The 57,671-nt window shown below is 66.6% G+C and carries 45 protein-coding genes and 3 tRNA genes (2 of these 48 running past the window's edge); 36 read left to right on the top strand and 12 right to left on the bottom strand.

Annotation, left to right across the window (positions count from 1 at the left end):
* Nucleotides 1-330, top strand: the 3' portion of a protein-coding gene (locus AC1D1A_RS01245; RefSeq protein WP_043433894.1) for a MarR family winged helix-turn-helix transcriptional regulator. The gene continues 153 nt to the left of window position 1, outside the view; the window shows 330 of its 483 coding nt (coding positions 154-483); its start codon lies off the left edge, out of view; its stop codon occupies nucleotides 328-330.
* Nucleotides 331-419: 89 nt separating this feature from the next.
* Here the strand turns inward: AC1D1A_RS01245 and AC1D1A_RS01250 are convergent, their stop codons facing one another.
* Both AC1D1A_RS01250 and AC1D1A_RS01255 read right to left on the bottom strand, forming a co-directional pair.
* The gene (locus AC1D1A_RS01250; protein WP_476946950.1) at nucleotides 420-809 is read right to left on the bottom strand and encodes a hypothetical protein; all 390 of its coding nucleotides are present in this window, start codon (nucleotides 807-809) and stop codon (nucleotides 420-422) included.
* A 366-nt stretch (nucleotides 810-1,175) separates the two neighbouring features.
* On the bottom strand, nucleotides 1,176-1,805 hold the full coding sequence (locus AC1D1A_RS01255; RefSeq protein WP_476946951.1) for a DUF2510 domain-containing protein: 630 nt from the start codon (nucleotides 1,803-1,805) through the stop codon (nucleotides 1,176-1,178).
* A 287-nt stretch (nucleotides 1,806-2,092) separates the two neighbouring features.
* Between AC1D1A_RS01255 and AC1D1A_RS01260 the strand changes: the two genes are divergently transcribed.
* Nucleotides 2,093-2,281 carry a hypothetical protein gene (locus AC1D1A_RS01260; protein ID WP_476873152.1) on the top strand — a complete coding sequence of 63 codons (189 nt, stop codon included), beginning with the start codon at nucleotides 2,093-2,095 and terminating at the stop codon, nucleotides 2,279-2,281.
* 1,156 nt (nucleotides 2,282-3,437) lie between these two features.
* On the opposite strand, the gene AC1D1A_RS01265 is transcribed toward AC1D1A_RS01260, so the two are convergent.
* The 5 genes from AC1D1A_RS01265 to AC1D1A_RS01285 form a co-directional block, all read right to left on the bottom strand.
* Nucleotides 3,438-3,896, bottom strand: coding sequence for a hypothetical protein (locus AC1D1A_RS01265; RefSeq protein WP_476946952.1), 459 nt, complete (start codon nucleotides 3,894-3,896; stop codon nucleotides 3,438-3,440).
* A gap of 188 nt (nucleotides 3,897-4,084) precedes the next feature.
* The gene (locus AC1D1A_RS01270; protein ID WP_476857806.1) at nucleotides 4,085-4,630 is read right to left on the bottom strand and encodes a hypothetical protein; all 546 of its coding nucleotides are present in this window, start codon (nucleotides 4,628-4,630) and stop codon (nucleotides 4,085-4,087) included.
* Nucleotides 4,631-4,831: 201 nt separating this feature from the next.
* Nucleotides 4,832-4,904 (bottom strand) — tRNA-Lys (locus AC1D1A_RS01275).
* A 116-nt stretch (nucleotides 4,905-5,020) separates the two neighbouring features.
* Nucleotides 5,021-6,148, bottom strand: a complete 1,128-nt coding sequence (locus AC1D1A_RS01280) for a PQQ-dependent sugar dehydrogenase (protein ID WP_476947064.1) — start codon at nucleotides 6,146-6,148, stop codon at nucleotides 5,021-5,023.
* A 46-nt stretch (nucleotides 6,149-6,194) separates the two neighbouring features.
* Nucleotides 6,195-7,259 (bottom strand): sunset domain-containing protein, encoded by a 1,065-nt coding sequence (locus tag AC1D1A_RS01285; protein ID WP_476946953.1) that lies wholly within the window; start codon nucleotides 7,257-7,259, stop codon nucleotides 6,195-6,197.
* Between the two features lie 185 nt (nucleotides 7,260-7,444).
* On the opposite strand from AC1D1A_RS01285, the gene AC1D1A_RS01290 reads away from it, so the two are divergent.
* From AC1D1A_RS01290 to AC1D1A_RS01360, 15 genes are all read left to right on the top strand, one after another.
* Nucleotides 7,445-8,383 (top strand): LysR family transcriptional regulator, encoded by a 939-nt coding sequence (locus AC1D1A_RS01290; protein WP_476848903.1) that lies wholly within the window; start codon nucleotides 7,445-7,447, stop codon nucleotides 8,381-8,383.
* Nucleotides 8,384-8,512: 129 nt separating this feature from the next.
* Nucleotides 8,513-10,234 (top strand): dihydroxy-acid dehydratase, encoded by a 1,722-nt coding sequence (ilvD, locus tag AC1D1A_RS01295; protein ID WP_476848904.1) that lies wholly within the window; start codon nucleotides 8,513-8,515, stop codon nucleotides 10,232-10,234.
* Between the two features lie 475 nt (nucleotides 10,235-10,709).
* Nucleotides 10,710-12,608 carry an acetolactate synthase large subunit gene (locus AC1D1A_RS01300; protein WP_476946954.1) on the top strand — a complete coding sequence of 633 codons (1,899 nt, stop codon included), beginning with the start codon at nucleotides 10,710-10,712 and terminating at the stop codon, nucleotides 12,606-12,608.
* A gap of 2 nt (nucleotides 12,609-12,610) precedes the next feature.
* Nucleotides 12,611-13,123 carry an acetolactate synthase small subunit gene (gene ilvN / locus AC1D1A_RS01305; RefSeq protein ID WP_018773531.1) on the top strand — a complete coding sequence of 171 codons (513 nt, stop codon included), beginning with the start codon at nucleotides 12,611-12,613 and terminating at the stop codon, nucleotides 13,121-13,123.
* A gap of 78 nt (nucleotides 13,124-13,201) precedes the next feature.
* Entirely contained in the window at nucleotides 13,202-14,227 is a 1,026-nt protein-coding gene (gene ilvC, locus AC1D1A_RS01310) for a ketol-acid reductoisomerase (RefSeq protein ID WP_026266449.1), read from the top strand.
* 127 nt (nucleotides 14,228-14,354) lie between these two features.
* Complete coding sequence (gene serA, locus AC1D1A_RS01315; protein WP_028277927.1) at nucleotides 14,355-15,950, top strand: phosphoglycerate dehydrogenase; 1,596 nt, start codon at nucleotides 14,355-14,357, stop codon at nucleotides 15,948-15,950.
* A gap of 205 nt (nucleotides 15,951-16,155) precedes the next feature.
* Nucleotides 16,156-18,942, top strand: a complete 2,787-nt coding sequence (locus tag AC1D1A_RS01320; protein WP_476946955.1) for an ABC transporter permease — start codon at nucleotides 16,156-16,158, stop codon at nucleotides 18,940-18,942.
* Nucleotides 18,939-19,706, top strand: a complete 768-nt coding sequence (locus AC1D1A_RS01325; RefSeq protein WP_018773527.1) for an ABC transporter ATP-binding protein — start codon at nucleotides 18,939-18,941, stop codon at nucleotides 19,704-19,706. Before AC1D1A_RS01320 ends, AC1D1A_RS01325 begins: the two co-directional genes overlap by 4 nt.
* Before the next feature lie 9 nt (nucleotides 19,707-19,715).
* Nucleotides 19,716-21,275 carry a methionine--tRNA ligase gene (metG, locus tag AC1D1A_RS01330; protein ID WP_476946956.1) on the top strand — a complete coding sequence of 520 codons (1,560 nt, stop codon included), beginning with the start codon at nucleotides 19,716-19,718 and terminating at the stop codon, nucleotides 21,273-21,275.
* A gap of 133 nt (nucleotides 21,276-21,408) precedes the next feature.
* The gene (locus AC1D1A_RS01335; RefSeq protein ID WP_476931273.1) at nucleotides 21,409-22,461 is read left to right on the top strand and encodes a 3-isopropylmalate dehydrogenase; all 1,053 of its coding nucleotides are present in this window, start codon (nucleotides 21,409-21,411) and stop codon (nucleotides 22,459-22,461) included.
* A gap of 151 nt (nucleotides 22,462-22,612) precedes the next feature.
* Nucleotides 22,613-23,725 (top strand): branched-chain amino acid aminotransferase, encoded by a 1,113-nt coding sequence (locus AC1D1A_RS01340; protein ID WP_476858782.1) that lies wholly within the window; start codon nucleotides 22,613-22,615, stop codon nucleotides 23,723-23,725.
* Nucleotides 23,726-23,840: 115 nt separating this feature from the next.
* A complete protein-coding gene (locus tag AC1D1A_RS01345) occupies nucleotides 23,841-24,638 on the top strand; it encodes an MBL fold metallo-hydrolase (RefSeq protein WP_476946957.1) in 798 nt (265 codons plus the stop codon).
* A gap of 5 nt (nucleotides 24,639-24,643) precedes the next feature.
* Nucleotides 24,644-25,420: a fumarylacetoacetate hydrolase family protein gene (locus AC1D1A_RS01350; RefSeq protein ID WP_476857798.1), complete on the top strand. Its 777-nt coding sequence runs from the start codon at nucleotides 24,644-24,646 to the stop codon at nucleotides 25,418-25,420.
* A gap of 117 nt (nucleotides 25,421-25,537) precedes the next feature.
* A complete protein-coding gene (gene gltX, locus AC1D1A_RS01355) occupies nucleotides 25,538-27,055 on the top strand; it encodes a glutamate--tRNA ligase (RefSeq protein ID WP_476946958.1) in 1,518 nt (505 codons plus the stop codon).
* Nucleotide 27,056: 1 nt separating this feature from the next.
* The gene (locus tag AC1D1A_RS01360) at nucleotides 27,057-27,782 is read left to right on the top strand and encodes an HAD family hydrolase (protein WP_476858779.1); all 726 of its coding nucleotides are present in this window, start codon (nucleotides 27,057-27,059) and stop codon (nucleotides 27,780-27,782) included.
* Between the two features lie 25 nt (nucleotides 27,783-27,807).
* Here the strand turns inward: AC1D1A_RS01360 and AC1D1A_RS01365 are convergent, their stop codons facing one another.
* On the bottom strand, nucleotides 27,808-29,193 hold the full coding sequence (locus AC1D1A_RS01365; RefSeq protein WP_476946959.1) for a hypothetical protein: 1,386 nt from the start codon (nucleotides 29,191-29,193) through the stop codon (nucleotides 27,808-27,810).
* 345 nt (nucleotides 29,194-29,538) lie between these two features.
* Between AC1D1A_RS01365 and AC1D1A_RS01370 the strand changes: the two genes are divergently transcribed.
* The 4 genes from AC1D1A_RS01370 to AC1D1A_RS01385 all read left to right on the top strand — a co-directional run bounded on the left by AC1D1A_RS01370 (nucleotide 29,539) and on the right by AC1D1A_RS01385 (nucleotide 33,404).
* Nucleotides 29,539-29,610 (top strand) — tRNA-Gln (locus AC1D1A_RS01370).
* Between the two features lie 129 nt (nucleotides 29,611-29,739).
* Nucleotides 29,740-29,812: transfer RNA gene (locus AC1D1A_RS01375), tRNA-Glu, on the top strand.
* A gap of 170 nt (nucleotides 29,813-29,982) precedes the next feature.
* Nucleotides 29,983-31,755, top strand: a complete 1,773-nt coding sequence (locus AC1D1A_RS01380) for a dynamin family protein (protein ID WP_476947065.1) — start codon at nucleotides 29,983-29,985, stop codon at nucleotides 31,753-31,755.
* Nucleotides 31,752-33,404, top strand: a complete 1,653-nt coding sequence (locus tag AC1D1A_RS01385; protein ID WP_476946960.1) for a GTPase — start codon at nucleotides 31,752-31,754, stop codon at nucleotides 33,402-33,404. The genes AC1D1A_RS01380 and AC1D1A_RS01385 overlap by 4 nt, the downstream gene beginning before the upstream one ends.
* Before the next feature lie 34 nt (nucleotides 33,405-33,438).
* Here the strand turns inward: AC1D1A_RS01385 and AC1D1A_RS01390 are convergent, their stop codons facing one another.
* Both AC1D1A_RS01390 and AC1D1A_RS01395 read right to left on the bottom strand, forming a co-directional pair.
* The gene (locus tag AC1D1A_RS01390) at nucleotides 33,439-33,975 is read right to left on the bottom strand and encodes a DUF1697 domain-containing protein (protein WP_230008516.1); all 537 of its coding nucleotides are present in this window, start codon (nucleotides 33,973-33,975) and stop codon (nucleotides 33,439-33,441) included.
* A gap of 13 nt (nucleotides 33,976-33,988) precedes the next feature.
* Nucleotides 33,989-34,708, bottom strand: coding sequence for an IclR family transcriptional regulator (locus tag AC1D1A_RS01395; RefSeq protein ID WP_026266447.1), 720 nt, complete (start codon nucleotides 34,706-34,708; stop codon nucleotides 33,989-33,991).
* 130 nt (nucleotides 34,709-34,838) lie between these two features.
* Here AC1D1A_RS01395 and leuC point away from each other — a divergent pair, with 130 nt between their 5' ends.
* The gene (gene leuC / locus AC1D1A_RS01400; RefSeq protein WP_223916419.1) at nucleotides 34,839-36,293 is read left to right on the top strand and encodes a 3-isopropylmalate dehydratase large subunit; all 1,455 of its coding nucleotides are present in this window, start codon (nucleotides 34,839-34,841) and stop codon (nucleotides 36,291-36,293) included.
* Nucleotides 36,294-36,367: 74 nt separating this feature from the next.
* A complete protein-coding gene (leuD, locus tag AC1D1A_RS01405) occupies nucleotides 36,368-36,970 on the top strand; it encodes a 3-isopropylmalate dehydratase small subunit (protein WP_018773513.1) in 603 nt (200 codons plus the stop codon).
* A gap of 103 nt (nucleotides 36,971-37,073) precedes the next feature.
* Here the strand turns inward: leuD and AC1D1A_RS01410 are convergent, their stop codons facing one another.
* Nucleotides 37,074-39,593 carry a discoidin domain-containing protein gene (locus AC1D1A_RS01410; protein WP_476946961.1) on the bottom strand — a complete coding sequence of 840 codons (2,520 nt, stop codon included), beginning with the start codon at nucleotides 39,591-39,593 and terminating at the stop codon, nucleotides 37,074-37,076.
* 595 nt (nucleotides 39,594-40,188) lie between these two features.
* Here AC1D1A_RS01410 and murA point away from each other — a divergent pair.
* From murA to AC1D1A_RS01430, 4 genes are read left to right on the top strand one after another with little or no spacing between them, the layout of a single operon-like run.
* Nucleotides 40,189-41,514: a UDP-N-acetylglucosamine 1-carboxyvinyltransferase gene (gene murA, locus AC1D1A_RS01415; protein WP_223916423.1), complete on the top strand. Its 1,326-nt coding sequence runs from the start codon at nucleotides 40,189-40,191 to the stop codon at nucleotides 41,512-41,514.
* A 10-nt stretch (nucleotides 41,515-41,524) separates the two neighbouring features.
* On the top strand, nucleotides 41,525-42,331 hold the full coding sequence (locus AC1D1A_RS01420) for a lysophospholipid acyltransferase family protein (RefSeq protein ID WP_476946962.1): 807 nt from the start codon (nucleotides 41,525-41,527) through the stop codon (nucleotides 42,329-42,331).
* The gene (locus AC1D1A_RS01425) at nucleotides 42,328-43,380 is read left to right on the top strand and encodes an NAD(P)H-dependent glycerol-3-phosphate dehydrogenase (protein ID WP_476946963.1); all 1,053 of its coding nucleotides are present in this window, start codon (nucleotides 42,328-42,330) and stop codon (nucleotides 43,378-43,380) included. The genes AC1D1A_RS01420 and AC1D1A_RS01425 overlap by 4 nt, the downstream gene beginning before the upstream one ends.
* Before the next feature lie 14 nt (nucleotides 43,381-43,394).
* Entirely contained in the window at nucleotides 43,395-44,525 is a 1,131-nt protein-coding gene (locus AC1D1A_RS01430; protein WP_476946964.1) for a D-alanine--D-alanine ligase family protein, read from the top strand.
* Between the two features lie 48 nt (nucleotides 44,526-44,573).
* Here the strand turns inward: AC1D1A_RS01430 and AC1D1A_RS01435 are convergent, their stop codons facing one another.
* Nucleotides 44,574-45,074 (bottom strand): DUF3515 family protein, encoded by a 501-nt coding sequence (locus tag AC1D1A_RS01435; protein WP_476874370.1) that lies wholly within the window; start codon nucleotides 45,072-45,074, stop codon nucleotides 44,574-44,576.
* A gap of 636 nt (nucleotides 45,075-45,710) precedes the next feature.
* Between AC1D1A_RS01435 and AC1D1A_RS01440 the strand changes: the two genes are divergently transcribed.
* The 9 genes from AC1D1A_RS01440 to AC1D1A_RS01480 form a co-directional block, all read left to right on the top strand.
* Nucleotides 45,711-45,989, top strand: coding sequence for a hypothetical protein (locus tag AC1D1A_RS01440; protein WP_476946965.1), 279 nt, complete (start codon nucleotides 45,711-45,713; stop codon nucleotides 45,987-45,989).
* A gap of 2 nt (nucleotides 45,990-45,991) precedes the next feature.
* Nucleotides 45,992-47,245 (top strand): glycosyltransferase family 4 protein, encoded by a 1,254-nt coding sequence (locus AC1D1A_RS01445; protein WP_476946966.1) that lies wholly within the window; start codon nucleotides 45,992-45,994, stop codon nucleotides 47,243-47,245.
* Nucleotides 47,242-48,990 carry a glycosyltransferase family 4 protein gene (locus AC1D1A_RS01450; RefSeq protein ID WP_476946967.1) on the top strand — a complete coding sequence of 583 codons (1,749 nt, stop codon included), beginning with the start codon at nucleotides 47,242-47,244 and terminating at the stop codon, nucleotides 48,988-48,990. The genes AC1D1A_RS01445 and AC1D1A_RS01450 overlap by 4 nt, the downstream gene beginning before the upstream one ends.
* The gene (locus AC1D1A_RS01455) at nucleotides 48,990-49,877 is read left to right on the top strand and encodes an ABC transporter permease (protein ID WP_223916437.1); all 888 of its coding nucleotides are present in this window, start codon (nucleotides 48,990-48,992) and stop codon (nucleotides 49,875-49,877) included. Before AC1D1A_RS01450 ends, AC1D1A_RS01455 begins: the two co-directional genes overlap by 1 nt.
* Nucleotides 49,864-50,751 carry an ABC transporter ATP-binding protein gene (locus tag AC1D1A_RS01460; RefSeq protein WP_476946968.1) on the top strand — a complete coding sequence of 296 codons (888 nt, stop codon included), beginning with the start codon at nucleotides 49,864-49,866 and terminating at the stop codon, nucleotides 50,749-50,751. The genes AC1D1A_RS01455 and AC1D1A_RS01460 overlap by 14 nt, the downstream gene beginning before the upstream one ends.
* A gap of 53 nt (nucleotides 50,752-50,804) precedes the next feature.
* Nucleotides 50,805-52,658, top strand: coding sequence for a glycosyltransferase family protein (locus tag AC1D1A_RS01465; RefSeq protein WP_476946969.1), 1,854 nt, complete (start codon nucleotides 50,805-50,807; stop codon nucleotides 52,656-52,658).
* On the top strand, nucleotides 52,639-53,919 hold the full coding sequence (gene wecC / locus AC1D1A_RS01470) for a UDP-N-acetyl-D-mannosamine dehydrogenase (protein ID WP_476946970.1): 1,281 nt from the start codon (nucleotides 52,639-52,641) through the stop codon (nucleotides 53,917-53,919). Before AC1D1A_RS01465 ends, wecC begins: the two co-directional genes overlap by 20 nt.
* 26 nt (nucleotides 53,920-53,945) lie before the next feature.
* Complete coding sequence (locus AC1D1A_RS01475; RefSeq protein WP_476946971.1) at nucleotides 53,946-57,167, top strand: bifunctional glycosyltransferase/CDP-glycerol:glycerophosphate glycerophosphotransferase; 3,222 nt, start codon at nucleotides 53,946-53,948, stop codon at nucleotides 57,165-57,167.
* A gap of 207 nt (nucleotides 57,168-57,374) precedes the next feature.
* Nucleotides 57,375-57,671: the beginning of a CDP-glycerol glycerophosphotransferase family protein gene (locus AC1D1A_RS01480; protein ID WP_476946972.1), read on the top strand. 3,564 nt of this gene lie beyond the right edge of the window; the window shows 297 of its 3,861 coding nt (coding positions 1-297); the start codon lies at nucleotides 57,375-57,377; its stop codon lies off the right edge, out of view.

A 57,671-nucleotide genomic window follows, 5' to 3' on the forward strand; every position in this document is an offset into this window, starting at 1 on the left:
TTGGCCCAGCTCGTCCGGGTCCAGGCCCAGACGATGGGCAAGACACTGAGCCGGCTGGAAGCGCACGGCCACATTTCGCGGCACCGCAGCACCTCCGACCGGCGCAGCCATGTGGTGTCGCTGACTGACCAGGGGCGCGAGGCGGTTGCCGCGGCCGCCGACATGGAACGTTCCGTGCTCGCCGCCACGCCCATTGACCCCGACGTGCTGCGGCAGGAGCTCCAGGCCGTGGTCAGGGTGCTGGCAACCAAGTCTTCCTCGCCGGAGGCCAATGCCATCGTCACGGCTGCCGAGCCGGGCGCCATTGCCGGGGCCACCCCGCTGAATTAGCCACGCTGCTGTGGGGGAACGGGATTGGGACGGCAGGGTTTCCCGCCGTCCCAATCAGTTCCGTTCTCGAGGCCTTCAGTGGTGACCCGTCACCAGGTGTTCCTGTGGTGGTTGTGGTGCTTATTGTCGTGCCGGTTTCCGTGATGGTCCCAGAACCCGTCCTTGTCATGCCGGCAGCCGTCCCGGCCCGTCCACGAGCCGCGGTGGTCGTTGTCGTCACGCCAATTGCCATGATCGTCGCGCCAACCCCATCCGTCGTCGTTGTCATGCCACCGGTTCTCCCCGTCCCACCAGCCATTGCGCGTGTCGTGCCGGTTGTTGTCCCGCATGTGGTGCCGGTTCACAAATGAGGACTGACTCCAGGAGCTGGCGGAGGCGGTCGAAGTGGTAGCGGCGGCGCTGGCAGGCACGGCGCTGGCGCCCAGGCCCAGTGCGGCGGTCACCGCGGTTGTTCCAATGATGCGAATAGCCTTGTTCATGAAACTTGGTCCTTACGGAGATCGATTTCCCTGGCCCCGGGGGCGGGCCGTGCAGGCATGCTGCCGGGGGCCCATGATTTCCGTGTCTGCTGACGCGATCCTCAGCGTGGGCACCGGGAGATCTGAATATTATCTTTGGTAGTCGCGTCGGGCCCTCTGGCCGGCGTTGTTGTCGGTCCGGGTCTTCAGGACCGGTCGCTCCAGAACTGTTGCCCGGAGCACCTTTCCAGTCAACGCCCCAGCATTGACTCTCAAAAGGGACTAAAGACCCTGTTTCTGCCGCAATCGGACGGATCGTTTCAGGAGCCAGGATGTTGGCGGTCGGAGCAGCCCCGGCACGTTGGCCGCTGCCTGGATTGACGCTGCCTACACCGTTACGGCCTGGTTCGCCAGGGTGGCTACGATGGCTGACATCTTGAGGCCGGTGAGCACCGCCGTGAGCAAGACGACGCTGATCGTGACCCACACCGGGGCGAGCCCCCGCCGCGGGGCGACCTCGTGGACGATCACGGAGCGGCCAATCACGTAGACCTCCCTGCTGAGGAACACCCACGCCCAGTGGAACGGCCGGACAACGCCGTCCTTGCGCAGCCGGTCCCAGTCCAGGTACGCCAGGAGGGCGGACACACCGTAGGCCACGAAACTGATTGCTATGAAGAGGAAGTAAGGCGCCGTGAAAATCGACGCCGGATCAATTGTCTGGATCTGCCGCGGGCCCACGGTGCGCAGCCGGAGCACAGGGTTCCAGAACATCAGCAGGATGAGCGGCACGAGCGGCAGGGCCACAATTGTCCAGATGTACGCGTTGTAGACCGGTGTCCGGTCGCTGATGCGCCTGCGCGGCGCCACCGGGTGGCGGGGCGGCGTCGCCTGGAACTGGGGTGCGTTGAACTGGCCGGTCCAGGCCGAACCGTTCCACCACTGAAGCCGGCCCGAGCCCGCCGGGTCCGGATACCAGCCAGGGCCAGGGGCGGAGGCGTTGGGCGGGACGGTCATGGCTGTTCATCCTTTGCGGGGCGTGGCGCGCGTTGGCTTCTTCTGTTCCGTGACAGAGCGTACAGGGGGATGGGCAACTCCATGATTCCCCCATTGGTCGCAGTGGTGCACTGGATGGAGTCTAACCGCGGCCCGTGCCGGCGGGAAGGCCGGCCGACGGCGCAGACCCGTCCGCTGAAACCCTTGGGCCAGCCTGCCGCCCGGACGCAAAAGGGAGTCCGGAAGTATCGACGCGCCAGCCGATCGGGAGGACGATTAATAGGCAATCACCACGAAGGAGGTCAGTGATGTGCTATTCGTACAACAGGGATTCCTGGCGGGAAACCAGGAAGGATGCCGCAAAGGAATCTGAGGATCGCCCGGAGACCCGGGCGCAGGCGCCGGAATTCAAGTTCTGGGCCTTCCCCCGCCGCAGCAAGGAGTTCACGGTCGAAGAACCGGAGAAGGTGCGCGACCGTTCCCGCGAGAAGGTCTGATAAATCGATGTGCATGAGGCGGCCGCTGAACCACACAGATCACTGTGACGGTTCGGCGGCCGTTTCATGGCCGGGCGGGCCGGCGGAGGCCAATGGCCGCGGAAAGGCCTATGAGCAGGCCGCTGAGCGCCAGCAGGAATCCGCCGGTGAGACTGCCTTGCCCGTCCGGTCCGGGACCAACTCTGCCGGCCGCCGCTGCGGAAGGATTCGCCGCTGCGGATTCCGGGCCCTGGCCAGCGTCCGGCGACTGAGGGGCGGACGTTCCCGCCGTGGCCGGGACCGGAACGGAACCCGTGGCCGGTGGGGTGGGCGCTCCCTGGCTGACGGAGGGGGCGGGGCCCGGCGTCGGCGGAGCCGCGTCCTGTCCGGGGACCAGGCTTTGAGACGGCGACTGTGACGGTGGTTGGGGCGGCGCGGGGTCCGACGGCGGCGCTGTGCTGCCCGGGGGAGTCACACTGGGCGCCGGGGAAGCGGACGGTGGGCCCGGCGTCGGCGAGGCGGGGCAGATCTTTACGGGAAGAAGGCCGGCCGGCTTGCAGGGCGCGGCCGCCGCTGGCAGCGCAAGGACCAACGGCGAGACCGCGAGCAGCAGGGCCACGGCGGATGCGTACGAGGCCTTCCGGGTGGAGTTCATCCTCACCATCGTAGGGTTCCACCGCCGGCAGCCAGGGAATCCCGTCTTTTGCGCGTCTCCTTTGCCCGGGCAAGGTCTTCGCTCAGCAAGCCATCGTCACTGTGGACCAAGAATCGGTAGGGTGAGCCATCAGCACTGGGCAGCGACAGCGAACCCCGCTTCAGCCAAAGGCCCCAAGCATCCGGAGATCTGACTCATGCCGACCACTGAGGGCCACAAGCGAATGGAACCCCGGATGGCTCGCGGCTCCTGGAAGTTCAGCGCCTGGTCAGCCGCCGGGCTGGCCTTGATCGGTGCTCTGCTCGCCTTCAACAAGCTCTGGCCGGAAAGAGGCTTCGACGCCGTCTCTTTCTGGATCTACACGGCCATGTTTGCGATTGGCGCGATCCAACTCCTGCATCTGCTCCGGGTCCGGAGAAGCGATGCACCATTCTGGGACGCGGAAGAGGCCCGCCGAGCCGACTGGGACCAACGGGGCCGGCAGCTGCAGGACCGGCTCCGGCCGCACAGCAGACCTGGCACTCAACGCGGCAAGGATCTCCAGCTGCGGCCCTGGAAGGCCAGCACAATGGTCCAGGCGATCGGCACCAGCGGGGAGGCGGACTCACCCAGGAATGCGAGGACCGCAAAAACGATCCAGAGCCCGCCGGTGATGACGGAGAGGACGACAAGCGCCTTGCGGGTCATCACGAAGGCGGGCATGTCGACACCTTCGGCTCGCAGGGCGCGGGTTTCAGCGGCTGCTCCCCGGATCAGGGGGACGAAGACCGCGGCCAAGGCGGCAGCGAACACCACGGACCGCCACGGCTCGGGTATGCCCGCTGCGCTCAGGACGCCCTGCAGGACACCGCTCAAAAGGAAGAGCCACAGCAACCCCCAGACGACCAGCCGGCGGCGCTTCGGCGGCATTCCCTCCAGTGAGTCGGACGGCCACGATTGCCACTCGTACGTTCTACCGCCATCACCGCTTCCCGAGGTCATGGCGACAGACTACGCGCACCCGTCCCGGCCGTAGTCGATGTCCTGGAACAGCCACGCCTCGCAACGCGAAAGGGATCGAGAGCAGCATTTACGGTCGGCATCAGTAGTCCCTCCACCGCGCGAGTCCCTCCACCACATGTTGGGCTGGGTCCGATGCGCTGAGTTGAGTCCATACAGGCTCGTTAGCCTCACTGGCCCGTGACTTTGATTCCGGCGACCGCCCCGGTCCAGGCGCCGGTCGGGTCCGGGCGGGTCAACTGGGCACTGACGTAGCCCTTCTGCAGTTGGACGACCTGCGATTGGGTTCGCGAGCAATCGACCTCGAACACCGTGTGCTCTGTTCCGGCCAGCGAGTTCTGGGAGAGGAAGATCTGGGCATGGGGGATGCCCACGCACGCCGCGGTGACTGTGTGCGGACCGGCGGTCGTCACCGTTGCGGCTTTGGTGAAGCCAACCCCTGGCCCGTCCGCCGGACCGGCGTCAGAGAGGAGGACGGACCCTGGCGCCTCGGCCAGACGCTTGTGCAGCTCGGCGTAGTTGCTCGCTTCCACGCCCAGCACCCCCGGATCTTTGGTCGGGGCGGCGGGCGCCGGCCGGTGGCTTTGCCCGGCCGCCGTCGGCCGGGGATCGCCCTCGTCCTCGTAGGCGCAGGAGGCCAAACTACCGGCGAGCAGCAGGCCAACAACGTATGCCGCAGCGCAGCGGACTGTTTTCGTTCCCCCAGGACCAGACATGGGCCGAGTCTACGGTCAGTGCCCTAAATGGCAAGTCATCCCGGGCCGGCCGGTCGGGAGGACTTAGCCAACCTCATTACGAGTCTGGTCTGCGGCACCAGCCCGGATCCGGCTTGTCGCGGCGTCGTCGCCGGCCTTTCGCCAACAAAAAAAACCCCGCCTCGCAGGCCGCTAAGCCTGTAAGACGGGGTTTCTCGCTTGTGCACCCCCCGGGACTCGAACCCGGAACCCATTGATTAAGAGTCAATTGCTCTGCCAGTTGAGCTAGAGGTGCATCTGTTGTTTTCGTTCACCGGGGCTTTTTATTTCCCGCGTTGTTCTCCGCAACGACATGAAACTCTACACGAGATTGGCTGTCGTGTGAAATCGAGGGGCGCGGGATGGTCCGGGTCAGCCGGGGAGGTTCAAAATCAGCGCGAAATCAGGGTTTTGCCCGTTGCTGAGGAGCCACAGGCGCCCGTCAGGAGCGAGTGAAACGTTGCGCACCCGGCCGTACTTTCCTGTGAAATAGCTCACAGGATCTCCGGCGAATTCGCCGTTGAGGGGAACGACCCAGAGCCTTTGGCCGCGCAGGGCGCCCAGGTAGGCGGTGCTGCCGACAATTTCGAGTCCGCTGGGGGAAGACTCCGCCGTCGACGGCCACACCACCTTGGCGTCCAGGAAGCCGGGGCGGTGCGGGGCGCCCGTCACCTCGGGCCAGCCGTAGTTGCCGCCCGGCACGATCAGGTTGAGCTCGTCGTTGACGTCCGGGCCGAATTCGCTGGCCCAGAGCCGGCCCGCGCTGTCCCAGGCCAGTCCCTGGACGTTCCTGTGGCCAAAGCTGTAGACCGGGTTATCGCCAAACGGGTTTCCTGGTGCCGGCCTGCCATCCGGAGTGAGGCGGAGGATCTTCCCGCCCAGCGCCGCGCGGTCCTGCGGCTGCTCCCGGCGCTGGGAGTCGCCCGTCCCCACATACAGGAAACCGTCGGGCCCAAAGCGGATCCGGCCGCCGTTGTGCGTGCCGGCCTTGGAAATGCCGGTGAAAACCGGTTCCAAGGCGCCGAGCTCCAGCCTGCCGCCACGTTCCTCCAGCCGCATGCGGGCGATTCTGTTGTCCGCCGCCGCGGTGAAGTAGGCGTAGAGGTAACGGTCCGACGCGAAGTTGGGGGAAAGGGCAAGGCCCAGGAGGCCGCCTTCGCCGCCGGGCACGACGCCGGGCACTTTGCCGACCGTACCGAGCTGTCCGTTTTTGATGGTCCTGAGCAGTGCTGTGTCGCGCTCGGAGATGACCGCGGTGCCGTCGGGTAGATGGACCGTGGACCACGGCAGTTGCAGCCCATTAACCCGGCCCGCAACCGTGGGCTCACCCGGTGACCCGGCCGTACCCGCTGCGCCGGTGGCAGTGCGGTCTCCCGGCTGAACCACGGGCGAGGTTGAGCCGCCGGTGCAGGCGCTCAAGAAAAACAGGACAACGGCAAGCGCCACGGCCCGGGCCGCTGCCCTGCCAGCGAAGCGCCTGCCGGTAAAACGCGGGAGTATCAAGGGACGCGTTGAGGGGGGATGGGTCGGCCGCCCGGACCGCCGGCTACTGCCGTGTCCGGCGGGGCGGTCGAAACCCGGCTGCTTCGGCGTGGGCCGGGGAGGCAAACCACACCTCAGCCCGGGTTTCTTCATACGCCGGGCTGGTCTCGTCGTGGTAGATCATTGACGAGGCATTGCCCTTGACTGTGAAACCCTCAGGGCCGCTTCCGTCGGCCGCCGGAGCCGCTGATCCCTCGCCGTAGGGCTGTTCGGTGGCCAAGTGGCCGGTGGGCTCGGCCGTTTGGCTGGCGGAGGCCTCGGCCCCTGCCGGCGAGGCTGCCATCTGCGTCGTTTCCGTGTCAGCGGGACCTGCGGGCTGTGTCCCGGCGTCGGGCACTCCGGGCATCGCCGTGCCGATGGCGGTACCAGCGCCAGTGCTGGTTGAAGTGGCCGTGCCGGTAACGGTGTCCTCGTCGTCGGCCGGTTCCGCGGCTGCCGATTCCGCCCCGGGCAGAGTCGGCGCGTGGGGCTCAGTGTATTCGGGGTGGTGGACGGGCAGGCCCGCCGCGCCAGTCTCCGCAGCAGCGCCAAGCTCGGCGGCCGTCACGGCGTGCGCACCGCGGGCCGGCTCAGCGTGGGCCGCGGCGGTGTGTGTCTCCGCCGGCGGGGCGGTCTCGGACCACTGGGTCTCCCACTCGGCATTGCCCGGGGCGCCCGTTGCTTCCGGGGCGGCTTCGGCGCCCGGCTCGATGGTTGGGGCCGCTGCGGGCTCGGTCGCCTCGGGGGCAGCCGTGGCCTCCCGGGCCGCTGCGTCCGGCTCAGGCGCAGGCGCTGCCTCGGGCGCGGCCATCGCGGCACCGGCGGCACCCGCCGTCGGACCCGCGGCCCCGGCCGCTGCCGGGCCAACCGGACTGGCCGCCGCCGTCGAACTGGCCGCCGAACCGCTCGCCGCGCCAGACACCGGCGTCGAACCGGCGGGGCTGCCAGAAGAAGTGCCGGCAGAGGTGCCGGTGCTGGTGCCTGCGGCGGATGAGGAATCTGCGCCCGGGCGGCTCTTGTTGCGGTTCAGCAGCCGCCAGACCACAGCGACCACCACGATGATGACAACGAGCCAGACGATCCAGTCCATAGCAGAGCCTTTCAGTCCGTATTCAGCCCATGAGGCATGGTTGCCGATGCTTGACGTTACGTCCGGGCAAAGCCGGCTGTCCACCCTCCCGGCGGCCAAATGCCGGGCATTCCTGGAGCGGATCCCCGGCCCGGTGAGCAACCCGGAACCGGAATCAAACCCGGCCCGGCGTGTAGCCTCGCCTCATGGATTTCAAGCGACTGCAGATACTGCGTGAACTCGCCGGCCGCGGGACCGTAGGCGCCACGGCCGAGGCCATGAAGGTCACGCCATCTGCAGTGTCGCAGCAGCTGAAGACCCTGCAGGAGGAACTGGGCGTCGTCCTGGTGGAGAAGTCCGGCAGGGGAGTGCGCCTTACCGAGGCAGGGCTGGCCATGGCAGGCGCCGCCGCCGACGTGTCGACGGCCATGGCGCGGGCGGAAGCAACCATCGACACGTACCGGCGCGGCTGGCAGACGCGGGTGGTGGCAGCCTTCTTTCCCAGCGCCGCGGAGATGTTCCTGCCGGGCATGCTGCACCGGGTCAAGGCCGTCGAGGGGCTGCGGTTCGAGGCGCATTTCGAGGACCCGGGCGTTGCAGGGTTCGCCGGGCTGACCGCGGACTACGACATCGTCCTGGCGCACAGTGTCGACGGTCCGGAAGTCTTCGGCGGCCAGGGCCTGACGGTGGTGCCGCTGCTGGACGAACCCCTGGACGTGGCTTTGCCGGCCGGGCACGCTTTGGCCGGCAAAGCCACACTGTGCGCCGAGGACGTCGTCGGCTTTCCGTGGATGGGAGTCCCGGAGGGTTTTCCCTTCGACACCGTGCTGCGCCAGATCGAGGTGCGGGCCGACTCGCAGGCGGTCCGGGCCCAGCAGTTCCCGGATTTGCGCGTCCTGGAAGCCCTGGTCAGTGCCGGGCACGGGCTGAGCCTGCTGCCGCGGTACACGGCGGTCAGCAACCAGGGCCGGGGGTTCGTCCTGCGCCCGCTCGAGGGCGTGAAGGCCAGCCGGAGCATCGTGGCGCTGGCCCGTCCGGACGTCGCGGCCCGGACCACCATCCAGCAGGTCCTGGCGATGCTCAAGGCCGAGGCCCAAGGTGTCGCCGAGGCCCCGGAACTGCGTGACGCGGCTCACCGGGCCTAGGTCAAAGGGGGCCCCGGTTTCATGATGTGAGACGAGAGTCCACTATTTGATCGAAATATTCCCGGTTTTCCGCTTAACGGTCCGTTCTTGGGTCGTTGGCGCCTGTAGCAGAGCCCTAGACTTTGAGCCATGAGTCAGGACACCCACACAGCAGCAGACACCAAGCCGGACATCAAGCCCCGCAGCCGGGTCGTTACCGATGGAATCCACGCCGCCCCCGCGCGCGGCATGTTCCGGGCGGTCGGCATGGGCGACGACGACTTCGCCAAGCCGCAGATCGGCGTGGCGAGCTCGTGGAACGAGATCACCCCCTGCAATCTTTCGTTGAACCGGCTCGCCCAGGGCGCCAAGGAAGGCGTCCACGCCGGCGGCGGGTTCCCCATGCAGTTCGGCACCATCTCCGTCTCGGACGGCATCTCCATGGGCCACGAAGGCATGCACTTCTCCCTGGTCTCCCGCGAAGTCATCGCCGACTCCGTCGAGACGGTCATGCAGGCCGAGCGGATCGACGGCTCTGTGCTCCTGGCCGGCTGCGACAAGTCGCTGCCCGGCATGCTGATGGCCGCGGCCCGCCTGGACCTGGCCGCCGTGTTCCTCTACGCCGGCTCCATCATGCCCGGCTGGGTCAAGCTCGAGGACGGCTCCGAAAAGGAAGTCACCCTCATCGACGCGTTTGAGGCCGTCGGCGCGTGCGCCGCCGGCAAGATGAGCCGCGAGGACCTGGACCGCATCGAAAAGGCCATCTGCCCGGGTGAGGGCGCCTGCGGCGGCATGTACACCGCCAACACCATGGCCTGCATCGGCGAGGCCCTGGGCATGTCCCTGCCAGGCTCGGCCGCACCGCCCTCCGCGGACCGCCGCCGCGACGCCTTTGCGCACAAGTCCGGCGAAGCCGTGGTCAACCTCCTGCGCCTGGGCATCACCGCCCGCGACATCATGACGCGCAAGGCGTTCGAGAACGCCATCGCCGTCACGATGGCCTTTGGCGGTTCCACCAACGCCGTGCTGCACCTGCTCGCGATCGCCCGCGAAGCCGAGGTGGAGCTGACGCTGGAGGACTTCAACCGGATTGGCGACAAGATCCCGCACCTGGGCGACCTCAAGCCGTTCGGCCGCTACGTCATGACCGACGTCGACAAGATCGGCGGCGTGCCGGTGATCATGAAGGCACTGCTCGACGCCGGCCTGCTGCACGGTGACTGCCTCACAGTCACCGGCAAGACCGTGGCGGAGAACCTCGCCGCGATCAACCCGCCGGACCTGGACGGCAAGATCCTGCGCGCACTGGACAACCCGATCCACAAGACCGGCGGCATCACCATCCTGCACGGCTCGATGGCCCCGGAAGGCGCTGTCGTCAAGAGCGCCGGCTTCGACGCCGACGTCTTCGAGGGCACGGCCCGCGTGTTCGAACGCGAACAGGGCGCGCTCGATGCCCTGGACAAGGGTGAGATCCACAAGGGCGACGTCGTCGTGATCCGCTACGAAGGCCCCAAGGGCGGCCCCGGCATGCGCGAGATGCTCGCCATCACCGGCGCCATCAAGGGCGCGGGCCTGGGCAAGGACGTCCTGCTGCTGACCGACGGACGGTTCTCCGGCGGAACCACCGGCCTGTGCATCGGCCACGTCGCGCCGGAAGCCGTCGACGGCGGCCCCATCGCGTTCGTCAAGGACGGTGACCGGATCCGCGTGGACATCGCGGCGCGCACCTTCGACCTCTTGGTCGACGCCGCCGAGCTCGAGGCCCGCAAGGTCGGCTGGGAGCCGCTCCCGGCCAAGTTCACGAAGGGCGTGCTCGCCAAGTACGCCAAGCTCGTCCACAGCGCCTCCACGGGCGCGTATTGCGGCTGATCCGCCGGGCCTGGGTGACCAGGCTTAATAAGGGAAGCTCCGAGGGGCCCCGAACGCACGGCGTCCGCGCCGGGTGTTCGGGGTAGGAGATTCCCGCCTGCCGCCAAAGTGGGCGGCTCGCCGTTCGGTGTCGGGGGCAAGGGGAGACCAAAAGGACCAGCTAGTGGACACCGTTGTCCAAATAGTGAGACACAGGCCGGGCTCGTTGACACCCGTCTCACTCAGAGGGAAAACTGAACGCATGATCGAGATCGTTACAGCCGGAGTCACTGAATTTGAGTGCACTGCAGTCGAGAGCGCTGCAGGTGTTTCCGTCGTACTTACCAAGCGCGTGGCTCATTAGCCTTCACTGGTAACGAACCGACACGCGCAACCCCTCGAAGAGCCCGCCGGCTGAGGGGTTTTTTTATTTCCCGCAGCACCAGAACAATCCAGTAGTTCCACGATCACCGAAGATCCACAAAGGAAGAGTCCGATGAGCAAAGGATCGCCGATCAGCCCCTCGCTGATGGCCACCAAGTCCACTGGAGCCCACAAGGCTCCGGAACGCGTCGAACGTCCGGCTGACGCCGGCGTCGACTCTGCTGCCGTCTCTCCTGTCCTCGGACCGAACAACGTCGTACCCCCGACGGTCATGACCGGTTCGCAAGCAATTGTCCGCTCGCTCGAAGAACTCGGCGTCCAGGACATTTTCGGTTTGCCCGGTGGCGCGATCCTGCCCACCTACGACCCCTTGATGGCCTCCAAAATGAACCACGTTCTGGTCCGTCACGAACAGGGAGCCGGCCACGCCGCGCAAGGCTACGCCATGGTTACCGGACGGGTTGGCGTCTGCATCGCCACCTCGGGCCCGGGTGCCACCAACCTCGTTACCGCCATCATGGACGCCCACATGGACTCCGTGCCGATAGTGGCCATTACCGGCCAGGTCTCCAGCGGGGTGATCGGCACCGACGCCTTCCAGGAAGCGGACATCGTCGGGATCACCATGCCGATCACGAAGCACTCCTTCCTGGTCACGGACCCCAACGACATCCCGCACGTGATGGCCGAGGCGTTCCACCTGGCGTCCACCGGACGCCCGGGCCCGGTCCTCGTGGACGTCGCCAAGGACGCCCAGCAGGGCGAGATGACGTTCTCCTGGCCACCCAAGATCGATCTCCCGGGATACCGGCCGGTGGTGCGCGGCCACAGCAAGCAGGTCCGCGAGGCCGCCCGGCTCATTTCCGGTGCCAGCAAGCCCGTGCTCTACGTCGGCGGCGGAGTGGTCAAGGCCCACGCCTCGGCCGAGCTGCGCGAACTGGCCGAGCTGACCGGCGCCCCCGTGGTCACCACCCTGATGGCCCGGGGCGTGTTCCCGGACTCCCACCCGCAGCACGTGGGCATGCCGGGCATGCACGGCACGGTTTCCGCCGTGACAGCCCTGCAGCAGTCGGACCTGCTGATCACCCTGGGCGCCCGGTTCGATGACCGCGTGACCGGCATCCTGAAGTCCTTCGCCCCGAACGCCAAGGTCATCCACGCCGACATCGATCCGGCGGAAATCTCCAAGAACCGCACGGCCGACGTCCCGATTGTCGGCTCGGTCAAGGAGATCATCCCGGAGCTGACCGAGGCCCTGCGCCTGCAGTTCGAAGCCTTCGGCACCCCGGACCTGACCACCTGGTGGGCCTTCCTTAACAACCTCAAGGAAACCTACCCGCTCGGCTGGACCGAACCCGAGGACGGCCTCAGCGCCCCGCAGCGCGTCATCGAACGCATCGGCGCCCTGACCGGTCCCGAGGGCGTCTATGTCGCCGGCGTCGGACAGCACCAGATGTGGGCCTCGCAGTTCATCAAGTACGAACGCCCGCACGCCTGGCTCAACTCCGGCGGCGCCGGCACCATGGGCTACGCCGTGCCGGCGGCCATGGGCGCCAAGGTGGGCGAACCGGACCGCGTGGTCTGGGCGATCGACGGCGACGGCTGCTTCCAGATGACCAACCAGGAACTGGCCACCTGCGCGATCAACAAGATCCCCATCAAGGTCGCCATCATCAACAACTCCTCCCTGGGCATGGTCCGGCAGTGGCAGACCCTCTTCTACGAGGGCCGCTACTCCAACACCGACCTGAACACGGGACATGACACGGTCCGTATCCCGGACTTCGTCAAGCTGGCGGACGCCTACGGCTGCGCTGCCTTCCGGTGCGAACGCGACGAGGACATCGACGCCACCATCCAGAAGGCACTGGAGATCAATGACCGCCCGGTGGTCATCGACTTCGTCGTCAGCCCCAACTCGATGGTGTGGCCGATGGTCCCCGCGGGGGTCAGCAACGACCAGATCCAGGTTGCCCGCAACATGACCCCGGAATGGGAAGAGGAGGACTGAACATGACCCGCCACACATTGTCCGTTCTGGTCGAAGACAAGCCCGGTGTGCTGACCCGCGTCGCCAGCCTCTTCGCCCGCCGGGCCTTCAACATCAATTCCCTGGCCGTCGGCCCCACCGAGGTCCCGGGCATGTCCCGGATGACCGTGGTGGTCGACGCCGATGGCGAGCTGATCGAACAGGTCACGAAGCAGCTGAACAAGCTGGTCAACGTGATCAAGATCGTCGAGCTCACCTCCGAATCTTCCGTACAGCGTGACCACATCCTGGTCAAGGTACGTGCGGATGCCGCAACACGCCTGCAGGTCACCCAGGCTGCAGACCTGTTCCGCGCTTCAGTGGTCGACGTCTCCACAGAGTCGGTGGTCATTGAGGCAACGGGCCACCCCGAGAAGCTCACGGCACTCTTGTCAGTGCTGGAGCCTTTCGGCATCCGCGAAATCGTGCAGTCCGGCACCTTGGCCGTTGGGCGGGGATCCCGCTCCATGAGTGACAGGGCCCTCCGCAGCGCGTAACACCGCCGGAGCCGCCCCGTTGTACCGCAGCACCACAGACAATATCTACGAAGAATCCACTCAAAAGGAGACACTCCAGTGACTGAAATGTTTTACGACGACGACGCCGACCTGTCGATCATCCAGGGCCGCACCGTCGCCGTCATCGGTTACGGCTCCCAGGGCCACGCCCACGCCCTCAGCCTCCGCGATTCCGGCGTTGACGTCCGCGTCGGCCTGAAGGAAGGCTCGAAGTCCCGCGCCAAGGCCGAGGCCGAGGGCCTGCGGGTCCTGAACGTTGCCGACGCCGTCGCCGAGGCCGACCTCATCATGGTCCTGACCCCGGACCAGGTCCAGCGCCACGTGTACGCCGAGGACATCGCCCCGAACCTGCAGCCGGGCGACGCCCTGTTCTTCGGCCACGGCTTCAACATCCGCTACGGCTACATCCAGCCCCCGGCCGACGTCGACGTCGCCCTCGTCGCCCCCAAGGGCCCGGGCCACATCGTGCGCCGCGAGTTCGAAGCCGGCCGCGGCGTGCCGGACCTGATCGCCGTCGAACAGAACCCGTCCGGCAAGGCTAAGGAACTGGCCCTGTCCTACGCCAAGGCGATCGGCGGCACCCGTGCGGGCGTCATCGAGACCACCTTCACCGAAGAGACCGAAACCGACCTCTTCGGCGAGCAGGCTGTCCTCTGCGGCGGCGCCTCGCAGCTGATCCAGTACGGCTTCGAAACCCTCACCGAGGCTGGCTACAAGCCCGAGGTCGCCTACTTCGAGGTGCTGCACGAGCTCAAGCTGATCGTCGATCTCATGGTCGAGGGCGGCATCGCCAAGCAGCGCTGGAGCGTCTCGGACACCGCGGAATACGGCGACTACGTCTCCGGCCCCCGCGTCATCACCCCGCAGGTGAAGGAAAACATGAAGGCTGTCCTCGCGGACATCCAGGACGGCACCTTCGCCAAGCGCTTCATCGACGACCAGGACGCCGGCGCGCCGGAGTTCAAGGCGCTGCGCAAGAAGGGTGAGGACCACCCGATCGAGGCCACCGGCCGCGAACTGCGCAAGCTGTTCTCCTGGATCAAGAACGAAGACGACTACACCGAAGGAACAGTGGCCCGCTAGGCATTGCCCGGCAGGGGAGCCGGACACCACATCCTGGGGTCCGGCTTCCCTGCTGTCCAGCACCACCCGCACCACCCGATTCACCAAAATCCCCACCAGATACACAAGAGAGCTAAAGAGGTCACCGGTGACAAGCACCAAACCTGTCGTACTCCTCGCTGAGGAACTTTCGCCCGCCACAGTCGAGGCCCTCGGCCCGGACTTTGAAATCCGCCAGACTGATGGCTCCGACCGTTCCCAGCTGCTCTCCGCGATCGCCGACGTCGACGCGATCCTGGTCCGCTCCGCCACCCAGCTGGACGCCGAGGCCATCGCCGCCGCCAAGAACCTCAAGGTCATCGCCCGCGCCGGCGTCGGCCTGGACAACGTGGACATCAAGGCGGCCACCCAGGCCGGGGTCATGGTGGTCAACGCGCCGACCTCCAACATCGTCTCCGCCGCCGAACTGACCGTCGGGCACATCCTGAGCCTCGCCCGCCACATCCCTCAGGCCAGCTCCGCCCTCAAGGACGGGGAGTGGAAGCGCTCCAAGTACACCGGCATCGAGCTCTTCGAGAAGAAGATCGGCATCATCGGCCTGGGCCGGATCGGCGCCCTGGTCGCGGCCCGCCTGAAGGGCTTCGACACCAAGATCCTCGCGTACGACCCCTACATCACCTCCGCCCGCGCCGCCCAGCTCGGCGTGCAGCTGGTGACGCTCGACGAGCTCCTGGCCCAGTCGGACTTCATCACCATCCACATGCCCAAGACCCCGGAAACCGTCGGCATGCTCGGCGCCGAGGCGTTCAAGAAGATGAAGAGCACGGCGTACGTCGTCAACGTCGCCCGCGGCGGCCTGGTGGACGAGGAAGCCCTCTACACCGCGCTGCAGGCCGGTGACATCGCCGGCGCCGGCGTCGACGTCTTCTCCAAGGAACCCAGCACCGACCTGCCGTTCTTCAAACTCGACAACGTCGTGGTGACCCCGCACCTGGGCGCCTCCACCGACGAGGCCCAGGAAAAGGCCGGCGTCTCCGTCGCCAAGTCCGTCCGCCTGGCCCTGGCCGGCGAACTGGTCCCCGACGCCGTCAACGTCGCCGGCGGTGTCATCGCACCGGACGTCCGCCCCGGCATCCCGCTGATGGAAAAGCTGGGCCGCATCTTCACCGCGCTGACCCATGCCTCCCTCACCCAGTTCGACGTCGAGGTGGCCGGCGAGATCTCCTCGCTCGATGTCAAGGTCCTGGAACTCGCGGCGCTCAAGGGCATCTTCGCCGACGTCGTGACCGAGCAGGTCTCCTACGTCAACGCACCCGTCATCGCCGAGCAGCGCGGCATCAACGTCCGCCTCATCACCACGCCGGACACCGAGTCGTACCGCAACGTCCTGACCCTGCGCGGCGCCCTCAGCGACGGCAGCCAGATCTCCGTCGCCGGAACCCTGACGGGCCCGAAGCAGATCCAGAAACTGGTCGGCGTCAACGGCTACGAGGTGGAAATCCCGATCAGCGAACACCTCGTGGTGGTTGCCTACTCGGACCGCCCTGGCGTGATCGGCACGATCGGCCACATCCTGGGCATGAACAACATCAACATCGCCGGCATGCAGGTGGCACGCCAGACGGAAGGTGGCCAGGTGCTGGCCCTGCTGACCATCGACAGCTCCGTTCCCCAGCAGGTCCTTGACGCGATCAAGGCCGGGATCGGCGCTGACATGGTCCGCGAGGTTGACCTCGAGGACTGAAATCCTCCCCGCGTGACCCCGGCGGCGGCATGACCGCCGCCGGCGGCCACGAGAGGCCGGCCGGTCTGCGTACAATGGCTAGGACCGAATTTCGGGTCTTGGCCGGCAGACCGGCCTTTACTTTTGCACGCCCGGCACGGGACGCCTTCACTTCCTCAGGAAATGAACTGCGGCGTGCGCACGCAATCCAGCTTTCAGGAGCCCAATGAACGCCGTCCAGAGGTTCATCAGAAGCAGAGTGCTTTTGCTGACCGCGTCCATTTTGATCGTGGCCATGTGCCTGTCCGTGCTCGTCCAGGGTCAGTCCCAGGCGGCGCTGAGCAGGACCGTGGACCAAAACTCCCGGGGGCTCTATGACGTCCTGGTGCAGGCAAAGGCGAAGGATAACGGCGGCCTGATGCAGCCGGACATCGCCACCGGCCAGGGCGGCATCAGCTTCGAGCAGCTGGATTCGATCCGCAAGCTCTCCGGCACCTCTGTGGCCGCCCCCATCAGCCTGGTCTCGCGCGTGACGCAGAACCTGGAGTCGCCGCGGCTGGACGCCACCGACTACCTGGGCTTCAACGCGGGCCTCGCGGGCACCTCCGGCGACCCGACCGCCACGGATCCGAGCAAGTGGCCGGCCGCGGAGTCGGTACTGAGCGACACGCCAAAGAAATACCGCCTCACGGCCAGCGCCGTCAGCTCCGACGGCCACTCCGACCAGACCCTGTTCAAGACCACGGCCGAGGGCTCCCTCGGCAAGGCGAAGCTGGTCGAGGAACAGGTCGACGGCGGCAAGAACGTCCGCATCCAGGGCCCGGAGGGTGAGACCGGCATCAAGTTCCCCACCCCGGCCGGCGGCTCCGAACACAACCTCTTCAACCTCTCCGTTTCCCTGCCGATGGCCCCGCAGGTGACCGAGTCCGTCGTCGCCGTCGACCCCGTCTCCGAACGCGCGCTGCTCGGCACGGCCGGTGACTTCCTGTCCCCGCTGGAGAAGGCCCCGCCCGCGGACGCCCGCAACGCCGGCGCGATCGGCCGGCACTTCGAGAGCCTCTTCACCAACGGCATCAGCATGGACGAACTCAAGGAAGGCCCGGACTTCCTCGGCGTCAAGCTCAAGTACTGGGCACCGCTGATGACCCAGTACCAGCAGGCCAAGCGCGACGGCCAGCTCACCGAGGATTCCCAGGCCATCCCGCTGATCGTGCGCTCGGGCACCGCCCTGGACCTGAAGTACTCGGTCAAAATCGAGGAAATCGACGACTCCGGCAACGTCACCAAGGACGTCGGCACCGTGACCCGCTCGCTGGACAAGGACTACCTGCCGTTCGTTTCCAAGTCCCCGTTCGCCCTCGCCTGGCCCGGGTCCAAGGACCTCTCCCAGCTCATGGGCGACACCGGATCCTTCAGCCAGGGCCTCTACAACCCGGCCACCTGGACCACCAACTTCGCCGCCGCCCCGACATACAAGGACGGCGAAACCGCCGCCAACGGCGCCGTTGACAAGAGCGCCACGCCCGGAGACTGGGTCACCGTGAACCGGCTGCCGGACAAGGCCGCCAACGGCGAGGCCGTCGACCAGACCCAGCGCGAACCTGTAGACGAGCGCTCGTACCGCCAGAACCTCGAAACCGGCAAGAAGCTGGCGACGCCGCTGGCCATGGTCTACGGCACCTTCGACGCCGCGAACGTCAAGGAAGCTGCCGGTGACGTGAACCGGCTGCCCCTGGGCGGCTATGACCCCGCGCCGTTCACCCTGACCAAAGACGCGTCGGGCAAGGACGTCAACACCGAACTCAAGCCGTCGCTGAGCGCCACGGGCCTGGTCAGCCAGTCCGCCGGAGCCATCACCGACTACTACGGCCTCGCCGCCGCCCGCGGCTACGATGCGAACGCCAACGTGATCGACGCCGTCCGGGTCCGCGCCAAGGTCCCGGGCAGCTGGAAGCAGGCGCAGCCCGAGGTGGAGAAGCTCGCCAACGAGATCCGCGACATGGGCTTGCAGGCCACCGTGGTGGCCGGTTCGGCCCGCGAAGACGCCAGCATCGCCGTTCCCGGCTACTCCAAGGACGACGCCGGCAAGGAATCGCCGCTGGGCACCGTGCAGCAGTCGTGGGTCCGCCAGGACGCCGCGGACGCCGTGTCCGGCTCGCTGACCGCCACGAACCTGACCCTGCTGTTCCTGACCCTCTGCGGTGCTGCCCTCCTGACCGGTGCCTCCACCGTCAGCTACATCCGCAAACGGCGCAGCGAGGCCGGTACCCTGCGCGCCATGGGCTGGACCCAGCGCAAGATCCGTTCCTGGGTGCTGGCCGAATTCGGCGTCGGCGCCGCGCTGCTGGCCGTCGTCGGAATCGTCCTGAGCCTGATCAGCTGGAGCACCGCCACCGCGGTGGTCTCGGCGTCGGTCCTGGTGCTGTACGCCGGTGCCGCGTTCATCGCGGCGCAGCAGCTGCGCCACCGCGACGTCGTGGACCAGGAGCCGCAACACGATGAACGGCTCATCGCGGTCGATTCCCCGCTGACCTTCGCCAACCGGCAGCTGAGCACCAACAAGTTCAACACCATCTCGCTGGCCGTTGCCGTCGGTGTCTTCGCCGCGGCCGTCGGCGGACTCGTCGCCCTGCTGATCGACATTCCGCGGGCCGCCGGCGCCAGCGCCCTCAGCGGGCTGGCCGCGGCCAGCATCGCCCTGCCCAGCATCATCCTGGGCGTGTCCGGTGTTGCCGTCGGGCTGCTGCTGACCATGGTCACCGGCCGCTTCGAGCTGCAGGCCAAGCGCCAGTACCTGGGCACGCTGCGGGCCATGGGCTGGAACCCTGACATGCTGGGCCAGGTCCGCTTCTTTGAAAACGCCATGGTGGGAACCGTCGCGCTGCCGCTGGGTGTTGTGGGCGCCCTCGGCATCGGCCTCCTCCTGGCCCCCTACGCCGCGCTGTGGGCCGCAATTGCCGGTCTCGTAGCTGTACTTTGCTGGATTCCGATTGCAACGAAAGTGGTCCAATGACTAACGAGCTGAACCTTGACCGGGAGGCACACGACCGGATGACCGCCAGCACCCGTCGCGGTGCGCACAAGACCCGCGCCAACACGATCGTGAAGGCCACGGACCACGCCACCCCGCTGGAACTGAGCAACATCACCATCCACTACGGCGGCGGCAAGGGCGGTGCCGAGGCCGTCAACGTCGTGGACGACTTCAACATGACCCTGCACGCCGGCGAAATGCACTGCGTCGCGGGCCGCTCCGGCTCGGGCAAGACCAGCATCCTGACCGTCGGCGCGGGACTGACCCTGCCGACGTCGGGCCGGGTGTTCTGGGAAGGCGACTCGCTCGAGACCATGGGCGACGACGAGATCGCCGACCGCCGCCGGGCCCTGATCGGCTACGTCGACCAAGGCGGTGCGCTGATCGACGGGATGAGCGCGCTCGAGAACGTTCTGTTGCCGGCCGTGCCGGACGGCGAGGTCGAGAAGCGCCGTGACATGGCCAAGGACCTCCTGGACCTCGTGGGCCTGGGCCGGCGCATGCGTCACCGTCCGGCGCAGCTTTCCGGCGGTGAACGCCAGCGCGTCGCGATCGCCCGGGCGCTCATCCTCGGCACCCGCGTCCTGGTGGTCGACGAGCCCACGGCCAGCCTGGACCGGGCCGCGGCCAACCGCATCATCAGCATCCTCAAGGACACCACCTCGGACGGCATTGCCGTGCTGGTGGCTTCACATGACCACGAACTGGTCCGCCAGAGCGATACCCTCACAGAACTGATCTAGATTTAGACCGTGACTTCAACTGACAAGACCCCGTTCTACATCACCACGGCCATCACGTACCCCAACGGGGTACCGCACATCGGCCATGCGTACGAGTACATCGCCACCGATGCGATGGCCCGCTTCAAGCGTCTGGACGGGTACGACGTCTTCTTCCTCACCGGAACCGACGAGCACGGCATGAAGATCGCCCAGGCCGCCGAGAAGGAGGGCGTCACGCCGAAGGAGCTGGTGGACCGGAACGCCGAGATCTACAAGGCGGCGCACGCGGCCCTGGGGGTCTCGTACGACCGTTTCATCCGCACCACGGACGCCGACCACTACGCAGCGTCGCAGGCCATCTGGAAGAAGATGGAAGCCAACGGGGACATCTATCTGTCCAAGTACGAAGGCTGGTACTCGGTCCGCGACGAGGCGTTCTACGTCGAGGACGAGACCGTGGTCAAGGACGACGGGATCCGCTACTCACGCGAATCCGACACCGAGGTCACCTGGACGGCCGAGGAGAGCTACTTCTTCCGGCTCTCCTCCTATCAGGACAAACTGCTGGCGCTCTACGAGGCCCACCCGGAATTCGGGGCCCCGCAGTCCCGGTTCAACGAGGTCATCAGCTTCGTCCGGCGCGGTCTGGAGGATCTGTCCATCAGCCGCACCACGTTCGACTGGGGCGTTCCCGTACCCGGCAACGACAAGCACGTCATGTACGTGTGGGTCGATGCGCTGACCAACTACCTGACCGGCGTCGGCTACCCGGACGTCGACTCGGACTCCTTCAAGAAGTTCTGGCCGGCCGACGTCCACGTGATCGGCAAGGACATCTCCCGCTTCCACGCCATCTACTGGCCGGCGTTCCTCATGAGCGCCGGACTGGAGCTGCCGAAGCGCATCATGATCCACGGCTTCCTGCAGAACAACGGCGTCAAGATGTCCAAGTCGCTCGGAAACGTGGTGGCCCCCGCGGACTTCGTGGCCCAGTACGGCCTGGACCAGGTGCGCTACTTCTTCCTGCGCGAGGTCCCCTTCGGCGCGGACGGCAACTACAACCACGAGGCAATCGTGGGCCGGATGAATTCGGACCTCGCCAACAACTTCGGCAACCTGGCCCAGCGGTCGCTGTCCATGGTGGCCAAGAACTGCGAGGGCCGCGTGCCCGCGCCCGGCGCATTTTCCGCCGAGGACACCGCGATTCTGGCCCAGGCCAACGGACTGCTTGACGCCGCCCGGGCCGCGTTCGAGAAGCAGGAGTTCAGCCGCGCACTGGAGGCCATCTGGGCTGTCCTGGGGGACACCAACGCCTACTTCGCCGAGCAAGCCCCGTGGGTGCTGCGCAAGACCGACGTCGAACGCATGAACACGGTGCTCTACGTGACGCTCGAGGTGCTGCGGATCGTCGCGATCCTGGCCCAGCCGGTCATGCCGGTGGCGACGGCGGCGATCCTGCACACGCTCGGCCAGCCCGAGGGCGGGGCGCGCCAGTTCTCGGCCCTGGGCACACCGATCGCCGCCGGCACGGAACTGCCAGCCCCGGCCCCGGTGTTCCCGAAGTACGAGGAACCCGCCGAAGCCTGAGCCCCTGCGGCCCTGACGCCCCCGCACCCCCTGATCCGGGGGAGCGGGGGCGTTTTGCTTACCCGGGCAACGGGGGTGATCGAATAGTGAGACAACTTGACCAGAATGTGGATCACTTGGCTACGCTGAAAATATGAGCGCATCCACGATTGATCTGGCAGTCATCCCGGGCGACGGCATCGGCCCGGAGGTCACCGCCGAAGCCCTGAAGGTCCTTGAAAAGGCCGCGGCCGCAGAAGGGATCGTGCTCCAGCAGACCCACTACAAGCTGGGGGCGGAGCACTGGCTCGCGACGGGGGAGACCCTCCCCGCGGCCACCCTCGCCGACCTCCGCACCCGCGACGCCATCTTGTTCGGCGCCGTCGGCGCGGCCCCCGGCGACACCCGGATCCCCTCCGGCATCATCGAGCGCGAGCTCCTGCTGAAGCTGCGCTTCAGCCTGGACCACTTCGTCAACCTGCGGCCCTCCCGCCTGTACACCGGCGTCGGCAGCCCGCTCGCGAACCCCGGCGAGATCGACTTCATCGTGGTCCGCGAAGGCACCGAGGGCCCCTACGTGGGCAACGGCGGCACGCTGCGCGCCGGCACCCCCCACGAGGTGGCCACCGAGGTGTCCCTGAACACCGCCCACGGCGTGGAGCGCGTGGTCCGCGACGCGTTCCGCCGGGCCAACGACCGCCCCCGCAAGAAGCTCACCCTGGTGCACAAGCACAACGTCCTGGTCTTCGCCGGCCAGCTCTGGAAGCGCACGGTCGAGGCCGTGGCCCAGGAGTTCCCCGACGTCACGCACGACTACCTCCACGTCGACGCCGCCACGATTTTCATGGTTACCGATCCGGCCCGCTTCGACGTGATCGTCACCGACAACCTGTTCGGCGACATCATCACCGACCTCGCGGCGGCCGTGACCGGCGGGATCGGCCTCGCCGCCTCCGGCAACCTCAACATGGACCGCACCGCGCCGTCCATGTTCGAACCGGTCCACGGGTCCGCCCCGGACATCGCCGGCCAGCAGAAGGCCGACCCCACCGCCGCCATCCTCTCCGCGGCGCTCCTGCTCGACCACCTCGGCTTCGCCACCGCTGCCCGGAAGATCGAGGCGGCCGTCACGGCCGACGTCGAAGCCCGCGACGGCGCCGTCCGCACCACCAGCGCGATCGGCGACGCCATCGCGGCGGCGCTGTAGGCCCCGCCTGCATTTCCTGCACGGCAGGCGACTGCAGACACCGCAAAACCGTGCTGCCAACGGGCGTAAGCTTGTTTCGAATCACCAATATGCTGCCGTGGTCCGAGGGTGAACCACGTTCCCACACCAGGCAGCCGATCGTGGAGGAACCATGACTCAGACTGCCCATGGCGTCGAATTCACCCAGCACCTGTCGGAGACCCCGAAGTCTGCTGAAGAGCGTGCCGCCATCCTGGCAAACCCGGGATTCGGCGACTATTTCACCGACCACACCGCGATTGTGGACTACAGCGTCGACGCCGCCGGCAACGGCGGCTGGCACGACGCGCGCGTTGAGCCCTACGGCCCGATTTCCCTGGACCCGTCCGCCGCCGTGCTGCACTACGGCCAGGAGATCTTCGAGGGCCTCAAGGCCTACCGCCACGCCGACGGCTCGGTCTGGACGTTCCGGCCCGAGGCCAACGCCGCCCGGCTGAACAAGTCCGCCCGGCGCCTGGCCCTGCCCGAACTCCCGGAAGAATACTTCCTCGGCGCCATCCGCGAACTCGTCGCGGCAGACAAGGACTGGGTCCCCGCCGGCGACGGCGAAGCCCTGTACCTGCGGCCCTTCATGATCGCCACCGAGGCGTTCCTGGGCGTGCGGGCAGCGCGCGAGGTCTCCTTCCGCGTGATCGCCTCCCCGGCCGGCAACTACTTCGGCGGCGAACTCAAGCCCGTCTCCATCTGGATCTCGCGCGAATACGCCCGCGCCGGCCGCGGCGGAACAGGCGCCGCCAAGTGCGGCGGCAACTACGCTGCCTCGCTGATCGCCCAGCAGGAGGCCGAGGCCAACGGCTGCAAGCAGGTCCTCTTCCTGGACCAGTTCAACGACAACGCTGTCGAGGAACTCGGCGGCATGAACGTCTTCTTCGTCATGAAGGACGGCTCGCTCGTCACCCCGGCGCTCTCCGGCACCATCCTGGAGGGGATCACCCGGATGTCCGTGATCCAGGTGGCCCGGGACATGGGCCGGGAAGTCACCGAACGCAAGATCACCCTGGATGAGTGGCGCGACGGTGTTGCCTCGGGAGACATTGCCGAGGTCTTCGCCTGCGGCACCGCCGCGGTCATCACCCCCATCGGCGTGCTCAAGGACACCACCGAGTTCATCGGTTCCGAGGACGCCACGGCGGGGGAGACCACCCTGGCCATCCGCGCCCAGCTGCTCGGGATCCAGACCGGCACCGTGGAGGACACCCACGGCTGGCTGACCCGGCTGGCCTAGCCACAGAACGTCTTAGTGCACGACGGCGGTCCCCACCTTCGGGTGAGGGCCGCCGTCGGCGTCTGTGGTCCCGGGCTGGGGCCAACGAAGCCCGATTCAATGCAAGGATGGGTCCGTGACCTCCGAGACATCCCGCGGCATTGTCCGCAGCAGTGAGCTGACCCGGTTCCGCCTCGCCCCGAATCCGGGCCCCATGAGCCTGGATGGAACCAACTCCTATCTCATTGGCGCCCCGGGGGCGGCGGCAAGGGTCGCCGTCGACCCCGGGCCCCTCGACGGGCCGCACCTTCAGGCGCTGGCCGGCGAGGGACCGGTCGAACTCATCCTGATCACGCACCGGCACGCGGACCACACCGCGGCCGCCGAGAGGTTTTCGGCCTTGACGGGCGCACCGGTCCGGGCCGCGGACCCCGCCCACTGCCACGGCGCACCCCCGCTGCAGGACGGCGAAACCATCCGGGCGGCCGGAACTGACATCCGGGTTCTGGCGACGCCGGGCCACACCTCGGATTCGCTGTGCTTCCACCTGCCGCAGGATGGCCCGCACGGCTCGGTGCTGACCGGGGACACGATTCTGGGCTCCGGAACCACGGTGCTGGACTACCCCGACGGCACCCTCCGGGACTACCTCGACTCGCTGGACCGGCTCGAACGCCTCGGGCCCGCCACGGTGCTGCCGGCCCACGGCCCGGTGCTGCCGGCCCTGGACGCCGTCGCCCGCGCCTACCGGGACCACCGGCGGGGCCGGCTCGGACAGGTCCGGGCAGCCCTCGCGGCACTGGGCGCCGACGCCGATGTCCGCGCCGTCACGGACGCCGTGTACGCCGACGTCGACCCCTCCGTCCGCCGCGCCGCGGAGCTCTCCGTCGCAGCGCAGCTGGACTACCTGCGCACCGAGGGGACGGTAGGCTAGGAACCATGCGTATCGCCCGGTTTGTAGTCGATTCTGATCCCCTCTACGGCATCGTGGAAGGTGAGCCCGGCAGTGAGGAAGTCACTGTCATCAAGGGCGACCCCTTCTTCCACGGCGTGGAACGAACCCCCATGAAGCACAAGCTGGAGGACGTCCGCCTGCTGGCGCCGATCATCCCGCGCAGCAAGGTCATCGGGGTCGGCCGCAACTTCGCGGAGCACGCCCGGGAACTCGGCAACGAGGTCCCGGCACAGCCCCTGCTGTTCCTCAAGCCCAACACGTCCGTGATCGGGCCGAACGATCCCATTGTCCTGCCGGAGTTTTCCGAGGACGTCTCCTTCGAGGCCGAGCTGTGCGTCGTCATTGGCCGGATCTGCAAGGACGTGCCCGAGGACCGGGTCGATGACGTGATCTTCGGCTACACCTGCGGCAACGACCTCACCGCCCGCGACGTCCAGAAGACGGACCTGCAGTGGGCCCGGGCCAAGGGCTTCGACACCTCGGCCCCGCTCGGGCCGTGGATCGAGACCGAGCTCGACACCGAGGACCTGCAGATCCAGGGCCGGCTCAATGGCGAACTGCGCCAGGACGGCAGCACCAACCAGATGATCCGCGGCGTCCGGGAGCTCGTCTCCATCGTCTCGCAGGCCTTCACCCTGCTGCCGGGCGACGTCATCATGACCGGTACCCCGGCCGGCGTCGGCTCCGTGCAGGCAGGCGACCGCTACGAGGTCGAGATCGAGGGCATCGGAAGGCTCTCCAACCCGGTGGTCCGCCGCTAACGGTTCTTCGCGCCGATTTCAGACAGCCGCCCCGTGGATCCACGGGGCGGCTGTCCGTTTCCGCAGCGGAAATCCGGACAAGTGGCGGTTGTAGAGATTGGTAATGTTGGTACCACTATGACTACTGTTCCCAGCTCCGCCCTTGCTGCCTCCACCGGTGAAGTCACCGCTGACACCCCGGTCCGTGTCCGGTTCTGCCCGTCACCCACGGGGACCCCGCACGTCGGCCTGATCCGCACCGCCCTGTTCAACTGGGCCCACGCCCGGCACACGAAGGGCACCTTTGTGTTCCGGATCGAGGACACGGACGCGGCCCGCGACTCGGAGGAGAGCTACCAGCAGCTGCTCGAGGCCCTCAAATGGCTCGGCATCACCTGGGAAGAGGGCGTGGAAGTCGGCGGCCCGCACGAGCCCTACCGCCAGTCGCAGCGCCTGGACCTCTACAAGGACGTCGTGGCCAAGCTGATCGACGCCGGTTACGCCTACGAGTGCTACTCCTCGCCGGAAGAAGTTGAAGCCCGCCACCGCGCCGCCGGCCGCGACCCGAAGCTCGGCTACGACAACTTCGACCGCGAACTCTCCGAGGACCAGCTCGCCGCGTTCAAGGCCGAGGGCCGCCAGCCTGTGCTGCGCGTCCGGATGCCCGACGAGGACGTCACGTTCACGGACATGGTCCGCGGCGAGATCACCTTCAAGGCCGGCAGCATCCCGGACTACGTCATTGTCCGCGCCGACGGCTCCCCGCTCTACACCCTGGTCAACCCCGTGGACGACGCCCTCATGGGCATCACCCACGTGCTCCGCGGCGAGGACCTGCTCTCCTCCACGCCCCGTCAGGTGGTGCTGATCCAGGCGCTGATGGACATCGGCGTCGCCAGCTACATGCCGGCCTTCGGCCACCTGCCGTACGTCATGGGCGAGGGCAACAAGAAGCTCTCCAAGCGCGACCCCCAGTCCAACCTGTTCCTGCTCCGGGACCGCGGCTTCATCCCCGAGGGCCTGCTGAACTACCTGTCCCTGCTCGGCTGGAGCCTCTCCGCCGACGAGGACATCTTCACCGTGGACCAGCTGATCGAGCACTTCGACGTCAACGACGTGCTGGCCAACCCGGCACGCTTCGACATCAAGAAGGCCGAAGCCATCAACGGCACCCACATCCGCATGCTCGGCGCCGAGGACTTCCGCGGCCGCCTGGTGCCCTACCTGCAGGCCGCCGGCTTCGTGGGGGAGAGCCTCACGGACCGCGATGAGGAGATCCTGGCCGAGGCCGCACCGCTGATCCAGGAGCGCATCTCCCTGCTGGGCGAGGCCCCCGAAATGATCGCGTTCCTGTTCAAAGCCGACGACGCCATCGACGTCGCCGACGACGCCCGCAAGGGCCTGCCGGAGAACCTCACCGAGGTGCTCGACGCCGCCCTGGCCGCCCTGGAGCCCGTTGCCGACTGGACGGCCGAGAACATCCAGGCCGCCCTGAAGGAAGCCCTCGTGGAAGGCCTCGGCGTCAAGCCGCGCCTGGCGTTCGGCCCGGTCCGCACGGCTGTCTCGGGCCGGCGGATCTCCCCGCCGCTGTTCGAGTCCATGGTCATCCTGGGCAAGGATTCCTCCCTGGCCCGCCTGCGCGCTTTCCGCGGCTGACATGCTGGCAGCGGGCCTGGACGGCGGCGCTGTCCAGGGGGTTCTGTTCGACATCGATGACACCCTCGTGGACCTCGAATTCGCCATGACGGCGGCCCTCCGCGACGTCAGCGAGCACCTTCTGCCCGGCCTGGACGAGGCCGGGTGGGAGAGGTTCGGGCGGATCTTCACCCGCGAGACCACCCATTTCTACGACCGCTACCTGGCCGGCGAGATCACGTTCAATGAACAGCGCCTGCTCCGCGGCCGGGCGGCGCTGGGGTACTTCGGCGTCGAACTTGCCGACGGCGAACAGGCCCACCACTGGGTGAGTTCCTACGCGAGCCGCCAGCACGGCTACATCCGGGCGTTCGACGACGTCGGGCCCCTGCTGGACGCCCTGGACGCGGCCGGCATTCCCTACGGCGCCGTGAGCAACAACGTCCACGACTATCAGCGCGTGAAGCTGGATGCGGCCGGGCTGGAACGGATTACCGTTCTGGTTGGCACCGACACCGTTGGCGCCGCAAAGCCGGACCCGGCGATCTACCTCGAGGGTGTCCGGCGGATCGGTACGGGTCCCGGCCAAACGCTGTACGTCGGTGACAACCGGCTGCTCGATGCGGAAGGTTCGACGGCGGCCGGCCTCCTCGGCGTCTGGCTGAACCGCGGCGGGGAACCGGCCCCGGGCTTCCTGGGCCGCGAGGTCGGCTCCCTGCTGGACCTGCTGGCGCAACCCCCGCTGTAACGGGCGCCGCAACCGGCACCGGAAGTTACCGTGGTCCGGCCTGCCTCTTCCGCAGCGCCAGGAAGGCGCCAACGGCGCCAAGGGCCAGCACCGCGACGAGTCCCAGTGCCGTGGCGGCGTCGGACCGCCGGAGCAAGCTGGTGGGCGACACCGCGGCAGCTCCGGAATACAGCGTGCCGGTGCCATCGGCAATCCGGGCGTTGCCGTCCGCGAGCTTATCCGCCCCCGTGGCCAGCTGCGAGGAGCCGGACGCCAGCTTGGTGCTGCCGGCCGAGAGTTCTGAGGCCCCGGAAGCCAGGGCCTGGGAGCCGCCCAGCAGGCCGGGGTTGGCAGGATCGGCCGGATTGCCCTTGATCCCGGCGTTCAGGGCCACGGTTCCGTCGGCCAGGCGAGAGCTGCCCTCGGTCATCCGGGCGGCGGCCTTGAGCAGGCCCGGGTGCTCGGGGTCGCCGGGGACCCCGTCCATCCCGACCCGGATCTTGGACGTGCCGTCGGCCAGAAGCCGGGTGCCAAGCACCACGCCCGGGCTGCCGGGGTCCTGGCTGTTGAGCTTCCCGGCCAGCGTCGCGAATCCGGCCTTGAGCTTGCCCGTTCCTGCGTTCAGCTGGCCCGCGCCGTCCTGCAGCCGCTGCGCGCCGGCCTGCAGCTGGCTGGCACCGGCGTCGAGCTTGCGCGCGCCCGCGGTGATCTTGGCGATCTTGTCCTTCACCACCGAAAGCGGAACGAGCCCCTTGACCGGGTCATCCGCCGCCGCCTCCAGCAGTTCCAGAGCCTGAGCCAGGGCCGCGGTCCCGGTTCCGGCCTCCGGATTGCCGTTGGCGCCGCGGTAGCCCTTGAGCTGGTCCGTGCCGCCTGCCAGCGCTGCGGTGCCGCCGGCCAGCCGGGCCGCGCCGCCGTCGAGCCGGGTGGCCCCGTCGGCGAGGTTGTTCTCTGCGTTGCCCGCCGGCGTCGGCGTCAGCGCGGTCGAAAGCTGCACGGCCCCCGCCGCGAGCTTCTGCGCACCGTCGTCGACTTTGTAGACGCCGGGGGCCAGCTTGCTGGTGACATCGGCTTCGATCTTGACGGCGCCTTCGGCCAACTGGCCGGCACCGGCCTGGAGCTTGTCCGCCCCGGGTGCCAGCTTGGTGCTGATGCCCGAGGAGATCTTTTCCGCCCCCGCGGAAAGTTTTCCAGCCCCGGTATCGGCCAGGCTGGCGCCGTTGGCGAGTTTCCCGGCGCCGTCGTCCAGCTTGCCGGCTCCGGCGGACGCCTGGGCGGCCCCGTCCTTGAGCTTGGCCGAACCGTCCGTGATGCGGCCCGTGACGAGGGTATAGAACCCCAGCAGGGCCATGAGCAGCAACGCCAGGGTGGCGATGGCGATTTGCTGCGCACGGGTCCGGGTCTTGCTGATAGCGGCACGACTCTGTGGCACATGATTCCTCTCGACGTTCCCGCCGGCAGCGGCTCTGCTGTCGGCCACCCCAGCAGCTGTGACGCAGCTAACACCGGAAAATGAGCGCAAAGCTGCCCGCAACGGAGTGGGGGAGGGGTGGTTACTCGTTGGTAACTTACCGAGCGTAAACGTGTTTCCGCCGGATTGGCAAGGGCTGGCGCGGGTATTGCGGCCATCGACGCCGCGCGCGGCCCGCCCCGGCGGCCCGATCCCGCCGCCGTACGCCCGATTTGTGGAAGTGAAAACTCTCGGGTAAAGTAATTACTCGTGCTGAGGCGCCGGGAGCGAGGGTTTAGGCCCAAACATCCGGAGCGAAAGTGCCTTTGGGATATGGTGTAATTGGCAACACTACGGTTTCTGGTACCGTCATTCTAGGTTCGAGTCCTGGTATCCCAGCTCTGGAGTTCCGCGGGTTTCCGCTGAAATTCGGAAGTTTTGAATCGGCCGGTCCGATTTGAAACGGCGGCCAAATGTATGAAACAATCATTTGGCTTGAATGGCAGAAATGCCGTTCAGGAAGTACGCGGCCCCATCGTATAGCGGCCTAGTACGCTGCCCTCTCACGGCGGTAACGCGGGTTCGAATCCCGCTGGGGTCACAATGAAAACGGTCCCGGGCATCAGCCCGGGGCCGTTTTTCGTTTCCCGGAATGGCTGGGCTTCCAGGCGAGACTCGTCCGCCGGCGTCTTGCCGGGCGCTCCGAGTCCCGCTATGYGCTGCGCATGGCGCTTTGGTTGAACGCAGCGGCGCCCCCGCAGGAACCACGTTCTGAACTGGCATGATGATGCAGTGAGCTCCCATGAAACCGGCCCCGGGGCCGCAACCGGCGTGGCCCTCCTGGAGTCAGTGCGGCAGGACCTCGCTGCCCTCCGGCTGCCGCTCGCCCTGCCCGGGACGGACCAAACGCGCCTGGACCTTCGAAGGGCCGTGGCTCAACTCGATGACTACATCCTGCCCCGGTACCGCAGCCTCGACGCGCCTCTGCTGGCCGTGGTGGGCGGTTCCACCGGGGCCGGAAAATCCACCCTGGTCAACGCCCTGGTGGGCCACCCCGTCACGCGGGCCGGTGCGATCCGCCCCACCACCCGCCAGCCCATCCTGCTGCACCATCCCGCCGACGCCGCTTGGTTTGAGGGCCAGCGGGTGCTGCCGGCCCTGGGCCGCATCCGGGGTGCCCTCGTGGACGGCCGGGCGCCGGCCCCGGCTGATGCGGCGTTGGATCCCGGCCCGGTGACCTCCCTGGTCCTGGTCTCCGACTCCGCGGTCCCGCCCGGAATCGCCCTGGTCGACGCGCCCGACGTCGACTCCATTTCCGAGAACAACCGGCAGCTGGCCGGGCAGTTGCTTGCCGCCGCAGACCTCTGGGTGTTTGTCACCACAGCCAACCGGTATGCCGACGCCGTGCCCTGGCGCCTGCTCCTGGATGCGGCCTCCCGCGACATCATGGTGGCCGTGGTCCTGGACCGGGTGCCGCCAGCGGCGGAAGCGGAGGTTAGCGCCGATCTGCAGGCCATGCTCAGCCGGGAAGGGCTGGGGGCCGCCAAACTGTTTGTGGTTCCGGAGCTGCCGCTGGATGCCGCGGGGATGCTTCCGGCAGAGGCCGTCGAGCCGCTGCGCGTTTGGCTCGGGAAGCTGGCCGGGGACGCCGCGGGACGGGCCGGAATCGCCCGGCGCACCCTCAACGGCACCCTCCTCGCCCTCGCCCACCGCGCCGACATGGCGGAGCGGGCGCTGTCCGAACAGCAGCACGCAGCCGATGTTCTCGCAGCCGACGCCCGCAACGCCTATGACGACGCCGTAGCCAGGATCCTCGAGGCCACCCGCGACGGCGCACTGCTGCGCGGCGAAGTGCTGGCGCGCTGGCAGGACTTCGTCGGGACCGGGGAGTTCTTCCGCGCCATGGAACAGAACATCGGACGCTTCCGTGACCGCGTGGGCGCGTTCGTCCGGGGTGAACCGGCGCCTGCGGTCAGGGTGGAAACCGCGATCGAAACGGGACTGCAGGCGGTCATTGTCGATCAAGCCGCCAAGGCCGCCGAGCACACCGACCAGCGGTGGCGTTCAGACCCCGCCGGAAGGCAGGTGCTGGGCACCGACGATCTTTCCGGTGCCTCCAAGGGCTTCGCGGATGCTGTGGCGGCCGAAATCCGCGCTTGGCAGGGGAGCCTGATGGAACTCATCCGCACCGAAGGCCAGGGCAAGCGCACCCAGGCCCGCTGGTTGTCCTTCGGAATCAACGGCCTCGGCGCTGCCTTGATGATTGTGGTGTTCTCCATGACCGCGGGCCTGACCGGGCTTGAGATCGGAGTTGCCGGCGGCACCGCCGTCGTGGGTCAGCGCCTCCTGGAGGCAGTATTCGGGGAGGACGCCGTCCGCCGGCTGGCCCGGACCGCGCGCGAAGACCTGCATCTGCGGTGCCAGGGCCTGCTGGCTGCGGAGTGCCGGCGGTTCTTGACCCGGCTGGAGGTCGACGTCGGCGTGCCGCCCTCAGCCATTGCCGGGCATGCGGCGGCACTGCGCCGGCTGGCGGCCACGTCATGAGCCGTCATGCGGCCGCCCGCGAGACGTCCCAGCTCGATCGCAGACTGGAAGCGCTCAACAGCGCCACGGAGCTCGCATCCGGAGTCCTCCCGGAGGAGATCCTGGCCGGTGTCCTGCAGGTGCTCGACCGCGCGAGTTCGCGGCGGTCGCTGTCCGGAGACCACACGGTGGTCGGGTTTTTTGGAGCCACCGGCAGCGGCAAGTCCTCGCTTTTCAATGCCGTAAGCGGCGAGGAGATCGCGACGGCGGCCGTGCGCAGGCCGACCACCACCGAGCCGCTGGCGGGCATTTGGGGCGTCCAGGGCAGCGATGCGCTGCTGGATTGGCTGGAGGTCCGAAAGCGCCACGCTGCGGCAGCGATCAAAGGGTTCGCCGACGACGACACCGGGCTGATCCTTCTGGACCTGCCGGACTTTGACTCGACCAGGGCCGCCAACCGTGAGATTGTGCAGCGGATGGTGGGCATCGTGGACGTCCTCGTCTGGGTCCTCGATCCGCAGAAATATGCCGACGCCGCCGTGCACAACGATTTCCTGGCCCCGCTGTCCTCGCACGGGGCCGTGACGATCGTGGTGCTCAACCAAATCGACAGGCTCCCGGAGCACGAGGTCCGGCCGGTCCTGGAATCCCTCACAGCTATCCTGGCGCGGGACGGGCTGGACAAAGTTCAGGTCCTCGGGGCTTCCGCCGTGCTGGGGACGGGGGTGGACAAGGTGCGGGCCGCGATCCGGCAGGTGGCGATGCAGCGTAAAGCGATGTCACAGCGACTTGCGGCAGATGTCACGCTGGCCGCCGCCCGGCTTGCCGAGGCGTCCGGCCTGCCCACGGGTGGCACGACGGCCGCTGGTGGCACGACGGCCGCCGGTGCGACGGCGGCGGCCAAGGCCCGGCTGGCGGGGGAGTTGGCTGTGGCCGCCAATGTGCCGTTGGTGGTCGACGCCGTCGCCCGGTCCTACCGGCTGGAGGCAACCCGGCGCACGGGCTGGCCCGTGACCCGCTGGCTGGCCAGATTCCGGCCGGATCCGCTGCGGCGTCTGAACCTGCGCCGCGAGGGCGCCAAGCCTGAGCTGAACCGGACCTCGCTGCCGCCTGCCGGGGCGCCGGAACAGGCGCGGACCGATGCCGCCGTCCGGGAATTCGCTGAGGCGGCGTCCGCCGGTGCCCCTGGCCCGTGGCGGGCGGCCATCCGCGGCGCCGCCCGGGAAGTAAACGACCGGCTGCCGGATGCACTGGACCAGGCAATTGCCTCCACAGAGTTGTCCGCTGGCAGGAAGTCCTGGTGGTGGGGTGGGTTCAACGCGGTTCAGTGGCTCGCCTTGGTGACGGCCCTGGCCGGGTTCGCGTGGCTGGGAGTCCTGGCTGCGCTCGGCTACCTGCAACTGCCGGTGCCAGAGGTCCCACGGGTCCAGGGCTGGCCGGTTCCTACGGTGATGATCGCCGGGGGAGTGCTGCTGGGCATCGTCCTGGCGATTGGGGCGCGGTTCATCTCCGGAGCCGCGGCAGCGTCACGCAGTGCCGTGGCACGGAAGCGACTGACAGCCGCCGTCGCCGCCGTCGCGGGGGAACTCGTCGTGGCGCCCGTGGAACGTGAGCTCAGCCGCCTGGCGAAGTTCACGGCCGCGCTGAAGGCCGCCGCGGGTCGGCAGTGAGCCGTCCGTGCGGGTCCGGCCGGATGCGGCCTGCCTAAATCCCGGCCGCGGCGTCGCGGACCTTGATCATGGTGCGGAGGTTGCGTGTGGTGGTGGCAGCCTTGTACTTCGCCTTCGAGGAGAGCTTGCTGAAAGGGCTGTCCAGAGTGCCGCCGGCGGGGGCGAGCCAGGCCAGGGCTTCCGGGCCCAGCCGGGTGAGCTCGGCCCCGTCCAAGGCCCTGCCTGCCTCGAGCAGCTCCGAGAGGACCTCTTCATCAGAGGCGAGCGTCAGGTACGTATGGGTGGACGCGTCGTCGGCCGGGTAGGGGCAGGCCTCCACCAGGGCTGCCACACGGCCCGCGGTGAGCACCACCACCCAGGCGTCGTAGCCGAAGGTTTCCCGCAGGCACGCCTCGAATTCCTTTTTGACGCCGGCCGGATCCAGCTCGCTGGCCAGCACGACGTTGCCGCTGGCCAACAGGGTCACGACACCCGAAAATGGCCGGGACTTCAGGGCGTTCTTGAGATCGGCCATCTTGATATTGATGCCGCCCACGTTGATGCCCCGCAGGAAGACCGCATAGCTGTTCATGGGCACAGCATACTTAGTCGTTGGTCTTGCGCAGCGCTTCCGTCAGGACACGGCCGGCGTTGCAGACCACTTCGGCGTGCAGGCGCCCCGGTTGGCGGGTCAGGCGCTCGATCGGGCCGGAGATGGACACCGCGGCAATCACGCGGCCGGACGGCCCGCGGACGGGGGCCGAAACGGAGGCGACACCGGGCTCGCGTTCGCCGAGGCTCTGGCCCCAGCCCCGGCGTCGTACTCCGGCCAGGACGGTGGGGGTGAAGCGGGCGGACTGGAGGCCTTCCAGGAGGCGGTCGTGGTCCTCCCACGCCAGCAGCACCTGGGCGGCGGAGCCGGCCTTCATGGACAGCTGGGTGCCGACGGGGATGGTGTCGCGCAGCCCGATCGGGCGTTCGGCGGAGGCCACGCAGACGCGCCAGTCACCCTGGCGGCGGAAGATCTGGGCGCTTTCGCCGGTGGCGTCGCGCAGCTGCATGAGCACGGGGCCGGCGGAGGCGATGAGGCGGTCCTCGCCGGCGGCGGAGGCCAGTTCCACCAGACGGCTCCCGAGCACGAAGCGGCCCTGGATATCGCGGCTCACGAGCCTGTGGTGCACCAGCGCGAGAGCCAGCCGGTGCACGGTGGGCCGGGCCAGTCCCGTGGCCGCCACGAGCTGCGCCAGGGTGGTGGGGCCGGCCTCAAGTGCGTCAAGCACATGGGCCGCTTTATCGATGACACCGACTCCACTAGAATTGTCCATGTAATGATATTGACGTCTCATTATCTGAGATGCAAGTCAACGCGCTGGCGTATTACTTGGCTGTGCTGGTTCAGTGGAGGAGATAGTCCGTCGGAACGCACAATACTTACCGCAGTGAAGGGAGCAGGCCGTGGCAAAGACACTGGCCGAGAAGGTCTGGGACGCGCACGTAGTGCGCAAGGGGGACGGCGAAGGAGCCAACGCCCAGCCGGATCTCCTCTTCATTGACCTCCACCTGGTGCACGAGGTGACGTCGCCGCAGGCCTTTGAAGGTCTGCGGCTCGCCGGCCGCAAGCTGCGCCGTCCGGACCTCACCATCGCCACCGAGGACCACAACACTCCCACGCTGGATATCGACAAGCCAATTGCCGATCTCACCAGCCGGACCCAGATCCAGACCCTGCGCAACAACTGCCAGGAGTTTGGCGTCCGCCTGCACTCCCTCGGCGACGCCGAACAGGGAATCGTGCACGTGGTGGGCCCCCAGCTGGGCCTCACACAGCCCGGCATGACCGTGGTCTGCGGTGACTCGCACACCTCAACCCACGGCGCCTTCGGAGCGCTCGCCATGGGCATCGGCACCTCCGAGGTGGAGCACGTCATGGCCACCCAGACGCTGTCCCTGAAGCCGTTCAAGACCATGGCGATCAATGTTGAGGGCACGCTGCGCCCCGGCGTGAGCGCCAAGGACATCATCCTGGCCGTCATCGCCAAGATCGGCACCGGCGGCGGGCAGGGCTACGTGCTGGAATACCGCGGCTCCGCCATCCGTGCGCTGTCCATGGAAGCCCGGATGACCATCTGCAACATGTCCATCGAGGCCGGCGCCCGCGCCGGGCTGGTGGCTCCGGACCAGACCACTTACGACTACATGCACGGCCGCCCGCATGCGCCCGAGGGCGCCGACTGGGATGCCGCCGTCGAATACTGGAACACGCTGCACACCGACGACGACGCAGCGTTCGACGTCGAGGTGGACCTCGACGCCGACACCCTGGAACCGTTCGTGACGTGGGGAACCAACCCGGGCCAGGGCGTGTCGCTGTCCGCAAAGGTGCCTTCGCCCGATGACTTCGGCGATGAAAACGCCAAGGCCGCCGCCGAACGCGCCCTGCAGTACATGGGGCTCGAGGCCGGCACCCCGATGAAGGACATCCGGGTGGACACGGTGTTCCTGGGCTCCTGCACGAACTCCCGGATGGAGGACCTCCGGGCCGCCGCCGACATCATCCGGGGCCGGACCAAGGACCCGGCCGTGCGCATGCTGGTGGTGCCCGGCTCCGCCCGCGTCCGGCTCGAGGCTGAAGCCGAGGGCCTGGACAAGGTCTTCAAGGACTTCGGGGCCGAGTGGCGCTTCGCCGGCTGCTCCATGTGCCTGGGCATGAACCCGGACCAGCTGGAGGTGGGGGAGCGCTGCGCCTCCACATCCAACCGCAACTTCGAGGGGCGCCAGGGCAAGGGCGGCCGCACCCACCTCGTCTCGCCCGTGGTCGCTGCGGCAACGGCAGTCCGAGGCACCCTGAGTTCGCCGTCGGATCTGGACCCTGCTCCGGAGTCCGCGGCGGTCCGAGTCGGCGCCGCGTAGTCTCCGCCTTTCCCGCCCAGATCCGAAGCCTCGCTCCACACAGCCTCGATCCACACAGTCCCGAAGGATCCGCCATGGAAAAGTTCACCACTCACACCGGAATCGGTGTCCCGCTGCGCCAGAGCAACGTCGACACGGACCAGATCATCCCCGCCGTGTACCTCAAGCGCATCACGCGCACCGGCTTTGAGGACGCGCTCTTCGCCGCGTGGCGCAAGGACCCGTCCTTCATCCTGAACCAGGCGCCGTTCAATGCAGGATCCGTTCTGGTGGCCGGTCCCGACTTCGGCACCGGCTCCTCCCGCGAGCACGCCGTCTGGGCGCTGAAGGACTTCGGCTTCAAGACGGTCCTGTCCTCCCGCTTTGCCGACATCTTCCGCGGCAACTCCGGCAAGCAGGGCCTGCTTGCCGCCGAAGTCGCCCAGGATGACATCGAGCTCATTTGGAAAGAACTTGAAAACGCCCCGGGTACCGAGGTGACGGTGGACCTCGTGTCCAAGACCGTGCAGTGCGGCAACATTGTGGCGCCGTTCGAGATTGATGACTACACGCGGTGGCGCCTCCTCGAGGGCCTGGACGACATCGGGCTGACCCTGAAGCACGAACCCGACATCACCGCGTACGAGGCCACCCGGCCTTCCTTCAAGCCCAAGACGCTGCCCGCCCGGTTGTCGTAAGGGTCCAGACCTGAGGCTCCCGACCTGAGGCTCCTGGGCCGAGGGCCGGGGGCCGGGGCCCCGTGACGCGCCTAGGAACGACGTGCCGCCGGTCGCGGGGGCATCAAGTGATGTTGATCGTGGCCGCGACGCTGGGAACCCCATGGCCGTCCAAGGCGAACAGCATATAAGTGCCCGGCACCAGCACGCCGCGATCCGCTGGCAACTGCAGCGACGCGATGTTGCCTGATACCGCGGTGGCTGTGACAGGGATCCTCCGCTGGTCGGTGTTTACGGTGTGGGTTACTGTGCTCATCCGCACCAGAGAAAACTTGGTGACAGGCGCTCCCGTGGTCACAGCAATCGTGCTGCCGGCCTTGGCCGTGGCGGGTGCGGTCACAATTTTCGGCCTGGTGCTGGCACTGCCGTCGGCGTTGAGCAGATACGGCGGGGTAAAGATCTCGCCGTCCAGATGATTGGTGGTGGTGCAGTTGGTGCACAGCCCGCCACCGCCGACGAAAACCCGGCCGTCAGGAAGAAGCGTGGCGACGCTGTGGTAGGTCCGGGGGATGGCCATCGGGGCCAGCGTGGTCCACTTTCCGGTTGCCGGGTTCCAGATTTCCGGAGACATCCTGGCATCGGTGTCGGTGAACACGCGGGGGTTGGGCTGGCCGCCGACCACGAGCACCTGGCCGTCGGGGAGTGCGACCCCGCTCGCGAATGATCGGCTGAATGCCATGTCCGCGGTCCTGGACACCGTGGCAGTCTTGTTGATGTCGATTGTGTAGGCCCTCGCCGTGGCTATGCCATTATCGTAGGCGGTTGCCCCGCCCACGGTCAGGATCTTTCCGACGTCGTACATCACGGCGTCACCATTCATCGCGTCCGGACTGTCCGAGCGCAGGCCAGCGGACGTTATGCTGCCCGTACCGGTGGTGGAGATCCAGTTCATCTGGCGGCTCGGCCCTGCCTGGAACACCCGGCCACCGGAAGTGGCAAACAACCAGGCGTGGTTGTCGGAACGGTACCCGCCGCGGGGATCGGCCGTCAGGATGCTGTCAACAGGCACATTGGGCAAGGTACGCCAGCCACCGGCCGCGGACCATATTTCCCCGTTTTTGCCGCCGATACCGCCTGACCACGATCCGCCGATGGTGAACACCTCACCGGTGGATGTGGTCACGTTGCTTTGATAGCCGCGGGCGATCTTCATGTCCGGCCCAGAGCTCCACTTGTTGGTCACCGGGTTGTAAATCGTGGTCTTCGAGCTGTTGGCACCCCCGCTGACCATGATCCTCCCATCCGCCAGTATCGAGACCCCGGGGCAGAACATGTCGTGGCCGGTGTTGACGACCGTGGCCGGGCTCACCTCACCGGTGGAGAGGTTCAGGATAGAGGTTTGTGTGTAGCCATTGCTGCCGCCGTAAGTGGTAGCGGAATAGGCCGACCAGGTCAGCAGCCGGTTGCCCGGCAAAACTGCTGCCGCGACCGGGACGAGCGGGAAGTTGATAGTTGGACCCCAGGACCCTTGCGACGGGCCAAGGAGGTTGATCTCGGCGGCGCTGCTCCACGGACCGCGGTTACCGGCCTCGGTGGTTGCCGTCAGCCGAACGTAGCGGGCGCTGACCGTGGTGAAGGTCACCGTCTTTTCCGCAATGGTGTCCGGCCACGTCCCACTGGCTACCGCGCGCCAGGTGATGCTGTCGGAGCTGACTCCGATCGTGTATTTGCCGATCCACCCGTTCCGGCTGTCGGCACGCGGGAGGTAGCGGAAACCCCCGATGCTTCGCGTCGCCTTGGTGTCGATCGTGATGGTGTGCGGCAGAGGCGCCGCGGGCGCCGGCGACCACCTGCTGTGCCAGATCGTCGCAGCACTGCCGTCGAGCACATTGCTGGCGCGGCCGTTGGTACGGATGACCTCTTCATCGCTAGCCGAAGCCGTCCAGCCGGTCCGGGGCAGCACACCGGAGGGGGTGACCGTTTGTCCAGCGAGCAGGTTGATCTCGGCGGCGCTGCTCCACGGGCCGCGGTTGCCGGCCTCGGAGGTCGCAATCAGCCGGACATAGCGGGCGCTGACCGCAATGAAGCTCACCGTCTTCTCCGTGCCGCTGTCCGGCAACGTTCCGCGAGCCACCGGTGCGCTCCACGTGGTCCCGTCGGTGCTCACCCGGATCTCGAAGCCGCCGACCCGTCCGTTCACGCCCACAGAGCGCGGGAGATAGCGGAGTCCTCCGATGCTCCGCGTCGCTTTAGTGTCGATCGTGATGGAGTGCGGCAATGGCGCCGCCGGCGCCGGGTACCATCGGCTGTGCCACATCGTGGTGGCACTTCCGTCCAGCACATTGCTGGCTTGGCCGTTCACACGGACGCTTTCCTCGTCGCTGGCGGAAGCGGTCCATCCGGTCCGTGGCAGGGCAGCCGGGGCCGCCTCCGTGACGGCAGCTGGCAGCGCCGCGTTGTGAATGTGCGCACCGGTCACGTCCGCGGAGCTGTCCGGAATCCCCGCCGTTGCCGGCAGCCCAGCGCTGTGAAGGTGCGAGCCGGTTGCGCCCGCGGGCACATGCAGAGCCAGCGCCAGCAGGGCCATCGTCAGGACTGATTCGACCAGAACGAAGAACACGCGGCGGATATTTGCGCGCACCATCCGGGGGATCGAGGGCCGTAGCTGCAGCCGGAACGCGGCACGGCTGCCTCCCGGCGTGACTTCCCATCTCCCGGGAGCTGGATTTCTACTAGACTCCAAGAACCTGCCGGCCGGTGGGGTTCCATGCCGAGTGTTCCTGCCGTGCTCTCTGTGTGTCATCCAACGATCCATTTGCGCCTCCCAGCAGCACATTCCCCCCTGGCAAGACAGACTCTAGGGAGGGCAACATTGGAAAACCTTGGGTGGACCTCGATCGCGCAAAGTGCGGCAACGATGGCGCGGGCGTGCATGGATGCTCACCCTGGCGCAACTCCGCATGGGCGGGCCGGTAGCTGCGTGAGCCGGACAGGCGGGACCCGGTCAGCGCCCCCCAGTGGCGCACCTGCCCAACCATCAGGCACGTCTGGGCTCCGCCGGTGCTCCACTTTCCTTGCGCAAAGCCCGCAGGCCCGCAAGCGCCGCCGCATCCGTGCCGAAAGGGCCAACACGGGGCCCCTGGAACCGCTCCGTATTTCAGATCGGTAACGGATGCTCCTATGCTTAGCTGGAGCCTTTGTAAGGATTTGGGGGCGAGTAGTCGTGAGGAAACCGGTATATGAGTAGTGTTCTGACAATCCGCGGAGGCGTCCCGCTAACTGGCCGCGTCACCGTTCGCGGGGCCAAGAATCTTGTCCCCAAGGCCATGGTTGCCGCCCTTTTGGGCAATGAGCCATCGGTGTTGCGCAACGTGCCTGAAATTAAGGACGTCGAGGTTGTCACGAGCCTGCTCCAGCTGCACGGCGTCAGGGTGGACAAGGATCCCGTGACCGGCGATCTGACGCTTGACCCGAAGGGCGCCAAGACGGCCTCCAGCACGGCCATCGACGCCCACGCCGGCGATTCGCGCATCCCGATCCTGCTGTGCGGGCCGCTGATCCATGCCATCGGCGAGGCCTTCATCCCGGACCTGGGTGGCTGCAAGATCGGCGACCGTCCGATCGATTACCACCTCAATGTCCTGCGCCAGTTCGGCGCCGTCGTGGAAAAGCGCCCCGGCGGCATCCACATCTCCGCGCCCAACGGGCTCAAGGGCGCCAAGATTGCGCTGCCCTACCCGTCCGTGGGCGCCACCGAGCAGGTCCTGCTGAGCGCCACGCGCGCCGAAGGCATCACCGAACTCTCCGGGGCGGCCACCGAGCCGGAAATTGTGGACCTCATCGCGGTGCTGCAGAAGATGGGCGCCATCATCAGCGTCCAAACTGACCGCACCATCCGCATCGAAGGCGTCCGGGACCTCGGCGGCTACAACCACCGCGCCCTCTCGGACCGCAACGAGTCCGCCTCCTGGGCTTCCGCGGCCTTGGTCACCCGCGGAGACATCTTTGTCGAAGGCGCCACCCAGCGCGACATGATGACCTTCCTGAACACGTACCGCAAGGTCGGCGGCGGCATGGACATCGGCGACGACGGCATCCGCTTCTACCACCGCGGCGGCAAGCTCAACCCCCTGGTCCTCGAAACAGACGTGCACCCCGGATTCATGACGGACTGGCAGCAGCCGCTCATCGTCGCCCTGACCCAGGCCGAGGGCGTTTCGATTGTCCACGAGACCGTGTACGAGAACCGGTTCGGCTTTACCGATGCACTGATCCGCATGGGCGCCAATATCCAGGTCCACCGCGAGTGCCTCGGCAGCGTGCCGTGCCGCTTCGGCCAGCGCAACTTCCTGCACTCCGCCGTCATCTCCGGTCCGGCGCAGCTCAAGGGCACCGACATCGACGTCCCGGACCTGCGCGGCGGATTCAGCCACCTCATTGCCGCCCTGGCCGCCACCGGCACGTCCCGCGTCACGGGAATCGACATCATCAACCGCGGATACGAGCGCTTTACCGAGAAGCTCGCGGGCCTCGGCGCCGATTTCGACATCACCTCGTCCAAGTAGCGGGGGATCCGTGAAGGAATCGGCCAAGAGCCACGTCACATTCGTGACAGTCGCCGGGATCATCCGGCCCGTGATGAACCTCCTCATGGGAAAAAAGTGGGAAGGCCTCGAAAAGCTCCCCGCCGGCGGCTTCATCGCCGCGCCCAACCACTGCACAGAAATCGACCCGCTGGTGGTGGGGCACATGCTCTACAACCAGAAACGGATGCCGCATTTCCTCGCCAAGGCCGGCCTGTTCAAGGTGCCGGTGCTTGGCGCTGTCCTGCGCTCCACCAAGCAGATCCCGGTGGAGCGTTCGACGACGGGGGCGAACCGTTCGCTGCAACTCGCCAAAGAGATCGTGAATGAAGGCGGGGCGATCATCATCTACCCTGAGGGAACCCTGACCCGGGACCCGGGACTCTGGCCGATGAAAGGGCACACCGGTGCCGCGCGGATGGCATTGGAGAGCGGCATTCCCGTGGTGCCCATCGCCCACTGGGGTGCCCAGGAGGTCTTCCCGCGGTATGCGAAACGTTTCTACATTTTCCCCCGCAAGACCTCCCGCCTGGTGGTCGGGGATCCCGTGGACCTGAGCGTCTTTGAGGGCCACCCGCTGGACAAGGCGACGCTCGACGCAGCCACGAATGCAATCATGGACGCGATCACCGGCCTCCTGGCAGGACTGCGTGGAGAACAGCCGCCCGCGCAGCGGTGGAACCCAGCGGCGCACAACCAGTCCAAACAGGGCCGCTTCGTCGAACGGGGCGGCGCCGAAGGTAAAGCCATCCAAGAGGGTGGCGCATCGAACGAGAACATTGGGGACAGCACCGGATGACGATTAACTTTGAACGAGCAGCATCCGCCACCAACGTGGCCGTTCTGGGGGCAGGCTCCTGGGGTACGACCTTCGCCAAGGTTGTTGCTGACGCCGCCACGGCCTCCGGGGTCGAACGAAACATCCGCCTCTGGGGCCGGCGCCCCGAAATCGTGGACCAGATCAACACCCTGCACCGCAATGAGCAGTACCTGAACGGCATCACGCTGCCGTCCAGCATCACTGCATCGAAGGACGTTTCCGAGGTGCTCTCGGGGGCGGAACTGGTCATCCTGGCCGTGCCGGCGCAAACCCTGCGGCCGCAACTGCAGGCCTGGAAAGAACATCTTGCGCCCGGCGCCGTCGTGGTGTCCCTCATGAAGGGCCTCGAGCTGCACACCGATGCCCGCATGAGCGAGGTCATCAGCGCCGAGCTGGACCTGCCTGCCGACCGGGTCGCCGTGGTTTCCGGCCCCAACCTGGCCATGGAGATCGCGCGGGAGGAGCCAACAGCCTCGGTGGTGGCCTGCACGGACCCGATCACGGCAGGCTGGATCGCCCGCAGCTGCACTGCCCCCTACTTCCGCCCCTACACCACAACCGACGTGATCGGCGTCGAAATCGGCGGCATCGTCAAGAACGTGATCGCCCTGGCCGTGGGAATCTGCGAAGGAAAGAAGATGGGGGACAACACCAAAGCCTCCGTCATCACGCGCGGCTTGGCCGAAACCTCACGGCTGACACTCGCCCTTGGCGGCGAAGCCCGAACCATGGCGGGGCTCGCAGGCCTGGGCGATCTCGTGGCGACCTGTTCCTCCCCGCTGTCCCGAAACCACACGGCCGGCAGGCTGCTCGGCAAGGGGCTGACCCTTGACCAGGTCACCGCCGAAATGAAGCAGACGGCTGAAGGCATCAAGTCCAGTCAGGCTGTCAACGAACTCGCCGGAAAGCTCGGCGTCGACATGCCGATCACGGCCGCCGTCGTGGCGGTCCTTGCCGGAAAACTGTCCGTCGATGAACTGGGTCCGCTGCTGCTGTCCCGGGACCTGAAAGCCGAAGGCGACCACTGAGAGTGTCAGGGAACATGACCACAGAAGACCGTCCGGTCCAGTCCAAACCCCGCGTGGCGGTGCTGTTTGGCGGCCGCTCCAGCGAGCACGCCGTCAGCTGCGTGACAGCCGCCGGCGTCCTGGGAGCCATCGACAAGGACAAATACGACGTCATCCCGATCGGGATCGCCAAGACCGGCCAGTGGGTTTTGGCGTCCGGCGGAACCGACGAGTGGTCGCTCTCCGCCTCGTCGCTGCCCGAGGTGGCCCCCTCGGCGCAGACCGTCACCCTGGCCGAGATCGGCGGCGAGCACCAGCTGATCGTCGCAGCCCCGAACACCGTCCCGCAGGAGCTCGGCGGCGTCGACGTCGTCTTCCCGCTGCTGCACGGGCCCTTCGGCGAAGACGGCACCATCCAGGGCCTCCTGGAACTGTCCGACACCCGCTACGTGGGCGCGGGCGTGCTCGCGTCCGCCGTCGGCATGGACAAGCACTTCATGAAGGTGGTCTTTGAATCGGCCGGGCTCCACGTGGGACCCTACATCGCCGTGACTGACCGGCAGTGGCGCAACGATCCCGAGACCGTCCGCAAGCGCGTGGACCAGCTCGGCTTCCCGGTATTCGTCAAGCCGGCCCGGGCAGGGTCTTCCATGGGAATCTCCAAGGTGGACTCCCTCGAGGGCCTCGACGCCGCCATAGAGATCGCCCGCGAGCACGACCCCAAGCTGGTCATCGAAGCCGGCATCACGGGCCGCGAGATCGAATGTGCCGTGCTGGAGGGCCGGGGGACCGATGCTCCCCGGACGTCTATGCCGGGCGAGATCTCCGTCGCGGGCGGCGGCCATGAATTCTATGACTTCAACGCCAAATATGTGGACGACGCCGCAGCCCTCAGCTGCCCGGCCGACCTCCCCGAAGAAGCGATCACCCGTGTCCGGGAACTGGCCGCGGTCGCCTTTGACGCCGTCGGAGGCGAGGGACTGAGTCGGGTTGACTTCTTCTACACCCCTGATGGCGAACTGATCATCAACGAGATCAACACCATGCCCGGGTTTACGCCCAAGAGCATGTACCCGCAGATGTGGAAGGCCTCAGGACTGGGCTACGCCGACCTGATTGACGAGCTGATCCACCTGGCCCTGCACCGCAAGACCGGCCTGCGCTAGAACCGCGCTGCGCTAGAACCGGGCGGGCGCGGACGCGCCTGCCCGGGCCTACTTGCTGGTGGGGAGGTTCTGCAGATCCTCTTGACCCACACATTTCCGGGTTGCCGGAATCTTCAGCGCGGCGGCGGAGAGGTCCGCCAGCACGGTGGCCGAACTGATCTTGTCCGGATCCATCAGGATCTCCGTGGCCGGTTCGCGGCCGAAAGTGGTCAGCGTCCACACGGGGTCGCCTTCCTTGATGACCCAGTCGACGTCGTTGACGCTGACACAGCGGTCCGTCGTGGGTCCGGGAACGTTGACGCCGCAGCGCAGAATCACTTGGGACGGATCGCCCCAAGCCGCAGTGGCCTGTGCGTTGGTCTTCCGCAGCTTGGCATCGCCGATTGCGTCCGGCAGGGCCAGCATCATCGGCGCGCATGCCGCGTTCGCGGCATCCTTGGCGGGCGTGACGTCGACCACCGGGGAACACGAGGTCAACGCCAGGCCGGCTGCGGCGGCCGCCACAGTCAAGGACAGGCGCGCGGAAACCAGACGGCTGAAAGGGAGCATTGATCCAGCTTATCCCGGTCCGCGTGGCGCTATGGTCACGGCCCGGGCTGCCCTATATCATGGCCCGGTGGCACTGAGGTGAACAGCTTGTCTCACCGTCAAGTAGACTGGGGGGACCGTGCACCGCTGGGGTTTTGCCGACAACGACGTTAGTGATGGCCACGACCGCACAAACTTGATTCAATCTCGCACCTGGGGGAGGGCCTGTCGATGACGTCGCGCAGCCAAAAACTGAAGTCAGCACGTGTCGGGCTGGGAGCACTGCTCCTGGCCCTCTCCGTCGCGGGAACGGCCGTTCCAGCCCACGCTGATGATCTGGGTCTTCCGGTCCCACCAGTAGTAGCGCCGGCCGAGCCGCCTCCTGCTCCGGCTCCCGATCCTGCCCCTGAACCCGTCCCTGCCCCGGAGCAGCCTGCTGACCCCGCTCCCGAGCCGACGCCCGCACCGGCACCGGCTCCCGCGCCGGCTCCCGCTCCCGCGCCCGCTCCCGCTCCCGTACCCGCGGCGCCCGCTCCCGCTCCCGCTCCTGCCCCCGTAACCGTGCCCACCGCGGCAAATCCCGCGCCGGTTCCCGGAGTAACCGCGCCGCCAGCGCTGGCACCGGCGCTCGCACCGCCCGCGGCCAACCCCGCGCCAGTGGAAGAGGCCACAGCCGAAGCGTCGGCAACACCGACGCCCTCACCTTCGCCGACACCTGCGCCGTCGACGGCCCCTGCGGTGATCGCCACCCCCAGCGAGCCACCCGTCATGGTGAAGTCTGAAGTCAAGGCCGCGGTTGCGGTAGCCACCGGCAGCCCGCTGGGGATTCAGCTGGTCACAGTCCTGATCCTGCTCGGCGCGGGTTTGGCCTACTTCCGTTTCCTCGGAGGGAAGACTATGGTCCGTTCCCGCCAGGGCGGGAAAGTAACACCCTAGACATGCGCCACGAATTTGTTGACCGCACACCACAAGGGACGCAGGCCGAGAGCCTTCGGATAACCCTGCTGACCCACTCCTACTGGCCGGAACAGAGCCCTCCCCAGCGCCGCTGGACCGCCATGATCAAGGAATTTTCGGCATCCGGCTGGGATGTCGACGTCGTGACACCCGTTGCGCACTATCCTTTCGGCCGGCGGGCGCTGCCCCGCAAGATGGCCGGGAGGCCTTTCCAGCCGCAAAAAGGGCAGTTTACCGAGAAGATACTCCGCGTCCCCTACCTCCGCCACGGCAACTCCCGGGCGGCACGTTTGCTGGATCAGTGCTTTTCCGCGGCACTGTCGATTCCGGCCGGTTTCATGGTCCGCAAGCCCGACGTCGTCATTGTCACGGCGCCGGGTCTGCCTTCCTTGGGAGCCGGCTACATTCTGGCCAAGGCCCGCGGCGTCCCCCTGATCGTGGAAATGCGGGATGCGTGGCCGGACCTGGCCCGCGACGCCCGGCTGGTCCAGGGCAGCGTGAAAGGCGTCGTTGAGCGCGTCGTGGATTTTGTCCAGCACCGCGCCGACCTCGTGGTCACCGTGACCGAGGGATTCGCCGCGACGCTTCGGGCGCGCGGCATCCGCAACGTAGCAACCGTGAGCAACGGCGTGCACCTGGACTCCATACCAGTCATGGGACCGCCGGAACTCGACCGCGACGTTTTCGAAGCTTTGTACCTGGGGAACCACGGCGAGAGCCAGCGGCTGGACGTGGCCATCCGGGCAAGCGCCCTCGTGGGGGACTCCATGCACCTGCACTTGGTGGGCCACGGGACTCAGCGGCCGGCGCTGGAGAAACTGGCGCGGGAGCTGAAGGCCCCGGTCACGTTTCACGCACCCCTGACCGGGGACGCCATGCTCGAGCGCTATGCGTCGGCCGACACCTGCCTGGTGTCCCTTCGAGACGACTGGAAGTCCTTCGACACCACCGTTCCATCCAAGACCTACGAAGTTCTGGCCATCGGCCGCCACATCACTGCTGTGGTGCGTGGCGAAGCGGCCCGCATTGTCATGGACGCGGAAGCCGGGGACATTGTTGCCAGTTCTCCGGAAGCTGTGGCAGATCTGTGGCGCGAGCTCGCAGCCGACCGAAGCAGGCTGGTCCGCAACGGCGACAGCCGTCAGTGGGTTAAATCCAACGCAGAATATGGACACCTCGCCAGCCGCTACATGCAACTCATCTCCGAGCTTCTGGCGGACGTTCCCAGCAAATGATCCAGCTCCTCAAGAATGCGCGGCTCGCCGCGAGTGTCATCAGCCAACACCTGGTTGATGACCCGGTTCTCCTGTACCTGCAAGCTGCCCGCCGTCTGCCCGCCGTCGTGCGCCCCTTCGGCCGGGTTGTCACCGCCATCTTTCCGAGGAACTCGGTGGCGGCTCCCGTCATCCTCGCCGCGCTCAGCAACGGAAACGACGCCGATGCCAAGCGCCGCCTCGAACTGGCCGCGGATGGCCCCACCCGGGGGGAACCGGCCCGGCGCCTGGCGGACATTGCCCTGTCTGCCGGCCTGCTGGAGATATCGGACGACTTATTGGCCAAAGCAGGAAATGCTCGCGGCCTGAAGTCTGCGCGGGCCCGCAGATTGTGGCATGACGGGGACCTCAGCGGGGCCGTCAAGGCCCTCGACGGCTCCGGCGCTGCAGGACGGCGGCAGCAGGCACGCCTCGCCGGTGAGGCGGCGGTCTACGCCGGCGCGGCCCCGGTGCTCCGTCGGCAGGATTTCGAACCGGTTCCCGGCCGGGTCCTGCATTTGCTCACCAATTCACTGCCCCACACCGCCAGCGGCTACGCCCAGAGATCCCACTCCATCATGGTGGCCCAGCGGGAAGCGGGCTGGGGCGTCCTGGCGGTCACGCGGCTCGGGTACCCCGTGCAGGTCGGCCAATTCCTGGCGCGGGCCACCGACGTGGTGGATGGCGTCCGTTACCGGCGCCTCCTCCCGTCGCGGCTGGCCCGCACCATGGACGCGCGTCTGCAGCAACAGGCTGAGGAATTACTGCGGGTGGCCCTGCAATTCAGGCCGAGCGTTCTGCACACCACCACACACTTCGTCAATGGATTGGTGGTCCGGGCCGTGGCCGATGCCCTGGGCATCCCGTGGGTGTACGAGGTCCGTGGCCAGCTGGCAGACACGTGGGCCGCCACGCGGGGACCTGCGGCACGGGACAGCGAAAAGTACGCGCAATTCCAGGCCCGGGAAACCGAAGTCATGCGCGACGCCGATTTGGTGGTGACGCTGGGCCATGCCATGAAAGCCAATATTGTGGCCGCGGGCATTCCGGGCGGCAAGATCGTCATCGCTCCCAATGCCGTGGGCGGGGCGTTCCTCGACCAGCCCGGCGGCGCCGCCGACGCGCGCCGCGAACTCGGCCTGCCCGGGGACGGACTCTACATCGGCACGGTCAGCAGCCTGGTCGCGTATGAAGGCCTGGATGACCTGGTCAGCGCGTTCGCGCTCCTGGCGCCGGAATTTCCGCAGCTGCGCCTGCTGATTGTTGGGGACGGCGTGGCCGGTCCCGCCCTGCGGGAGCAGGTCCGGGGCCTCGGCCTGGCCGGGCGGGCGATCTTCACGGGCAGGGTGCCCCGGGATCAGACCCCGCTTTATCATCAGGCCCTGGACGTGTTCGTGGTGCCGCGCAAGGACCTGGACGTGACCCGTGCCGTGACCCCGCTCAAGCCGGTCGAGGCGCTGGCGAGTGCACGGCCGGTGGTTGGAAGCGACCTGCCCGCACTTCGGGAGATAATAGACGACGGCGGCAACGGGCTTCTGGTCCCTGCCGCGTCACCGGTCGAGCTTGCGCGCACGATCTCGGCGCTGTTGCTCGACGCGAGCCGACGGGCGTCGATGGGGCGCGCGGGCCGGGCCGCAGTCCTGGCCGAGAGGACCTGGGCGGCCAACGCCGAGGCGCTGGCCGCGCGTTACGCTGGGCTGCACCATGAACATGAGGAGATCGAGTAGTGTCCGCAGATAGTGCAATAGACCCGGAGCCGGTGGCTGTGCAGCCCCTCTCCGTGGACATGCGGCGGCTGACCCGTGTCGGTTCGCGGCCCAACTTCCTGGACTATCTTGTTCAGCTCTGGGACTTCCGGCAGTTCATTTTTTACGATGCCCGCGCCCGGGTGCAAAGCGGAACGCGGCGAGATCGACTGGGCAGCGCATGGCTGCTCCTGAACCCCATTTTCAACGGCCTGACCTACTTTCTGATTTTCGGGTTGTTGCTCAAGACCAGCCGCGGTGTTGAGAACTTCGTGGGATACCTGGTGGTAGGAATTTTCGTGTTCCAGTTCAGTTCCGGTGCCATCACCTCCGGCGCGCGCTCCATCAGGAGCAACAAGTCCGTTGTTCAGGCGTTCAACTTCCCGCGTGCCGCACTTCCCATCGGCGCCAACGTTCGGGAGTTGTTGTCGGCCGTGCCCCTCATGCTCGCCATGCTCCTGATCGTGGTGGTGCTGCCTCCAGCTGAGAACATCACCTGGCTGTGGGTATTGGTGATACCGGCCATACTCCTGCAATCGCTATTCAACCTGGGGGTGGGGCTCATCCTGGCCCGGATTATCTCCCGCGTTCACGACGTCACGCACCTGCTGCCCTTCGCGCTCCGGGCGTGGATGTACGGATCGGCGATCTTCTACACCTATGAGCGCTTCGTCACCCATCCCCAAATGCTTGCCGCCATCAAGCTCAACCCCTTGTTCAACGTCATCGACATAGTCCGGGATTGCGTCCTCTATGCCCGGGTTCCCCAGTGGCAGTCGTGGGCAATACTCGCTGCCTGGGCTTTGGGGGCTCTTGCTGTTGGGCTTGTCTACTTCTGGAAGGGGGAGGAATCCTATGGACGCGGGTGAGAAGGAAATCTTCATCGAGGGACATCCCTGCGTAGTGGTGGACAGCGTACGGATGCGCTATCGCGTCGCCTCGAGTGCGTCGTCTGACGCGGAGCCCGACACGACCAAGCCCCGGTTCCTGCGCCGCGCCGTCAACAAGCCCAACATGGTCACCGTACAGGCCCTGAATGAGCTCTCCCTGGTGGTGGAACGCGGTGAATCCGTCGGCATCATCGGCCGCAACGGATCCGGGAAAAGCACGCTAATGAAGATCATCAGCGGCCAATCCAAGCCGACGTCGGGGGCCGTGTATGCCTCCAGCACACCGATCATGCTCGGCGTTAACGCAGCCTTGGTCCAAGACCTGTCTGGGGATCAGAATGTCATCCTTGGGTGCCTTGCCATGGGCATGAGCCGGGCCGAGGTAGACGAGAAGTACAACAGTATTGTCGAACTGTCCGGACTCGAGAAGTCCATTCACTTACCGATGAAGTCTTATTCTTCGGGCATGGCGTCACGCCTCCGGTTTGCCATCGCCGCGAGCGTCGATCCCGAGATTCTACTGGTGGATGAGGCGCTCAATACCGGTGATGCCCAGTTTGGTGACCGCAGCAAATTGCGGATGGACGAGCTCCGCGAGCAGGCAGGCTGCGTCTTCCTGGTCAGCCACAGCCTGGACACGATCAAGGCCATGTGCACAAGGGTGATTTGGCTCGACAAGGGCGATCTCATCATGGACGGTGAGCCGGAAATCGCCATCAAGGCCTATCAGGACTTCACCCGGCACCTGTCAAAGGGCAACAACATTTCAGCCGCCAAGATTCTCGACGACGCCAAAGCGAACCTTGTGGCCACCGAGGTCCGTGGGCGGTCCTCACGCCGGAGCCGAGGCTGATGCCGGGCCTCCGGGAGCTCCGGAAAGGCCTGTGGCATTTGCGCAGGGGCGGTTTGGCACAGTACAAGACCTGGCGGTCCCGTGAGCGGACCGAACAGGGCTTCGCCGCGCCCCGCAACGTGCAGGGCGTGGAAGCGGCCTGGACGGGGCGGGGGCGCAAACGCCGGCTCTCGCTGATTCCGGCCGCCCTCCCACAGCACCAACCGGCCCGGCCCGACGTCCGGGCCGCAGTGATCCTGGACGACTTTTCCGCCTTGGCCTTCGGCTACGAGTGGGCCACCAGCGCCGTGCACCCCCACACCTGGCGCAGCGACCTCGCATCCGACGCCGTCGACCTCCTCTTTGTCGAGTCGGCCTGGGCGGGCAACGGCGGCCTGTGGCGTGGAAAGCTGACCGGCCCCAGCGGGCCCAGCAACGAGTTCCGGGAGCTGGTCCAGTGGTGCCGGGACCAAGGGATTCCCACGGTTTTCTGGAACAAGGAAGACCCGCCGCACTACGACGACTTCCTTCCCGCTGCCCGGCTGTTTGACCACGTCTTCACCTCTGACTCCGGCCGCATAGCCCAATACACCGAGGATCTCGGGCATGACCGCGTCGCCGTGCTCCCGTTCGCGGCCCAGCCGGCCATCCACAACCCCGTGCGGCCAGGACACGGCCGGCACCAGCGGGACGTTGCCTTTGCCGGGATGTACTTTGCCCACAAATATCCCGAACGTCGTGCCCAGATGGACCTCCTGCTCGGCGGGGCGCTGGACGCGTCCACCCGGATGAAGACGGGGCTGGAAATCTTCTCCCGCCAGCTCGGCGGCAACGCCGAGTACCAGTTCCCGGCACCGCTGGACTCGCACGTGGTCGGTTCGCTGACGTACGCGCAGACGCTGTCCGCCTACAAGGCCTACAAGGTCTTCCTCAACGTCAATTCCGTTGTGGACTCGCCCAGCATGTGCGCCCGGCGCATCTTTGAAATCTCGGCGTCCGGGACACCGGTGATCACCGCGCCCAGCCAGGCCATGGGACAGTTTTTCACCCCCGCGGCCGTGCCCGTGGCCGCCACCCGCAAGGAAGCGGAGCACCTCACCCGGGCGCTGGTTTCCAACCCGGAGCTGAACGACCGCACGGCCCATCTGGCCCAACGCACCATCTGGTCGCATCACACGTATTCCCATCGGGCGGCCACTGTCTTGCACCATGCTGTGCCAGCAATCGCGGCGGGCGCGTCGCGGCCGTCAGTGTCCGTTCTGTTGCCGACCATCCGGCCCCAAAACCTGGAACATGTCTTCCGGACCCTGGCCGGCCAGCGCGGGGTGGAGCCGGAGCTGGTGCTCCTCACCCACGGCTTCCAGCTCTCCGCCGAACGCCTGGCGGAGCTGTCAGAAGAGTCCGGGCTCCGCAACGTCGTGCTTCTTGAGGCACCGCGGGACGTGTCACTGGGGGAGTGCCTGAACATGTGCGTCGCCGCGGCCAGCGGGCAGGTCCTCACCAAGATGGACGACGACGACCACTACGGCCCGCACTATCTGAGTGACCAGCTCCATGCCCTGTCGTACTCCGGCGCGGATGTTGTGGGGAAACAGGCCCACTACATGCATCTTGAGACGACGAACGCCGCGATCCTGCGGTTCGCGGTCCGGGAACACCGGTACACCGACTTCGTGATGGGGCCAACAATCATGGCCCACAGGGAAGTTTTCACGGACCACCCCTTCCTTCATGTCAGCATCGGCGAGGACACAGGATTTCTCCGTGCCGCCCATGCCGCCGGTAGGATCATTTACTCGGCGGACCGCTTCAACTACTTCCAGGTCCGCACCGGTGACGGACACACCTGGCAGGTGGAGGACTCAGAGCTGCTCGCGTCCGGAGACTTGAAATTCTATGGAAAGTTAAATGAACATGTTGACATCTAAGGCTGCCGAGACCGAGGCATCTATCAGGACAGTCGCCGTCGTCGGACTTGGTTACATCGGGCTGCCCACGGCGGCCATCCTGGCCACCAACGGTCTCGAGGTGATCGGCGTCGACGTCAATCCGGGCACCGTGACCGCCATCAACAACGGCGACGTGCCCTTCGTGGAACCTGACCTGGGCGTCCACGTCGCGGGCGCGGTGAGCCAGGGGCGGCTCCGGGCCCAGCTCGAAACGCCCGCCGCGGATGCCTACATTGTGGCCGTGCCGACCCCGTTCAAGGCGGACAAGTCGGCCGACATGTCCTACATTGCTGCCGCCGCCCGCGCTATCGCCCCGCAGCTGAGCGGCGGGGAACTGGTGATCCTGGAGTCGACGTCGCCTCCCGGCAGCACGCGCCGGCTCGCCGAGCTGATCCTTGGGCTGCGCCCGGACCTCAGCCTGGACGGCCACGACGGGAAGCCGAAGCTTTTGGTGGCGCACTGCCCTGAAAGGGTGCTTCCGGGCCGGATCATGATCGAGCTGGTGACCAACGACCGGGTGGTGGGCGGTCTTACATCTGAGGCTGCGGAAGCCGCCGCCGCCCTGTACGCAGTGTTCTGCCAGGGCGAAATCCATCTCACGGACGCCGCAACGGCGGAAATGTCCAAGCTCGTCGAGAACGCCTACCGCGACGTCAACATTGCCTTCGCGAACGAGTTGTCCGTTATCAGCGACAACCTGGACATCGATGTGTGGGAACTCATCCGCTTAGCCAATCACCATCCCCGGGTCAACATCCTCCAGCCCGGCCCCGGCGTTGGCGGCCACTGCATCGCCGTGGACCCCTGGTTCATCGTGGCCGCCGACCCCGAGAATTCGAGGCTGATCCGGACCGCCCGCGAGGTCAACGACGGCAAGCCTGGCTACATTGTGGAACAGGTCCGGAAGGCTGTCGGCGACGACAGCCGTCCGACAATTGCCTGCCTGGGCCTGGCGTTCAAAGCAAATATCGACGACGTCCGGGAATCTCCGGCCGTGGAGATCGTCCGGCGTGTGGCTGTGCAGCATCCGGATGCCGAGATTCTGGTTGCTGCACCGCACAAGGATCACCTGCCGCAGGAACTCGCCGTGATTGAGAACATCCGGCTGGTGGAAACGGACAAAGCCATTGAGGCTGCCGAGGTAGTGGTGCTGCTGGTGGACCACGACAAATTCCGCGACATCGAGCCCAGCAGCCTCGAGGGCAAGCGGCTCATTGATACGCGCGGTTTCTGGCGCTGAGCTATGAAGACAGGCAAGGGGCAGCCATGAAATCCACTGGCACAGGAGGGCCACACCAACTCCGGCTGGCTCCCCGGCTGCGACGCATGACGTCCCGGCTCAGCGGGGCCATGCATCCGGCTGACAAGTCGCGGCTCCATCGCCTGATCCGAGGCCGGCACAAGCAGCTCGGGCGGGTGTCAGTGATTGTGCCCGTATTCAATGTCGAGCCCTATCTGGCCGACTGTCTGGCAAGCATCGTCGCGCAAAGCTACCCGTATTTGGAAGTCATCGTCATAAATGACGGATCCACGGATGGTTCACGGGCCATTGCCGAGGATTTCGCCCGTCGCGACCGAAGGATCCGCGTTCTCGACGTTGCCCACGGAGGGAACGGCCGCGCGAGGAACGCGGGCATTGAACGGGCCACGGGCAAGTTCATCACCTTTGCGGATTCCGACGACGTTGTGGCCCCTGATGCCTACAGCGTCATGATCACGAAGCTGCATGAAACGTCGTCCCAGTTCGTCGTGGGCTCCTCCGCCCGGCTGCTCGGACGGAAGCGGTCAACAGTGAAGATGATGGACAGGCTCCACGCCATCCCGCGGGACGCGATTGGCCTGGTTGATTACCCAGACATCATGTCGGACGTCTTCCTGTGGAACAAAATGTTCCGCAAAGACTTTTGGGACTCGGCTGTGGGCCCCATTCCCGAGGATGTCCTCTACGAGGATCAGGAAACTACGGCCCGGGCATATGCGCGGGCAGTAGCGTTCGACATAATTCCAGACGCGGTATACAACTGGCGGATCCGTCAGGACGGATCTTCCATTACGCAGAACAAGCACTCCCTTCGGGACTTGGAAGATCGCCTCTGCGTTGTGGATTCCGTCAGCCAGCTGCTGGTAGCCGAAAGCGGGCCGGATGCCCTGCTGGCCTGGTTCACGAGAGTTCTGGGATCGGACCTCGTGCCTTACTTCGAACAGGTACCGTATGCCGGGGACGACTACTGGGCTACACTTCACTCTGGTCTTGCAAAAATCCTCTCCTCGGTCCGGAACCTGGGCGACGGATTTTCGACAACTGTGCTGAGGAACATCGGGCCGCACGAGCAGATCCTGTGCAGCCTGGCGGCACAAGGGGCGCGCGCTGACCTCGAAGACGTGCTCATCCATCGGTCCGAAAATGGCACTGGCTTTGAGACCCAGATCCGCAATGACAAATTCTTTGCCCGGCTCGAATATCTGGACTCGCTGGCCACGCGTTTCCCGGGCCAGGTCCTGGAATTCCCCTCCGCAACATTGGCGCCGGATTCGCACGTGCGAAGCGCCGGGTGGTCCAAGGATGGGGCCCTAGTGTTGGCCGGACATTTCTTCTTACCGGGCCTCGATTCGGCAGCCTATCCCGGTCAGATTAGGGTCCTGGTCGAGGACAGCGCGGGCAGGCTCCGGGACCTGGACGTCCACCGCGTCCAGGATCCCCATCTGGACGTACTGGGCAATGATCCGCATGCCAGCCACGCCGGGTCGGGATTCAGGTGCAGCATCGGCGCCGAGCGCCTCGGCGACGTTCTCACCGCGCCGATCGAGGTGGTCATCAGACTGGCTATTGGCCAAGAAGTCTTTGAGCGCCGGCACGTGGTGAGTCCACCGCTGCGGGACGGCCTCGGCGCCGGGACGGGCTCCGCACCCCCTCACCCCGTGGTCACCGACGTCACCTTTGACATAGAGCGGGACGAGTTCAGCGTGTGCGTTCGGGTTCCGCGCGCAATGGCGCCGGCTCTGGCTACTTTTGACCTCGCCTTGGTCACGGCCCGGAATACTGTGCGTCCGACGTCGGTCCGACAGCTCCGCCCGGACACCATGGTATTTACGTTCCCACTGAAGCAGACCGCGTGGGGCCGGGAAGCGGCTGCGCCTATCCCCGGCGCTTACACACTGCGGTACGTGAGCGGGGGAGGCAGCCTGGATCAGTCGTCGATGCCGGTTATGACCGATGTCCAATGGACGGACCTTCTGCCCTTGGAACACCGATATCCGCACGCCACTGTAAGGGTTTTCCAGGTCACCTCTGGAGCCTGCGCTGTGGGAATTGCTGCGCCCCTTCAACCGTCGGAGCGCGGCAAGTACAACCAGCGCCGGCTCCGCGACGAATACGCGGACGCACGAGGTTCGCGTGCACTCACGGAGATTGTCATGTTTGAGAGTTTTGCTGGCAAGAGCTGCACTGACAGTCCACGCGCTATCTCCGACGCACTGCACGCGAAAGCACCCGACTTGCCCATCCACTGGTCCATCGCTGACTTCTCCGTGGAATTTCCCGAATATGCGGTACCGGTCCTACGAGGCTCCCGCGAATGGTTCATCATGCTTGGGACCTCAAGAACGATCGTCAACAACAACAATTTTCCGTCCTATTTCAGAAAATCCGAAGGTCAGCTCTACGTGCAAACGTGGCACGGCACACCACTGAAAAAGCTGGCACGGCACGCTCCGACCCGTTATCTCTCGGCTTCCTACCGCAGGCTCATGGAACGGGAGTCACAGATGTGGGACGTCCTGTTCGCGCAAAACGCTTTTGCCGCGGATGTCTTGCCTGACGCGTTTGGCTACGGCGGCGACGTCCTGACGTTAGGCTATCCGCGCAACGACGCTTTAGCAGCGCCGGGCCGGGCAAGCCGTGCAGAACGAGTGCGGCGAGATCTAGGCATAACGCCGGAGAAGATCGTGGTCTTGTACGCGCCCACCTGGCGTGATAACGCCAAAGATGTATCAGCGCGCCACACCATGGTGAACCACTTGGATTTTGCCACGGCACTGACGTCACTTGGACCGCAATATGTGTTCCTAGTTCGTGGGCACCACAATGTTTCTGGAGGCGCATCCACTCAAATTGGGGCCAATCTAATAGACGTATCCATGTATCCGGAGATCAACGATCTGATCCTTGCTTCGGATCTTCTGGTGACGGATTACTCGTCGATATCCTTCGACTATTGCGTGACCGACAAGCCAATGTACTTCCTGGTCCCTGATCTAGATCAGTACAGGAATGAGGTCCGCGGATTGTACCTCGACTGGGAGGCCATAGCTCCTGGGCCGCTGTGCTCAGATACAGGACAGCTGTGTGAAGCCATCCGGTCAGGTATTCAGGTCCCTGAAGCCGTCTATCGCCGGTTTAAAGAGACTTATGCAGCGCTGGATGACGGAGGAGCAGCAGACCGGGTCGTAGGCGAAATTTGGCCCGCTGAAGTGACCTCGCACATTTAGAACCGGGGTAGGCCGGTGCGGGCCATCTGCGACGCCGTTGCGGCGGTCACGGTGACAGCGTCCGACGGCCATGGGGCGAGCAACCCGCTGGAGGCCTGGTCGGGCGGCGGTGAATCGCTGGTCTGCCTTGTTGGCACCGTAAACTTTAGGGATGGACAGGGTCGGCGGCGTGTCTGCTCGGCGGTTCTCTTAACATGGAGGAAATTAATGATTGGTTGGCAACTCGGCTATTGGGGCGGTCGCGAGTTCGAGAAACGAGGCAACTGGAAATCAGCTGCCTCCGTCTATCAGCGGCTCTGGGACCAGGGGGAATCTACCAACGCCAGGATCGCTTTCAAACTCGGTCACGCCTACTTCAGGCTGGAAAACCTGGACCTTGCCCGGAAATACATCTCCATTGCCGTACAGCTGGATCCCAAAATCGCCGCCTGGCACTACCGCCTCGGGTTCATCTTGGAGCGTCAGAAACTGTGGGCAGAGGCGTTGCACTCGTATGGCTCCGCC

Source organism: Arthrobacter sp. P1_B9 (assembly GCF_056406495.1).

What these genes read in the sequence shown, in the direction of transcription:
- AC1D1A_RS01270 (WP_476857806.1), bottom strand. Translation starts at nt 4,630, where the DNA reads ATGTCTGGTCCTGGGGGAACGAAAACAGTCCGCTGCGCTGCGGCATAC.
- AC1D1A_RS01430 (WP_476946964.1), top strand. Translation starts at nt 43,395, where the DNA reads ATGACCACAGAAGACCGTCCGGTCCAGTCCAAACCCCGCGTGGCGGTG.
- AC1D1A_RS01475 (WP_476946971.1), top strand. Translation starts at nt 53,946, where the DNA reads ATGAAATCCACTGGCACAGGAGGGCCACACCAACTCCGGCTGGCTCCC.
- AC1D1A_RS01255 (WP_476946951.1), bottom strand. Translation starts at nt 1,805, where the DNA reads ATGACCGTCCCGCCCAACGCCTCCGCCCCTGGCCCTGGCTGGTATCCG.
- AC1D1A_RS01350 (WP_476857798.1), top strand. Translation starts at nt 24,644, where the DNA reads ATGCGTATCGCCCGGTTTGTAGTCGATTCTGATCCCCTCTACGGCATC.
- ilvD (WP_476848904.1), top strand. Translation starts at nt 8,513, where the DNA reads ATGAGTCAGGACACCCACACAGCAGCAGACACCAAGCCGGACATCAAG.
- leuD (WP_018773513.1), top strand. Translation starts at nt 36,368, where the DNA reads ATGGAAAAGTTCACCACTCACACCGGAATCGGTGTCCCGCTGCGCCAG.
- AC1D1A_RS01260 (WP_476873152.1), top strand. Translation starts at nt 2,093, where the DNA reads ATGTGCTATTCGTACAACAGGGATTCCTGGCGGGAAACCAGGAAGGAT.
- AC1D1A_RS01460 (WP_476946968.1), top strand. Translation starts at nt 49,864, where the DNA reads ATGGACGCGGGTGAGAAGGAAATCTTCATCGAGGGACATCCCTGCGTA.
- ilvN (WP_018773531.1), top strand. Translation starts at nt 12,611, where the DNA reads ATGACCCGCCACACATTGTCCGTTCTGGTCGAAGACAAGCCCGGTGTG.
- AC1D1A_RS01390 (WP_230008516.1), bottom strand. Translation starts at nt 33,975, where the DNA reads ATGAACAGCTATGCGGTCTTCCTGCGGGGCATCAACGTGGGCGGCATC.
- AC1D1A_RS01360 (WP_476858779.1), top strand. Translation starts at nt 27,057, where the DNA reads ATGCTGGCAGCGGGCCTGGACGGCGGCGCTGTCCAGGGGGTTCTGTTC.
- AC1D1A_RS01300 (WP_476946954.1), top strand. Translation starts at nt 10,710, where the DNA reads ATGAGCAAAGGATCGCCGATCAGCCCCTCGCTGATGGCCACCAAGTCC.
- AC1D1A_RS01290 (WP_476848903.1), top strand. Translation starts at nt 7,445, where the DNA reads ATGGATTTCAAGCGACTGCAGATACTGCGTGAACTCGCCGGCCGCGGG.
- AC1D1A_RS01285 (WP_476946953.1), bottom strand. Translation starts at nt 7,259, where the DNA reads ATGGACTGGATCGTCTGGCTCGTTGTCATCATCGTGGTGGTCGCTGTG.
- murA (WP_223916423.1), top strand. Translation starts at nt 40,189, where the DNA reads ATGAGTAGTGTTCTGACAATCCGCGGAGGCGTCCCGCTAACTGGCCGC.
- AC1D1A_RS01320 (WP_476946955.1), top strand. Translation starts at nt 16,156, where the DNA reads ATGAACGCCGTCCAGAGGTTCATCAGAAGCAGAGTGCTTTTGCTGACC.
- AC1D1A_RS01325 (WP_018773527.1), top strand. Translation starts at nt 18,939, where the DNA reads ATGACTAACGAGCTGAACCTTGACCGGGAGGCACACGACCGGATGACC.
- AC1D1A_RS01340 (WP_476858782.1), top strand. Translation starts at nt 22,613, where the DNA reads ATGACTCAGACTGCCCATGGCGTCGAATTCACCCAGCACCTGTCGGAG.
- AC1D1A_RS01250 (WP_476946950.1), bottom strand. Translation starts at nt 809, where the DNA reads ATGAACAAGGCTATTCGCATCATTGGAACAACCGCGGTGACCGCCGCA.
- wecC (WP_476946970.1), top strand. Translation starts at nt 52,639, where the DNA reads ATGAACATGTTGACATCTAAGGCTGCCGAGACCGAGGCATCTATCAGG.
- AC1D1A_RS01425 (WP_476946963.1), top strand. Translation starts at nt 42,328, where the DNA reads ATGACGATTAACTTTGAACGAGCAGCATCCGCCACCAACGTGGCCGTT.
- AC1D1A_RS01435 (WP_476874370.1), bottom strand. Translation starts at nt 45,074, where the DNA reads ATGCTCCCTTTCAGCCGTCTGGTTTCCGCGCGCCTGTCCTTGACTGTG.
- AC1D1A_RS01445 (WP_476946966.1), top strand. Translation starts at nt 45,992, where the DNA reads ATGCGCCACGAATTTGTTGACCGCACACCACAAGGGACGCAGGCCGAG.
- AC1D1A_RS01385 (WP_476946960.1), top strand. Translation starts at nt 31,752, where the DNA reads ATGAGCCGTCATGCGGCCGCCCGCGAGACGTCCCAGCTCGATCGCAGA.
- AC1D1A_RS01410 (WP_476946961.1), bottom strand. Translation starts at nt 39,593, where the DNA reads ATGGTGCGCGCAAATATCCGCCGCGTGTTCTTCGTTCTGGTCGAATCA.
- AC1D1A_RS01450 (WP_476946967.1), top strand. Translation starts at nt 47,242, where the DNA reads ATGATCCAGCTCCTCAAGAATGCGCGGCTCGCCGCGAGTGTCATCAGC.
- AC1D1A_RS01395 (WP_026266447.1), bottom strand. Translation starts at nt 34,708, where the DNA reads ATGGACAATTCTAGTGGAGTCGGTGTCATCGATAAAGCGGCCCATGTG.
- AC1D1A_RS01335 (WP_476931273.1), top strand. Translation starts at nt 21,409, where the DNA reads ATGAGCGCATCCACGATTGATCTGGCAGTCATCCCGGGCGACGGCATC.
- AC1D1A_RS01265 (WP_476946952.1), bottom strand. Translation starts at nt 3,896, where the DNA reads ATGACCTCGGGAAGCGGTGATGGCGGTAGAACGTACGAGTGGCAATCG.
- gltX (WP_476946958.1), top strand. Translation starts at nt 25,538, where the DNA reads ATGACTACTGTTCCCAGCTCCGCCCTTGCTGCCTCCACCGGTGAAGTC.